This is a genomic window from Streptomyces hypolithicus, assembly GCF_052934925.1.
Genome location: NZ_CM128811.1, coordinates 2,215,626 through 2,273,082, shown reverse-complemented (window position 1 = coordinate 2,273,082; position 57,457 = coordinate 2,215,626). Strand labels below are relative to the sequence as shown.

General features: G+C 71.1%; 47 protein-coding genes, 1 pseudogene and 1 riboswitch (1 of these 49 running past the window's edge). Of the genes and pseudogenes, 35 read left to right on the top strand and 13 right to left on the bottom strand.

Annotation, left to right across the window (positions count from 1 at the left end; genetic code table 11):
* From guaA to ACU6WZ_RS10445, 7 genes and pseudogenes are all read left to right on the top strand, one after another.
* Positions 1–1,088 carry the 3' portion of a glutamine-hydrolyzing GMP synthase gene (gene guaA, locus ACU6WZ_RS10475; RefSeq protein ID WP_447032871.1) on the top strand. Its footprint begins 496 nt before the window's first position, so the window shows 1,088 of its 1,584 coding nt (coding positions 497–1,584); the start codon falls outside the window, past its left edge; it ends in the stop codon at positions 1,086–1,088.
* 133 nt (positions 1,089–1,221) lie between these two features.
* Positions 1,222–1,812, top strand: a complete 591-nt coding sequence (locus tag ACU6WZ_RS10470; protein ID WP_447032870.1) for a Uma2 family endonuclease — start codon at positions 1,222–1,224, stop codon at positions 1,810–1,812.
* 119 nt (positions 1,813–1,931) lie between these two features.
* Positions 1,932–2,087: pseudogene (locus tag ACU6WZ_RS10465) on the top strand (class II aldolase/adducin family protein); the annotation flags it as partial.
* A 340-nt stretch (positions 2,088–2,427) separates the two neighbouring features.
* On the top strand, positions 2,428–3,120 hold the full coding sequence (locus ACU6WZ_RS10460; protein ID WP_447033979.1) for an RraA family protein: 693 nt from the start codon (positions 2,428–2,430) through the stop codon (positions 3,118–3,120).
* A gap of 620 nt (positions 3,121–3,740) precedes the next feature.
* Complete coding sequence (locus ACU6WZ_RS10455; protein WP_447032868.1) at positions 3,741–5,561, top strand: glycoside hydrolase family 15 protein; 1,821 nt, start codon at positions 3,741–3,743, stop codon at positions 5,559–5,561.
* 552 nt (positions 5,562–6,113) lie between these two features.
* Positions 6,114–7,388, top strand: coding sequence for a hypothetical protein (locus ACU6WZ_RS10450; RefSeq protein ID WP_447032867.1), 1,275 nt, complete (start codon positions 6,114–6,116; stop codon positions 7,386–7,388).
* A gap of 177 nt (positions 7,389–7,565) precedes the next feature.
* Positions 7,566–8,120, top strand: coding sequence for a DoxX family protein (locus ACU6WZ_RS10445; RefSeq protein ID WP_447032866.1), 555 nt, complete (start codon positions 7,566–7,568; stop codon positions 8,118–8,120).
* On the opposite strand, the gene ACU6WZ_RS10440 is transcribed toward ACU6WZ_RS10445, so the two are convergent.
* Positions 8,027–8,374, bottom strand: coding sequence for a hypothetical protein (locus ACU6WZ_RS10440; protein WP_447032864.1), 348 nt, complete (start codon positions 8,372–8,374; stop codon positions 8,027–8,029). The genes ACU6WZ_RS10445 and ACU6WZ_RS10440 overlap by 94 nt on opposite strands.
* Positions 8,361–9,674, bottom strand: coding sequence for a PspC domain-containing protein (locus ACU6WZ_RS10435; RefSeq protein ID WP_447032862.1), 1,314 nt, complete (start codon positions 9,672–9,674; stop codon positions 8,361–8,363). Before ACU6WZ_RS10435 ends, ACU6WZ_RS10440 begins: the two co-directional genes overlap by 14 nt.
* Positions 9,675–9,768: 94 nt before the next feature.
* Between ACU6WZ_RS10435 and ACU6WZ_RS10430 the strand changes: the two genes are divergently transcribed.
* From ACU6WZ_RS10430 to ACU6WZ_RS10420, 3 genes are read left to right on the top strand one after another with little or no spacing between them, the layout of a single operon-like run.
* Positions 9,769–10,281 (top strand): protein-tyrosine phosphatase family protein, encoded by a 513-nt coding sequence (locus ACU6WZ_RS10430; RefSeq protein WP_447032861.1) that lies wholly within the window; start codon positions 9,769–9,771, stop codon positions 10,279–10,281.
* 49 nt (positions 10,282–10,330) lie between these two features.
* Positions 10,331–11,623 (top strand): PspC domain-containing protein, encoded by a 1,293-nt coding sequence (locus ACU6WZ_RS10425; RefSeq protein WP_447032859.1) that lies wholly within the window; start codon positions 10,331–10,333, stop codon positions 11,621–11,623.
* Positions 11,620–12,312, top strand: coding sequence for a LuxR C-terminal-related transcriptional regulator (locus ACU6WZ_RS10420; protein ID WP_447032858.1), 693 nt, complete (start codon positions 11,620–11,622; stop codon positions 12,310–12,312). Before ACU6WZ_RS10425 ends, ACU6WZ_RS10420 begins: the two co-directional genes overlap by 4 nt.
* Before the next feature lie 132 nt (positions 12,313–12,444).
* Here ACU6WZ_RS10420 and ACU6WZ_RS10415 read toward each other — a convergent pair whose 3' ends face one another.
* Complete coding sequence (locus tag ACU6WZ_RS10415) at positions 12,445–12,597, bottom strand: hypothetical protein (RefSeq protein ID WP_447032857.1); 153 nt, start codon at positions 12,595–12,597, stop codon at positions 12,445–12,447.
* 69 nt (positions 12,598–12,666) lie between these two features.
* Positions 12,667–13,767: a C40 family peptidase gene (locus tag ACU6WZ_RS10410; RefSeq protein WP_447032856.1), complete on the bottom strand. Its 1,101-nt coding sequence runs from the start codon at positions 13,765–13,767 to the stop codon at positions 12,667–12,669.
* Between the two features lie 328 nt (positions 13,768–14,095).
* On the opposite strand from ACU6WZ_RS10410, the gene ACU6WZ_RS10405 reads away from it, so the two are divergent.
* Positions 14,096–14,218 carry a hypothetical protein gene (locus tag ACU6WZ_RS10405; RefSeq protein WP_447032854.1) on the top strand — a complete coding sequence of 41 codons (123 nt, stop codon included), beginning with the start codon at positions 14,096–14,098 and terminating at the stop codon, positions 14,216–14,218.
* A gap of 8 nt (positions 14,219–14,226) precedes the next feature.
* On the opposite strand, the gene ACU6WZ_RS10400 is transcribed toward ACU6WZ_RS10405, so the two are convergent.
* Positions 14,227–15,462, bottom strand: a complete 1,236-nt coding sequence (locus tag ACU6WZ_RS10400) for a C40 family peptidase (RefSeq protein ID WP_447032852.1) — start codon at positions 15,460–15,462, stop codon at positions 14,227–14,229.
* 7 nt (positions 15,463–15,469) lie between these two features.
* A riboswitch (cyclic di-AMP (ydaO/yuaA leader) is annotated at positions 15,470–15,631 on the bottom strand.
* Positions 15,632–15,966: 335 nt separating this feature from the next.
* Here ACU6WZ_RS10400 and pcrA point away from each other — a divergent pair.
* Positions 15,967–18,423 carry a DNA helicase PcrA gene (gene pcrA / locus ACU6WZ_RS10395; protein WP_447032850.1) on the top strand — a complete coding sequence of 819 codons (2,457 nt, stop codon included), beginning with the start codon at positions 15,967–15,969 and terminating at the stop codon, positions 18,421–18,423.
* 41 nt (positions 18,424–18,464) lie between these two features.
* Here the strand turns inward: pcrA and ACU6WZ_RS10390 are convergent, their stop codons facing one another.
* Positions 18,465–19,967 carry a M23 family metallopeptidase gene (locus tag ACU6WZ_RS10390; RefSeq protein ID WP_447032848.1) on the bottom strand — a complete coding sequence of 501 codons (1,503 nt, stop codon included), beginning with the start codon at positions 19,965–19,967 and terminating at the stop codon, positions 18,465–18,467.
* A 235-nt stretch (positions 19,968–20,202) separates the two neighbouring features.
* Entirely contained in the window at positions 20,203–21,081 is an 879-nt protein-coding gene (locus ACU6WZ_RS10385; RefSeq protein WP_447032847.1) for an esterase/lipase family protein, read from the bottom strand.
* 277 nt (positions 21,082–21,358) lie between these two features.
* Here ACU6WZ_RS10385 and icmB point away from each other — a divergent pair, with 277 nt between their 5' ends.
* Positions 21,359–21,772 (top strand): coenzyme B12-dependent isobutyryl CoA mutase small subunit, encoded by a 414-nt coding sequence (gene icmB / locus ACU6WZ_RS10380; RefSeq protein WP_447032845.1) that lies wholly within the window; start codon positions 21,359–21,361, stop codon positions 21,770–21,772.
* A gap of 128 nt (positions 21,773–21,900) precedes the next feature.
* On the opposite strand, the gene ACU6WZ_RS10375 is transcribed toward icmB, so the two are convergent.
* Complete coding sequence (locus ACU6WZ_RS10375) at positions 21,901–23,583, bottom strand: DUF5691 domain-containing protein (RefSeq protein ID WP_447032844.1); 1,683 nt, start codon at positions 23,581–23,583, stop codon at positions 21,901–21,903.
* Between the two features lie 17 nt (positions 23,584–23,600).
* The gene (locus ACU6WZ_RS10370) at positions 23,601–24,998 is read right to left on the bottom strand and encodes an SWIM zinc finger family protein (protein ID WP_447032842.1); all 1,398 of its coding nucleotides are present in this window, start codon (positions 24,996–24,998) and stop codon (positions 23,601–23,603) included.
* Between the two features lie 134 nt (positions 24,999–25,132).
* Between ACU6WZ_RS10370 and ACU6WZ_RS10365 the strand changes: the two genes are divergently transcribed.
* From ACU6WZ_RS10365 to sucD, 6 genes are all read left to right on the top strand, one after another.
* Positions 25,133–25,561 carry a hypothetical protein gene (locus ACU6WZ_RS10365; RefSeq protein WP_447032841.1) on the top strand — a complete coding sequence of 143 codons (429 nt, stop codon included), beginning with the start codon at positions 25,133–25,135 and terminating at the stop codon, positions 25,559–25,561.
* A gap of 103 nt (positions 25,562–25,664) precedes the next feature.
* Positions 25,665–26,789, top strand: a complete 1,125-nt coding sequence (locus tag ACU6WZ_RS10360) for an ATP-binding protein (protein WP_447032840.1) — start codon at positions 25,665–25,667, stop codon at positions 26,787–26,789.
* Positions 26,786–29,155 carry a DUF5682 family protein gene (locus ACU6WZ_RS10355; RefSeq protein ID WP_447032839.1) on the top strand — a complete coding sequence of 790 codons (2,370 nt, stop codon included), beginning with the start codon at positions 26,786–26,788 and terminating at the stop codon, positions 29,153–29,155. The genes ACU6WZ_RS10360 and ACU6WZ_RS10355 overlap by 4 nt, the downstream gene beginning before the upstream one ends.
* Positions 29,152–30,330, top strand: coding sequence for a VWA domain-containing protein (locus ACU6WZ_RS10350; RefSeq protein ID WP_447032838.1), 1,179 nt, complete (start codon positions 29,152–29,154; stop codon positions 30,328–30,330). Before ACU6WZ_RS10355 ends, ACU6WZ_RS10350 begins: the two co-directional genes overlap by 4 nt.
* Before the next feature lie 379 nt (positions 30,331–30,709).
* Positions 30,710–31,891 (top strand): ADP-forming succinate--CoA ligase subunit beta, encoded by a 1,182-nt coding sequence (gene sucC, locus ACU6WZ_RS10345; protein ID WP_447032836.1) that lies wholly within the window; start codon positions 30,710–30,712, stop codon positions 31,889–31,891.
* A gap of 21 nt (positions 31,892–31,912) precedes the next feature.
* The gene (gene sucD / locus ACU6WZ_RS10340) at positions 31,913–32,797 is read left to right on the top strand and encodes a succinate--CoA ligase subunit alpha (protein ID WP_447032834.1); all 885 of its coding nucleotides are present in this window, start codon (positions 31,913–31,915) and stop codon (positions 32,795–32,797) included.
* Between the two features lie 95 nt (positions 32,798–32,892).
* Here the strand turns inward: sucD and ACU6WZ_RS10335 are convergent, their stop codons facing one another.
* Positions 32,893–34,182 carry a helix-turn-helix domain-containing protein gene (locus ACU6WZ_RS10335; protein WP_447032832.1) on the bottom strand — a complete coding sequence of 430 codons (1,290 nt, stop codon included), beginning with the start codon at positions 34,180–34,182 and terminating at the stop codon, positions 32,893–32,895.
* Between the two features lie 108 nt (positions 34,183–34,290).
* Here ACU6WZ_RS10335 and ACU6WZ_RS10330 point away from each other — a divergent pair, with 108 nt between their 5' ends.
* Positions 34,291–35,994, top strand: a complete 1,704-nt coding sequence (locus ACU6WZ_RS10330) for a cell division protein PerM (RefSeq protein ID WP_447032831.1) — start codon at positions 34,291–34,293, stop codon at positions 35,992–35,994.
* Positions 35,995–36,034: 40 nt separating this feature from the next.
* Here the strand turns inward: ACU6WZ_RS10330 and ACU6WZ_RS10325 are convergent, their stop codons facing one another.
* Positions 36,035–36,820 (bottom strand): hypothetical protein, encoded by a 786-nt coding sequence (locus ACU6WZ_RS10325; protein ID WP_447032829.1) that lies wholly within the window; start codon positions 36,818–36,820, stop codon positions 36,035–36,037.
* 292 nt (positions 36,821–37,112) lie between these two features.
* On the opposite strand from ACU6WZ_RS10325, the gene purN reads away from it, so the two are divergent.
* Both purN and purH read left to right on the top strand, forming a co-directional pair.
* A complete protein-coding gene (purN, locus tag ACU6WZ_RS10320; protein WP_447032827.1) occupies positions 37,113–37,760 on the top strand; it encodes a phosphoribosylglycinamide formyltransferase in 648 nt (215 codons plus the stop codon).
* On the top strand, positions 37,757–39,319 hold the full coding sequence (purH, locus tag ACU6WZ_RS10315; protein ID WP_447032826.1) for a bifunctional phosphoribosylaminoimidazolecarboxamide formyltransferase/IMP cyclohydrolase: 1,563 nt from the start codon (positions 37,757–37,759) through the stop codon (positions 39,317–39,319). The genes purN and purH overlap by 4 nt, the downstream gene beginning before the upstream one ends.
* Before the next feature lie 69 nt (positions 39,320–39,388).
* Here the strand turns inward: purH and ACU6WZ_RS10310 are convergent, their stop codons facing one another.
* The gene (locus ACU6WZ_RS10310) at positions 39,389–40,015 is read right to left on the bottom strand and encodes an RDD family protein (protein WP_447032825.1); all 627 of its coding nucleotides are present in this window, start codon (positions 40,013–40,015) and stop codon (positions 39,389–39,391) included.
* A gap of 264 nt (positions 40,016–40,279) precedes the next feature.
* Here ACU6WZ_RS10310 and ACU6WZ_RS10305 point away from each other — a divergent pair, with 264 nt between their 5' ends.
* The 13 genes from ACU6WZ_RS10305 to murJ all read left to right on the top strand — a co-directional run bounded on the left by ACU6WZ_RS10305 (position 40,280) and on the right by murJ (position 56,228).
* A complete protein-coding gene (locus tag ACU6WZ_RS10305; protein ID WP_447032823.1) occupies positions 40,280–41,146 on the top strand; it encodes a bifunctional methylenetetrahydrofolate dehydrogenase/methenyltetrahydrofolate cyclohydrolase in 867 nt (288 codons plus the stop codon).
* Between the two features lie 26 nt (positions 41,147–41,172).
* Entirely contained in the window at positions 41,173–41,772 is a 600-nt protein-coding gene (locus ACU6WZ_RS10300) for a DUF3017 domain-containing protein (RefSeq protein ID WP_447032821.1), read from the top strand.
* A 462-nt stretch (positions 41,773–42,234) separates the two neighbouring features.
* A complete protein-coding gene (locus ACU6WZ_RS10295) occupies positions 42,235–43,224 on the top strand; it encodes a malate dehydrogenase (protein WP_447032820.1) in 990 nt (329 codons plus the stop codon).
* A 592-nt stretch (positions 43,225–43,816) separates the two neighbouring features.
* Positions 43,817–44,059, top strand: a complete 243-nt coding sequence (locus ACU6WZ_RS10290; RefSeq protein WP_447032818.1) for a helix-turn-helix transcriptional regulator — start codon at positions 43,817–43,819, stop codon at positions 44,057–44,059.
* Between the two features lie 2 nt (positions 44,060–44,061).
* Positions 44,062–44,562, top strand: a complete 501-nt coding sequence (locus tag ACU6WZ_RS10285) for a hypothetical protein (RefSeq protein ID WP_447032817.1) — start codon at positions 44,062–44,064, stop codon at positions 44,560–44,562.
* A gap of 135 nt (positions 44,563–44,697) precedes the next feature.
* Entirely contained in the window at positions 44,698–46,470 is a 1,773-nt protein-coding gene (locus tag ACU6WZ_RS10280) for an AbeC-like domain-containing protein (protein ID WP_447032815.1), read from the top strand.
* A complete protein-coding gene (locus ACU6WZ_RS10275) occupies positions 46,457–46,864 on the top strand; it encodes a hypothetical protein (RefSeq protein ID WP_447032813.1) in 408 nt (135 codons plus the stop codon). Before ACU6WZ_RS10280 ends, ACU6WZ_RS10275 begins: the two co-directional genes overlap by 14 nt.
* Positions 46,865–47,050: 186 nt before the next feature.
* Positions 47,051–48,553 carry an aldehyde dehydrogenase family protein gene (locus ACU6WZ_RS10270; RefSeq protein ID WP_447032811.1) on the top strand — a complete coding sequence of 501 codons (1,503 nt, stop codon included), beginning with the start codon at positions 47,051–47,053 and terminating at the stop codon, positions 48,551–48,553.
* Positions 48,554–48,683: 130 nt separating this feature from the next.
* Entirely contained in the window at positions 48,684–50,216 is a 1,533-nt protein-coding gene (locus ACU6WZ_RS10265) for a GMC family oxidoreductase (RefSeq protein WP_447032809.1), read from the top strand.
* Positions 50,216–51,295, top strand: coding sequence for a quaternary amine ABC transporter ATP-binding protein (locus tag ACU6WZ_RS10260; protein ID WP_447032807.1), 1,080 nt, complete (start codon positions 50,216–50,218; stop codon positions 51,293–51,295). Before ACU6WZ_RS10265 ends, ACU6WZ_RS10260 begins: the two co-directional genes overlap by 1 nt.
* Before the next feature lie 59 nt (positions 51,296–51,354).
* Positions 51,355–53,370, top strand: a complete 2,016-nt coding sequence (locus tag ACU6WZ_RS10255; protein WP_447033978.1) for an ABC transporter permease — start codon at positions 51,355–51,357, stop codon at positions 53,368–53,370.
* 57 nt (positions 53,371–53,427) lie between these two features.
* Complete coding sequence (locus tag ACU6WZ_RS10250) at positions 53,428–54,390, top strand: ABC transporter substrate-binding protein (RefSeq protein WP_447033976.1); 963 nt, start codon at positions 53,428–53,430, stop codon at positions 54,388–54,390.
* Positions 54,391–54,545: 155 nt separating this feature from the next.
* Complete coding sequence (murJ, locus tag ACU6WZ_RS10245; RefSeq protein WP_447032806.1) at positions 54,546–56,228, top strand: murein biosynthesis integral membrane protein MurJ; 1,683 nt, start codon at positions 54,546–54,548, stop codon at positions 56,226–56,228.
* A 210-nt stretch (positions 56,229–56,438) separates the two neighbouring features.
* On the opposite strand, the gene ACU6WZ_RS10240 is transcribed toward murJ, so the two are convergent.
* Positions 56,439–57,203, bottom strand: coding sequence for a hypothetical protein (locus ACU6WZ_RS10240; RefSeq protein ID WP_447032805.1), 765 nt, complete (start codon positions 57,201–57,203; stop codon positions 56,439–56,441).
* Between the last annotated feature and the right edge of the window lie 254 nt (positions 57,204–57,457).

Below are 57,457 nucleotides of genomic sequence, written 5' to 3'. Positions count from 1 at the left end.
ACGAGAAGAAGCTGTACGGCGTGCAGTACCACCCCGAGGTGATGCACTCCACGCACGGTCAGCAGGTCCTGGAACACTTCCTCTACCGCGGCGCGGGCATCACGCCCGACTGGACGACGCACAACGTCGTCGAGGAGCAGATCGCCTCGATCCGCGCGCAGGTCGGCACCAAGCGCGCCATCTGCGGTCTGTCCGGCGGCGTGGACTCCGCCGTCGCGGCAGCCCTCGTACAGAAGGCCATCGGTCACCAGCTGACCTGCGTGTACGTCGACCACGGGCTGATGCGCAAGGGCGAGACCGAGCAGGTCGAGAAGGATTTCGTCGCGGCCACCGGCGTACAGCTGAAGGTCGTCGACGCGCAGGACCGCTTCCTGAACGCCCTCGCCGGGGTCTCCGACCCCGAGCAGAAGCGGAAGATCATCGGTCGCGAGTTCATCCGCGTCTTCGAGCAGGCCCAGGCGGAGATCGTCGCGGACGCCGGCGCGGATGGCGAGGATGTCGCGTTCCTCGTGCAGGGCACGCTCTACCCGGACGTCGTCGAGTCCGGCGGCGGCACCGGCACGGCGAACATCAAGTCCCACCACAATGTGGGCGGCCTCCCCGACGACATCGAGTTCCAGCTCGTCGAGCCGCTGCGTCAGCTGTTCAAGGACGAGGTCCGGATGGTCGGCCAGGAGCTGGGCCTCCCCGACGAGATCGTCCACCGCCAGCCCTTCCCCGGCCCCGGCCTCGGCATCCGCATCGTCGGCGAGGTCACCAAGGAGCGCCTGGACCTGCTGCGCGACGCCGACGCGATCGCCCGCGAGGAGCTGACCGCGGCCGGTCTGGACCGCGACATCTGGCAGTGCCCGGTGGTGCTGCTCGCGGACGTACGGTCCGTGGGCGTCCAGGGCGACGGCCGGACGTACGGACACCCCATTGTGCTGCGCCCGGTGTCGTCCGAGGACGCGATGACGGCGGACTGGACGCGGATGCCGTACGACGTACTGGCGAAGATCTCGACCCGCATCACCAACGAGGTGGCGGACGTGAACCGCGTGGTGCTCGACGTGACGAGCAAGCCGCCGGGCACGATCGAGTGGGAGTAGGACCGACCGACCGGTCCAGCCCTGACCGCAGGGTCGACGCCGACGCCGCCGCTCATTCGTTTGGGCGGCGGCGTTGTCGTATCCGCTCGGTACGCTGGCCGCAGGCCCGAGAATCCCGTCCATGGGAGGAACCATGACCGCTGAGCCACTGCCCACCGAGATCTCGTGGCCGGTGCCGCCGCAGGACGGCTACACCGTGGACGACCTGCTGACGCTGCCCGACCTCCCGCCGCACACCGAGCTGATCGACGGGAGCCTGGTTTTCGTGAGCCCGCAGAGGAGTTTCCATACTCTGGCGATGTTCCTGCTGGAGACAGGCTTGCGCGGGGGCGTCCCCAAGGACCTCCGGGTGCGGCGGGAGATGACCGTCGTCGTCGACAAGCGACAGGGCCCCGAGCCCGACGTGACGGTGATCCGCGCCGACGCGGTGACCGACTCGGAGGAGACGCACTACCAGGCCAAGGACGTGCTCCTCGCCGTTGAGGTGGTGTCACCCGACTCCGAGAAGCGCGATCGTGAGCGCAAGCCGCAGATCTACGCCCAGGGCGGCATCGCGCACTTCTGGCGAGTGGAGCGCGGCGACGACGGGCGTCCGGTCGTGTACGTCTACGAACTCGACCCGGCGACCAAGGCCTACGGCCTGGTGGGCATCCATCACAACCAGCTGAAGCTGACGGTCCCCTTCACCCTCGACATCGACCTGACCGGGATCGACGAGCTGTAGGCCGGAAAGGGAACAGGCGGGCACACCACTGTTCACCTGCCTTACCGCGCGGTAACTTCCGCCCCGTGAACGACACTCCCGCGCCTGCGCCCGTACCCGTCGAACGGCTCCACTTCGCGATGCCGCCCACGCACGCGACCGTCGCCGAGGAGCGCCGGTACCGCAAGGAGCGGCTGGCCGGGGCGCTCAGGCTCTTCGGGCGGTACTGGTACGAGGAAGGGGTCTCGGGGCACATCACCGCGCGGGACCTGGAGCACACCGACTGCTACTGGGTGAGGGGCATGACCCAGACAAGCACAAAGGGCGCCAGTTCTTGATCTTTGGTCGTTGGAAGCCCGTGCTTCGCTCGGTGTCGCTGGCCGTGAGGGCTTCTCATATCACCGCGTGCCGATCTTTGTCCTGAGTATGCCGCTTCTGCCCGGGGGCAAGATCCGGTGCGGCGACGATGCCGCGGGTGAGGGCCTAGGCCAAGCCCAGGCCCGTACTTCGCGGGTGAGCCATTCAGGTCAGGCTGATCGGCCGGGGCGCTTCTCCGAACGCGCGCGGTGGCTGAGACTGGGCCGGTGACGGATCGCCTGACGGTGCGGGAGATCGACGATGACGAGGGAGAACGGCATGCTGAAGGCTTTCGCCGACTTGTCCACGCCGCTGGTGGCCGATGCGTGCGTGCGCAGCGACGTGCCGCTGCGCGCCGCACCGCCCGGCATCGGCGCGGTCGTCCCCGGACACCGGATCGCGGGACGCGCGCTGCCGACACGGCACTACGGCAGCGTGGACGTGTTCCTGGAGGCGTTCGGCCGGGCCGAGCAGGGTGACGTACTGGTCATCGACAACGGCGGGCGGTGGGACGAGGCATGTGTCGGCGACCTGGCGGTACTGGAGGCCGAGGCGGCAGGGCTGGCGGGCCTCGTGGTGTGGGGGCTGCACCGCGACACGCCGGAGCTGGCGGAGATCGGTCTTCCGGTGTTCAGCTACGGCAGCTACCCGCCCGGCCCGGTGCGGCTGGACGAGCGAGAGCCGGAGGCGCTGGCCACTGCGCAGTTCGGGCCGCACCTGGTGAGCGCCGATGACATTGTCTTCGGCGACGACGACGGCGTGTTGTTCGTCGCCGCCGAGCGTGCCGAGGAGGTGCTCGCGACGGCGCACCAGATCTGGCAGACCGAGCGGGAACAGGCCCGCAAGATCCGGGCAGGTGAGACGTTGCGCCAGCAGACGGCCTTCGACGACTACCTGGCGCGGCTCGCTGCCGATCCGTCGTACACCTTCCGGCGGCATCTTCGGCGTATCGGCGGGGCCATCGAGGAGTAGATGAGTCCCTGCCCCGCAGGACCCTGGCCCCGTACTTTCGGGTCAGCCGGTTCGCGACCAGCATCTCGATCACCTGGCCGTGCGTCAGGTGCGCGATCTCGCGCCCCGGACACAGCTCGTCGACGATCCCGGCCACGTCCAGCCGTCGCAGAAACTCGGCCGCGACAGGCAGAGCGCCCAGACGCTTCTCCACCACGGAACTGACCACGCACTCCATGCGTGGACGTTGAAACCGTGGCCGCGGGGACCGGGAAGTCATCGACAGACCCATTCAACGCTCCAGCCCCGGACCGGACACCATCCAGACGCCCGATCCATCCGAATCAGCCACCCGCGAAGTACGGGCCTAGCGACGCGGGGACTTCGACCGGCGAGTCGGATGGCTCACCTGGGGACAGGCGGGCGGGCGGGTGCACTGGTGAGGAGACATGGCGGCGTCCTCCTCTCGGTGGGCCTGCGCCGGATCCACCGCCCGCCGACGACACGGGCCCCGGCTCGCTCGTGTCACGCACCGGCGACCAGGTCCGGGGGCACATCATGGATCACGGACTATCACCAGAGCGGTCGGCGGCATCGGTCCCTGCGGGGGCGAGGCTGAGCCGGGGAAGGGGAGCGCCTACGTGAGCGAGCGACCCATCGGCGACTACGCCGTACTCTCGGACTGTCGGTCAGCGGCGCTGGTGAGTGGCGGCGGGTCGGTGGACTGGCTGTGCTTCCCGCGCTTCGACGACCCGGCGGTCTTCGCGCGGCTGCTGGACCAGGAGGCGGGCCACTGGTCGATCCGCCCCAGCGGGCCGGCCGAGGTGAGCCGCCGTTACCTGCCGCAGACCCTGGTCCTGGAGACGACCTTCCGTACGCCCAGCGGGACGGCGGTGCTGCTCGACGCGCTGGCGCTGGGCAAACGCGAGCGCGGCCACGCGATGGGGAAATCCTCCCCGGGATCCGTACTGCGACAGATCACCTGCACAGACGGACAGCTGGACATCGCCATCGAATACGCCCCGCGCCCGGAGTTCGGTCTGATCCGACCGGTCATGACGCCAGTGCACGGCGGTCTCATGGCGCGCGGGGGGACTCACGCCCTGATGCTGTCCACCGACGTCACCTTGCGGGTGGCGGGATCCACGGCCCACGGCGAGGTCACCCTTCGGGCCGGGGATCGCCTCGACCTCGCGCTGAGCGCGACGCCGGCGTGGGAGCCGGATCCCAAGCCCTGGCCCAGCCGCCGCGTCCACCGTCGGCTGGGCGACACCGGCGCGGGCTGGCGTTCCTGGTCCACCCTCCACGGCGCTTACACCGGCCCCTGGCAGGAACAGGTCCGCCACAGCGGGCGCGTACTGCGCGCCTTGACCTACGTGCCGACCGGAGCCATCGTCGCCGCGGCCACCACCTCCCTGCCCGAGAGCATCGGCGGCACCCGCAACTGGGACTACCGCTACACCTGGGTACGCGACGCCAGCCTCACCCTGCAGGCCCTCGCCACCGCCACCTGCAAACACGAGAAGAACAACTTCTTCGCCTTCCTCGCCCAGGCCGCCGCGACCCAGTTGGAACGGGGCGTCGACCTCCAGGTCATGTACGGCATCGGCGGAGAGCGAGACCTGAGCGAACGCGTGCTGCCGCACCTGACCGGCTGGCGCGGCAGCGCCCCGGTGCGAGTGGGCAACGACGCCTGGCGCCAGCGCCAGCTCGACGTCTACGGCGAGCTCCTGGACGCGGCCCACCAGACCCTGCCGCACGACGTGCCGCTCGACCCGCCCGTCCGGTCCTTCCTGCGCCAGTGCGCCGAAGCAGCCGCCCACCGCTGGACCGACCCCGACCAGGGCATCTGGGAGGGACGCGGACCGAGCCGCCACTTCCTGCACTCCAAACTCATGTGCTGGGCCGCCCTTGACCGCGCCATCGACCTCGCCCCCGCCCTGGCGGCCCAGGACCGTGTCACCGACTGGAAGCGCATCCGCGAACAGATCCGCGACGGCATCGAGAACCAGGGCTGGAACCAGCAAGCTGGAGCGTTCACCCAGTCGTTCGGCAGCGACCGGCTCGACGCCTCCGCGCTGATCCTGCCCCTGATCGGCTTCCTGCCCGGCGACGACTCCCGTGTGCGCTCCACCGTCGAGGCGATCGCCCGGCACCTGACCGATCCCCGCGGCCTGGTACGGCGCTACCTCCAGGACGACATCGACCAGGAAGAGGGCACCTTCCTGCTGTGCACGTTCTGGCTCGCCCAGGCCCTCGCCCTGACCGGCCAGGCCCCACGTGCCCGCCAGGTCTTCGAAGACGCCCTCGCCTACGCCAACGACGTCGGGCTCCTCCCCGAAGAAGTCGACACCCGAACCGGCGAAGCCCTCGGAAACTTCCCCCAGGCCTTCAGCCACATCGGACTCATCAACGCAGCCCACGCCATCCGCAACGCCGAAGCAGCCAGTGAGCGGGCGTAGGTGAGGTCGGGCCCAGGTTCACGCCGATCGACGAGGCCAACACGCAACTCACGGCTCAGCTGCTGCCCCGCTTGATCGCCGGCCGCACCCGCGGCCCGCTGTTGCTCACCGGTCGCAGGGCCCCGGCCGGGACGGCGACGCTGGACGTGTGCCCGGGGCCGGGCCGGGCCCGGCTCTCCTACCGCCGAGCCGAGAAGATCTTCGAGGAGAACACCCGGCTGCTGGCCAGCCCGCTCGCCTCCCCGGAGGGCATCGAGGACCTGGACGGCTGGACCCTGCACCGGCTCCGGCACAGCGCGCTACGCATGATGCCGAGGGTGGCACCTCCACCCCGATGCTGCTCGCGCGTTCCCGGCACGCCGCAACCACCAGCCGCTGTGGCGCCGGATCAGCCGCGCCGAGCCGGAGCTGCTCGCGTAGGGGTGCCGGCGGGGCAGGTATGGCTCGCCCGGCCCGCCTGCCCTGTGCGCCGCGGCCCGTTCTTCATACGGCACAATTTCCTTGTACCGGAGGGAAGTTCCCTTCACCGGTTTCGAGAGGGCGGCATCTTCCGTGGCTGTGCACGAGGCAAGTCAGAGCACGCACGGTGGCGGTGACGGGAGCTGTACCTGCGGTCAGTGCCCGCACGGCGCCCGCGAGGGGCACCGCCGCGCGGTCGCCGCCTTCCTCGCCAGGCGGGACGGCCTGGCGGCCGGCGAAGGGCTGCCCGCAGCCGTCGCGCACTCCACCGGCGCCTCCCGCCAGTGGGTGTCGGACGAGCTGACCCGGTCCGCCCGCGCCGTCGCCGAACGCAGCCGCGAGGCCGGCGAAGCGTGGTTCCAACTGGTTTGGCGCGTCACGCTGTTCGTCGTGTGGGGCGGGGTGCTGGTCCTCCTGCTCGCCGAAGCCCTCACCGCCATCGGCGCCGGCTGGACCGTGGCTCGTACGGCCGGACTCGTCGCCGCGCTCGTCACCGCCGCTCTGCTGACCGTCGCCGCCCGTGCGCACCGGTCCCGCGGCGGCCTCCTCGCCCCGCTGATCGGCGAGGACAACCGCCTGTCGACCTCGCGCGCCGTCGCCGCGAGCTGGGTGCTGCTCGTCGTCTTCTCGGTGCTGGTGATCGCGGTCCAGCTGGCCGGCGCCTCCGACCACACCGACCGCGATGCTCTGATCGCCGGCCTCGAACTGGCCCGTGCCGCCGGCATGCTGACCGTGCTCGCGCTGACATGCGCGATCGCCGTCGTCGTACGCCACGTGGTGACCGTGCGTGTCCGCACGCAGCGCCTGCAGAAGGTACGGGCCGACCGCCCCCGCGCCGCCGACCTGCTCACCGACGACGCCGGCCGCGCCACCTTCGCGGACGTGCAGTACGTCCTGGTGAGCGGCGTAGCCGTGGTCTTCGCCGCAGTACGCCTCGCCCGGCGGCCCGAGCAGCTGCCCGACCTGCCGTGGGGCCTGGCCCTGCTGGTGGCGGTCTCGGCGGCGACGTACTTCACGGGAAAGTACGCGGAGGGCGGCCGTCCGGTGGTCCTGTCGGTCGTACGGGCCAGGGAGGCGGGCGATCTGGACGCCCCCGTCCGCACCGGCGACGACGTCGAGATCCGGGGTGCGGGTTTCGTGCCCCCCGGTGCCGGCACCCCGGACCGGCTGGCCCGGATGGTCGTGCGGATCGGGACGGTCCACGTACATGTGCCGCTCATCCCGGTGCCCGGCGGCTTCGCCAACCCGACCGACACCGTGCTGACCGTGCCCGTGCCGGTGGAGGTCGAGCCGGGCCGGGTCGAGGTGCGGGTCGTGACGGCGGCGGGCGCGGAGAGCGAACCGGTCACGATCGACGTCACGGACTGAACGGGCTGAACTGGCTGAACGGACCGAAGGGGTTGAACGGACCGAACGGACCGAATCGACCGAACGGTTCGTTGAGACCGATCACCGCGCCGCACGTATCCCTCTGCGCGAGGCGCGAGGAGAATCGTCCCTGCGCCGTACGGGCGCTTCGAGCCTTAGGAGAGGCGGGACCTGACCATGACGCACGGGTATCGGAACGGCGGGCACACCGGCGGCACGGCCGGGCGCGTGGGCAGGGGAGTGGATGAGGGGCCCGGTGGCCGCGGTGGCCTGCGCGCGACGGCGAGCCGCTACGCGCTGCTGCCGTTGCGGATCTTTCTCGGGGTCACCTTCGTCTACGCGGGCCTCGACAAGCTCACCGACAGCGGCTTCCTCGCGGCGACCGGCCCGGGGTCGATCGGCGAGATGATGCGCGGCGTCCGCGACACCTCGGCGATCCCCGCTCTCGTCGACCTCGCCCTGAAGAACCCCGAGGGCTTCGGCTACGCCATCGCCTGCGGTGAGATCGCCGTCGGCATCGGGACACTCCTGGGGCTGCTGGCACGGATCGCCGCGCTCGGCGGGGCGCTGATCTCGCTGAGCCTGTGGCTGACCGTGAGCTGGGCCAGCGACCCGTACTACTACGGCAACGACCTCGCCTACCTCGTCGCCTGGCTGCCGCTGGTGCTCGCGGGGGCCGCCGTCTTCTCCCTGGACGCGGCCGTCGCGGCGCGCCGGCGGCGCACGCTGTAGGCGATCCAGCTCGCGGTGCCCGCCAGCAGCAGGCCGCACAGGACGACGGGCAGGCCGATGTACGCCGGAATCTGCCGGCCGCCCGCCGCGTCCGCCGCGTACGCACCGGCCGTGCCCAGCAGGACGAGGCCGGCGATCAGCTTGCCCGGCCGGAACTCGTGCCGGAACCGGCGCCGCCGCTCGCCGCCGGCCCGGGCCTCCTCCGGGGCTCGCGCGCCGGCCGGGCTCCGTGGGTGGTTCTCACTTCGCGGCACGGGCCACCTCCAGCTGTCCGAGGCCGACCGTCAGACGCAGGTCGAACGTCCCGGCCGGTTTGCTGCTCTTCGGCGGCTTCAGCGTCTGCTGCCGCTCCTGGCTGGTCCTGACGTCGAAATCCTGACGCTTCTCACCCGGCAGCTGGAGGTCGCCGACGCCCACTTCCAGGTTCACCTCGACGGTCGCTCCCCTCGGTACGACGACCTTGAGCCGCCCGGCGCCGACCTCGGCCGCCGTGGCCACCGTCTCACCGGCGGGCGGGCGGACCCGGCTGAGATCCAGCGTGCCGACGCCGGAACCGAGTGCGTAGCCGGGGCGCACGGCCGACGCGGTGGCGGGCCGCCAATCCGTACGCATCCAGTCCGTGGAGATCTGCTTGGGCAGCGCGGCCGCCCCGGCCAGCAGCAGCGCGGTGACCACCGCGAGCAGAGTCGTGCCCACGCCCGTACGCCCCAGGAAGGCGCCCAGCGCGATGCCGAAGCCGAACACGGCGAGCGCGCAGGCCAGGCCGATCTGGAGGCTGGTGCCGAGCGGCTGCGCGCCCCACGGCAGGCCGGTGCCGAGCCCGCCCGCGAGGACGGCCAGCAGGAACACCCGGCCACCGATGCCGCGCGGGCCGCGCGTCGCGGGGTCGGGCCGTGGCGGCTGCGGGGCCGGGTGGCCGGGGGCGGTGGGGGGCAGGTCCGCGAGCTCGCTGCCCCTCGCGCTCTCCGGCCCCCAGAGATAGCCCGCGGCGACCGGGCCCGTCGTGCCGTCCTTGACGATCGGGTCCCGCCACCACGACGGCGCGCCGGGCACCGGCGGAGCCTGCGTCTCGGGCGGCGCCACGGCGACGGCCTGCGCGGCCACCGGGTCGGCGGGGCCGGTCTCGGGGTCCGCGAGGCGGCGGCGCTTGGACCAGTAGGTCGCGCCGGCCAGGGCGATGGACAGCATGACGGCGAAGCCCAGCACGGAACCGTTGTTCAGCATGGACAGGAAGAGGCCGCAGCCGACGAGGGCGAGGAGTACGGCGATGAGCGTGGCCCCCTCGACGCGGCCGGTCAGCAGGCGGCGCGCCTCGTTCTCCTCCTCGTCGTCGAGGGGGATGAACAGCCACGCGAAGCCGTAGAAGATCAGTCCGGCACCGCCGGTGACGGCCAGCACGCCGAGCACGATCCGGAAGATCACCGGGTCGAGATCGAAATGCCGCCCGAGCCCGCCGCACACGCCGCCCACGACCTTGTGCCGCTTGATGCGGCGCAGCGGCGGCCGGTCGGGGTCGGCGTCGGTGGCCGCGGGGGCCTGCTGCGCTTGCGTCATGGGTCCATGGTGACGGGCGCCGCCCCGCGACGGGACCGGCACCTACCCTGGACAATCCCTGATTTCCTCGCTGCCCGCCCCCTACGCTCGATCCGTGATCAAGCCTGAGCCTGAGCCCGAGCCCGAGCCCCAGACCTGGGAGCCCACGGCGCCCGGCGTACTGCGTCTGCCCTCGGGCCGGCTCGTTCGCGGCCGGGGGCTCCGCCGCCCCCTCCCGGCCGGGCCGACGCCGGCCTTCGCGCTGTACCTGCTGGGCCACCCGCCGCCCACCGTGCCCTGGGATGCCCGCTGGCTTCGCTGGCCGGACTTTTGGCTGCCGTCCGACCGTGCGGGCGCCCTGGAGGCGCTGCGCGTGGCCTGGGCGCGCGCCGGCGGCGAGCGCGTCGAGATCGCGTGCGCCGGCGGGCAGGGCCGCACGGGCACGGCGCTGGCCTGCCTCGCCGTACTGGACGGGGTGCCCCGCCGGGAGGCGGTCGCGTACGTACGCGAGCACTACGCGCCGCGCGCCGTGGAGACCCCCTGGCAGCGCCGCTTCGTCGCTCGCTTCCCGTACGAGCCGGCCGGGGGGAAGCCCGGGGAAGCAGAGGGCGGAAGTAGGGGCAAGTAGGGGACCGACCCTGATGCCGGGGCCGTCCCGTACATGTGACGATCGGAGCATGCCAGTCGCCACGCCCCGCCGACCCGCGGGCTCCCGCACGCCCGAACCGGAGGAGCCGCAGCAGCGCAAGCTCTACCGCAGCGCCGAAGGCCGGATGCTCGGCGGGGTCGCGCGTGGGCTCGCCGGGCATCTGGGGCTGCCGGTCGTGTGGGTACGGATCGCGTTCTTCGCGCTGTTCCTCTCCGACGGCCTGGGCGCGCTGCTGTACGCCGTCTTCTGGTTCGTGGTCCCGCTCGGGGTGGGTGGCGTGGACGCGCCGCGCTCGGCGTTCGAGACCACCCCGGACGGCCGGCGCAGGCTCCGCAAACCCGACAAGGGCCAGGTCTTCGCCCTGTTCGCGCTGCTCATCGGCTCCGTCACCTTCGTCACCAACGTCGAGGTGGGCGGCGAGGCCGGGCAGTACGTCTGGCCGGCGCTGCTCATCGGCCTCGGCGTCGTCCTCGTATGGCGCCAGGCCGACAACGCGCGACGCGCCCACTGGATGGAGATCGGCCGCCGCCGCCGCATGCTGCAGATCGCGCGTGGCCTGGCGGGCGCGGCGCTGGTTGGCACCGGTCTGGCGGTATTCCTGGTGGTACGCGGATCGGCGGCGCAGCTCGGCAACGTACTGACGGCGGCGGTGGCGGTCGTCGCCGGCATCACGCTGCTGGCCGGGCCCTGGCTCGTACGCATGACGCAGGACCTGTCCGAGGAGCGCCTCATGCGCATCCGTGCGCAGGAACGCGCCGAGGTCGCGGCCCACGTCCACGATTCCGTGCTGCACACCCTGACGCTGATTCAGCGCAACGCGGAGGACCCGGGCGAGGTACGCCGCCTCGCCCGCGCCCAGGAGCGCGAGCTGCGCAACTGGCTCTACAAGCCGGAGGGCACCGGCAAGGACGAGTCCGAGGAGCCCGACACGCTCGCGGAGGCGGTCAAGCGGGCGGCGGCCGAGGTCGAGGACAAGCACGGCGTGCCGCTGGAGGTCGTCGTGGTCGGCGACTGCCCGCTGGACGACAAACTGACCGCACAGATGCAGGCCGCTCGCGAGGCAATGGTCAACGCCGCCAAGTACGGTGGCGAGGGCGGGGCGGTGCAGGTGTACGCGGAGGTCGAGGGCCGCACGGTCTTCGTGTCCGTACGGGACCGGGGGCCGGGGTTCGATCTGGACGCGGTGCCGGGCGACCGTATGGGCGTACGAGAATCGATCATCGGCCGTATGCAGCGCAACGGCGGCACGGCGAGGCTGCGTTCCGCGCCCGACGGGGGCACGGAAGTCGAGCTTGAGATGGAGAGGGCGGCGGACGCATGACCGAGACCGGTGTTGAGGAGCCTGTGACAAGGCGGGTACGTGTGGTGCTGGTGGACGACCACCGGATGTTCCGTACCGGAGTGCAGGCGGAGATCGGCCAGACCGACACGACGGGCGTCGAGGTGGTCGGCGAGGCCGCCGACGTCGACCAGGCGGTCACGGTCATCACGGCGACCCGCCCCGAGGTCGTGCTGCTCGATGTCCACCTACCGGGCGGTGGCGGCGTCGAGGTGCTGCGCCGGTGCGCGCCGCTGATGGGCGCGGCGGAGAAGCCGGTGCGTTTCCTGGCGCTGTCGGTGTCGGACGCGGCGGAGGACGTGATCGGCGTGATCCGCGGGGGCGCGCGAGGCTACGTGACGAAGACGATCACGGGTAAGGACCTCGTCGACTCGGTCTTCCGCGTGCAGGACGGCGACGCGGTGTTCTCGCCGCGCCTGGCGGGCTTCGTACTCGACGCGTTCGCGTCGACGGACGCGCCGCCGGTCGACGAGGACTTGGACCGGCTGACGCAGCGGGAGCGGGAGGTGCTGCGGCTGATCGCGCGGGGGTACGCGTACAAGGAGATCGCGAAGCAGCTCTTCATCTCGGTGAAGACGGTCGAGTCCCATGTCTCGGCGGTCTTGCGCAAGCTCCAGCTCTCCAACCGCCACGAGCTGACGCGGTGGGCGACGGCGCGGCGGTTGGTCTGACGGACGTCAAGCGCCCTGGGGAGAGCGGCTGTTCCAGGTCACCGATCCCAACGGCGTGATCATTACGGCGTGATCATTCAGCTCGTCGACCGGGTGGTCCCCGCCGACGGCGAGTGACCCGGAACAGGGAGTTCAGTGCCTGCGGCCACCCCGCAGACGGCTCAGCAGCTGCTTCGCCTGGCTGCGCCTTCTCGGGTCGGACGCGGCCTGGCGTCCCTGCGCGATCGTCCGGCGCCCCTGCGGGCTGCGTGCGTACTGCTTGATCCGGTTGATGATGCCCGGCATGTCGGTCCTCCGTCACGGTTCACGGTGCTTACGAGTGTTGTGTACGTCGCATACCCCGCCCGGCCGTGCCTACGCAGGCCGTGTCGCCCCCGCGAACGGCATCTGGTCGATCGGCGCCACCCGCACGGGGGCGCCGGGGCGGGGGGCGTGGATCATCTGGCCGTCGCCGATGTAGAGGCCGACGTGGCTGATGCCGGAGTAGAAGAAGAGCAGGTCGCCGGGTGCGAGGTCGGCGCGTGAGACCCGCCGGCCCGCGTTGATCTGCGTGTACGTCGTACGGGGCAGGGAGACGCCCGCCGCCTTCCAGGCCGCCTGGGTGAGCCCGGAGCAGTCGAAGGCGGAGGGGCCGGTCGCGCCCCAGACGTAGGGCTTGCCGATGGCGCCGTACGCGAAGGAAACCGCCTGCGCGGCGCGGGCGTTGGGGGCCGGGGCGTCGCCCATGCGTGGGGCGTGGCCAATGCTCGGGGCGTCGCCCATGGGCGGTGCGTCGCGGTTCGCTCGGTCGGCCCGGGGGGCAGTGGCGCCGCCGTGGCCGTCCTGGTCGGCGTACTGGGCCCGCTCCCGCGCGGTGAGGCGGGACAGCAGGGTCTGCGCCTCACCGATCTTGTCCTGGATGCGCGCCTTGTGCGTACGTAACTCCCGCTGCTGGGCTTTCAGCCGCGCCAGGTGGCCGTCCCCTTCGGCGCGCAGTTGCGCGATCTCGCCGAGCTCGCGCCGGATGCCGGTCACGGCGGCCGCCTGCCGGTCGCCGGCCCGGTCGGCGATCGCGGCACGTTCCAGGTACTGGTCCGGGTCCGAGGACAGCGCGACCTGCACGGCGGGGTCGACGGCGCCGGTGCGGTACTGGGCCGCGGCGAGTGAGCCCAGCGCGTTGCGGGCGCTGTTGAGGCGGTCGGTCCGGCGCGCGGCTTCGTCGCGCAGGGCGTCCAGCGACTCGCTCGTGCGCCCGGACTTTTCCTTCACGCCGTTGTACTTCTCGGTGGCGACCTCGGCGTCGTGGTAGAGCCGGTCGACCTTCGCCTTCACCTGGGCGGTCGTCAGCGCGGGTTCCGCGTGCGCGCCGCCGTCGAACGCCGTGGCGCTCGCGGCTCCGGCGAGCGCGAGGGTGGCGGCGGTGCGGCCGGTGCCGCCGCCCAGCATGCGCTGCTTGGGCCTTCGGTGCGTGGCCACGAGGGCGTCCACGTCCTTCCGTCCTGTACGTCGGCCGCGTCGCAGTCCGGCGGCGGACCGCACGGGGGGCGGCCCGCCGCCGGATTCCCGGCGGTGGCGGCCGACTGCTGCTCCGGGGAGGGGCGGCGGTGGGGAGTCGGTCACCTGGGGGAGGACGCTAAACCTGCGCGTCACGGGGCCGAGTGGGAATGACCGACAGTGGCAGAAATAGGTGCTTCTGTGATCGCCGATGAGAGGCGAAGCCGCGCCGGAATGCAGCATTCCGCTCTTCCGTGACCGATGCGGCGGAGCAACCGGAACCACCGGAACCAGACGGGCAGAGCCTGCTATGGCCGGGCTGGCCGGGCTGGCCGGGCTGGCCGGGCTGGCCGGGCTGGGACGGGCTTCGGGTCGAGCGCCGAAGCCGCCCGCCACGGCGGTGCGTGAGCGGGCGGCCGCACAGGTCGCGTAGCGCGGGCGCTACGCGGGGCGGACGCTACCGTAGATCGGCATGTAGTAGATCGACTCCTCGCGGACGTTCGCGCCGGGCTTCGGCGCGTGGATCATCTTGCCGCCGCCGATGTATATGCCGACGTGGCTGATGTCGTCGTAGAAGAAGACCAGGTCACCCGGCTTGAGGTCGTCGGTCGGGACGCGGCTGCCGACCTTCACCTGGTCCCAGGTGGTGCGCGGGAGACTGACGCCGGCGGCCTTCCAGGCGCCCTGGGTCAGGCCGGAGCAGTCGTACGAGCTGGGCCCCGCCGCGCCCCAGACGTACGGCTTGCCGATCTGTGCGCGGGCGAAGGCGAGCACCTTCTCGGCCTTGGCGGAGTATGCGTCACCGGAGCCGAGGCCGGCGCCGGAGCCGGAGCCCGGGTCCGGGGTGGTGGCGGGGGGCTTTCCGGTTCCGGGGGTGGTGCCCGGGGCGGAGGGGGTCGGTTCGTCTTGCCGGGCCTCTTCCTCCCGCTGTTGCTCCTGCTCCTGCTGCGTGCGCTGCCGCTCGGCTTCCGCCTCGGCTTCCGCCTTCGCCTTGGCTTCGGCCTTCCGCTTGGCCTCCGCCTCCCGCTCCTTCTCCAGCGCCGCCAGCCGTGCCTTCTCCTCGGCGGTCAGCCGGGACAGCAGCCCACGCGCCTCGCCGAGCTTGCGCTGGACATCCTGCTTGGACGCCTTGAGGGAGGACTGCGACTCGGTCAGCTTCTCCAGGCCGCGCGTCGCCTCGGCCCGCTTCTTCGACGCCTCGGCCTGCCGCGTCTCGAAGTCGCGGACGTCCGTCTGCTGACGCTCGGTCATCCGATCCATCAGCCGGTTCTGGTCGAAGTACGCCTGCGGGCTGTCCGCGAGCAGCAGCGCGGCGGTCGGGGTGACCGACCCCGACCGGTACTGCGCCGCCGCGTAGTTGCCGAGCTTGCGCCGGGCCTCGTTCAGCCTCTCGGTGCGCTGCGCGACCGCGTCGAGCAGTCCCTCCACCGACTTCCGCTGCTGCTCGGTGGCTTCCTTCGCCTGGTTGTACTTCTGGGTGGCGGTGCCGGCCTGGCGGTAGAGGTCGTCGACCTTCTTCTGTACTTCCTCGACGGTCGGCTTGGGTGCGGCGGGCGCGGCCGGTGCCGCGCCGGCGCTCTGGGCGAGCAGGCCGACGGACGCGAGCGCCGCGGTCGTGACCCCGAGGGCGGGAGCGGTGGTGCGTACCCGGGTACGCGGCTTGCGATGCGAGGCCAAGGCCGGCATCTCCTTCCGTGGACCGCCTACCGGGTTAGCTGTCGGGTTCGGGCGGAACGGAAGGTGCCCTACGGTCCTTGGGACAGCGGACCGATTCACCCCAGGTGGTGCGCGTGGGTCCCCGGTTCCGAACTGCCCGTGGGCAGGCCGGATTCGGCGTGGGCCGCCCGGTCCGGCGCCGTTCGCCGGTTGGGGTACGAGCCGCCCGAGTGGGAACGCTAGCCAACTCCGTTGGCCGCTGGGAAGCCTGATGGCCGATATGCCCGATACATTTTCGTGACCTTTGCCGAAGAGGTTTACCGCTTCACTAATGCGACCTGCCGGGCGGCCGAACGGCCTCCCGCCGAGAGGTGCGAAGTGGCCAAGGTCACAGGTGGGGGTGAGGGGCGGGCCGGCGCGGAAGCGGCGTACTGGGTCCGCGTGGCGGCCGGGCGCCCGTACGACCGCGGGAAGACGGCAATCCGGGGCCGGCCTGTCGGTGGTCCCGCCTAAGCTTGGTAGACGATGAGCAGCCTCTTTGACGACAGCTTCCTGACCGATCTCCAGCCCGCCGAGGCAGCGGCCCCGCCGCCCCCCGAGGACCACGCCCCGGAGGAGGTTCCGCACGACCTCTTCGGCGGTGTCTTCGACGGCCCCCCGCCGCCCAGGGACGCGTACTACCGGGACGGCGCCCCGCGTCCCGCCGTGGACGCCGCCGCGCTGCTCGACGGGCTCAACGCCGAACAGCGCCAGGCCGTCGTGCACTCGGGCTCGCCTCTGCTCATCGTGGCCGGCGCGGGCTCCGGCAAGACCAGGGTGCTGACCCACCGGATCGCGTACCTGCTGGCCAAGCGGGGGGTGCACCCCGGCCAGATCCTCGCGATCACCTTCACCAACAAGGCCGCCGGCGAGATGAAGGAGCGCGTCGAGGAACTCGTCGGACCGCGTGCGGCCGCCATGTGGGTCTCCACCTTCCACAGTGCGTGCGTGCGGATCCTGCGCCGCGAGTCGAAGAAGCTCGGCTTCACGTCGTCGTTCTCGATCTACGACGCCGCCGACTCCAAGCGTCTGATGGCGCTCGTCTGCCGTGACCTGGACCTCGACCCGAAGCGCTTCCCGCCGAAGGCGTTCAGCGCCAAGGTCTCGAACCTGAAGAACGAGCTGATAGACGAAGAGACCTTCGCCGGCCAGGCGGCCGACGGCTTCGAGAAAACCCTGGCCCAGGCGTACGGGCTGTACCAGGCGCGGCTGCGCGAGGCCAACGCCCTGGACTTCGACGACATCATCATGACCACGGTGCACCTGCTCCAGGCGTTCCCGGATGTCGCCGAGCACTACCGGATGCGTTTTCGCCACGTCATGGTCGACGAGTACCAGGACACCAACCACGCTCAGTACACACTCGTGCGCGAACTGGTGGGGCCCTCGGGTGAGGACCGGGCGCCGGGCGAGCTGTGCGTCGTGGGTGACGCGGACCAGTCGATCTACGCGTTCCGCGGTGCCACCATCCGCAACATCCTCCAGTTCGAGGAGGACTACCCGCAAGCAAAGACGATCATGCTGGAGCAGAACTACCGCTCCACCCAGACCATCCTCACCGCGGCCAACGCCGTCATCGAGCGCAACGAGAACCGCCGCCCGAAGAACCTCTGGACGGACGCCGGGACCGGCGCGCAGATCACCGGTTATGTCGCGGACACCGAGCACGACGAGGCGCAGTTCGTCGCCGAGGAGATCGACCGGCTCACCGACGCCGGTAACGCCAAGGCCGGCAACGTCGCGATCTTCTACCGTACGAACGCCCAGTCCCGTGTCTTCGAAGAGATCTTCATCCGCGTCGGCCTGCCCTACAAGGTCGTCGGCGGTGTGCGCTTCTACGAGCGCAAGGAGGTCAGGGATGTGCTCGCGTACCTGCGCGTCCTGGCGAACCCCGAGGACACCGTCCCGCTGCGCCGCATTCTGAACGTACCGAAGAGGGGCATCGGTGACCGCGCGGAGGCGATGATCGACGCGCTGTCGATGCGCGAGAAGATCAGTTTCCCGCAGGCGCTGCGGCGCGTGGACGAGGCGTACGGCATGGCGGCCCGCTCAGCGAACGCCGTGAAGCGTTTCAACACGCTCATGGAGGAGCTGCGTACGATCGTCGAGTCGGGCGCCGGACCGGCCACGGTGCTGGAGGCGGTCATGGAGCGGACCGGTTATCTCGCCGAGCTGCAGGCCTCGACCGATCCGCAGGACGAGACGCGCGTCGAGAACCTTCAGGAGCTGGCGTCCGTGGCCCTGGAGTTCGAGCAGGACCGGCAGGAGACCGAGCCGGGAACGCTGGCCGAGTTCCTGGAGAAGGTGGCGCTGGTCGCCGACTCGGATCAGATTCCCGACGACGACGACGAGGGCGGGTCGGGGGTCATCACGCTGATGACGCTGCACACCGCCAAGGGGCTCGAGTTTCCCGTGGTGTTCCTGACCGGGATGGAGGACGGCGTCTTCCCGCACATGCGCGCGCTCGGCCAGACCAAGGAGCTGGAGGAGGAGCGCCGGCTCGCGTACGTCGGCATCACGCGCGCCCGCGAGCGGCTGTATCTGACGCGGGCGACGATGCGCAGCGCGTGGGGGCAGCCTTCGTACAACCCGCCGTCGCGGTTCCTGGAGGAGATCCCGGAGACGCATCTGACCTGGAAGCGCAAAGGTGCGCAGGCCCCGGCGGGGCCGGTGTCGGGTGTTGCTTCGTCGTTGTCGGCCTCGCTCTCGTCGTCGCGGTCCCGGAACGGGGGCGGCGGCGCCTCCGGGTTCGCGACGCGGCGGACGTCGGACAAGCCGGTGATCGCACTGACGGTGGGGGACCGGGTCACGCACGACCAGTTCGGGCTCGGCACCGTGATGACGGTGACCGGGACGGGGGCGGACGCGCAGGCGACGATCGACTTCGGCGACGAGCGGCCGAAGAAGCTGCTGCTGAGGTACGCGCCGGTCCAGAAACTCTAGACGGGGGCGGCGCGGCGCGGGGCTGCTCGGGTCGGGCCGGGTTACGTCGGGTTGAGGCCCTGATTGCGCAGCCACTGCAGGGGGTCGATCGCCGACCCGCCACCGGGGCGCACCTCGAAGTGGAGGTGCGGGCCGGTGGAGTTGCCCGAGTTTCCGGCGTACGCGATGACGTCGCCGGCCTGGACGGGGCCCGAACGAATCTTGATGCTGCTGAGGTGGCAGTACCAGGTCTCGGTGCCGTCCGCGGCCGTCACTATGGCCATGTTTCCGTAGGCGCTGTTGTACTGCGTGCGGACGGTGCCGTCGGTCGCGGCCATCACCGGTGTGCCGTACGAGACGGGGAAGTCGATGCCGGAGTGCACGGACATCCAGTTGACGCCGGCCTGCCCGTAGTAGGCGCTGAGGCCGCGCTGTTCGACCGGCACGGCGAACTTGGGGCGGGCGGCCTCCTTGCGGGCGGCCTCCTCGGCCTTGCGCTTCTTCTCCGCCGCCTGGCGGGCCTGGAGGTCGATGCGCTCCTGGGTGCGGCTGGCGCGGTCCGCGAAGTCGTCGGCGTCCTCGGTGAGGTTCGCGAGCTGGGTGTCCAGCTTGTTGTTGACGGCCACGGCCTTGATGGAGCCGGTGTCGGCGGCCGACGCCGTGGTGGTGGTGTCCTTCTTCTCCTCGGGGGGGGCTCCGCCGCCGGTGACCGAGGCGGCGGCGATACCGGCGACGCCCATCACGCAGGCGGAGGGGACGGCCACGGTGAGGAGGGCCGAGCGCTTGGCGGGGGTGCGGCGCCGGCCACCGCGACCTGCGGCGCCGCGTCGGGCGACGGGGACGGCCACCGGCGACGTGGCTGTCGCGGCTGCGGCCGTGGCAATGGCGGTGGGGGTGGGGGTGAGATCGGGTTCCGGAGCCAGGTCCTGCTCGGGTTCGGATTCGGGTTCGAAGTGCTGCTCGGGTTCGAGATCCGGGCTATAGGCGTGCTGGTGCGGCTCGTACGCCACCGGTGTGCCGTGCAGGTCGGCGGCGGACGGGAACTCGACGGTGCCGTAGGTGACTTGCTGTGACGCGACACTGTCGTACGCGCCGGTCCCGTATCCCGTGGCGTCGTACATGGCGGTGTGGCCGTCGGCGTGAGCGGTGTTCCAGGCGGTGGTGTCGTAGGCGCCGGTATCCTGGAACGGTGCCGTGCTCCACTGACCGGTGGCATCGACGGCCTGGGCGAACTGGCTGGTTTCGTACGCCCCGGTGCCGAACTGCCCTGTCCGACTCCAGGTATTGGAGTCCCACTGGGCGGTGGTCTGGGCCGGGATGTCCGCTGCGGCCTGATGGTCGGCCTGGGGCCATGCCCCGGAGCCGTCGAACTGCTGGGTGCCGTAAGCGTCGTAACCGACGTGGTGCTGCGCGCCGGTCGAGTCCCACCAAGTGGTCTCGTACTGACCGCTGTGGCCTGCTTCGAAGTTGCTCCCCTGGGTAGGGAGCGTTCCGAAGAGGGGATCGGCGTCGAAGCTGCCGGTGGAGTAGCCGTCGTACCCGGCGTGGGCGTGCTGGTCGTCCACCAACTTCTCTCTCGCCTCGACAATCAGAACCTGTGGGGGCTGGGGTCCCGGGAAGGGGGCCCCAGAGGCAAAGCAGTGGCCGCGACTGTACCCGGCGGTAAGCGACGGCCACAATCTTTGCCGGGTTCTGAGTATTCCCGAAACGGGCATTCGGCCGCCTTTCGGCGGACGGCGGGCACAGCTTTGGCTCTACGTTCGACATCTGTTCGACTGCTGTTGGGGTTTGGGGCGGGAATCAGGCGACGGAAGCGGCGCCGGACGCGCCCTCCGATGTGTCCTGCGTTTCGAGCGCCTGCCGGATGCCTGCGGCGACCGCCGGGTGAACGGGCAGTGCGAGGTGCCCGATTCCCGTCACCCGCACGTTCTCCGCGATCAGGTCGGGGTGGCTGACGCACGCCGTTTCGACGGGCAGCATCAGCTGGTCGAGGTCGCTCCAGAAACTCACGAACCGGGTACGGCAGGACGGGGCGGGCTCCCGCAACTCCTCGATCACATCGGAACCCGGTCGCATCTGCCGCACGATGGGGTGCGCGCTCATGGGTGGGGCGACGGTGGTGCCGGAGTGTGGTGTGCCGAGGGTGACCAGGGTGCGTACGCGTGCGTCGCCGCCGAGCCGCTGTACGTAGTAGCGGGCAATCAGGCCGCCGAGGCTGTGGCCGACCATGTCGAGCCTGGCGTGTCCGGTCCGTTCGCAGATCTCCTCCACATGGCGGCCGAGCAGCTCGGCGGCGGTGCGGATGTCGCAGGTCAGCGGGGAGTAGTTGAGGGATTCCAGGTGGCGCCAACCGTGCCGGGCCAGGGAACGCCGCAGCAGGACGAAGACGGACCGGTTGTCGACGAATCCGTGGAGCAGTACGACGGGCAGGTGCTCCGCGCCGGTCACCGGCAGGGGATCCGGATCGTGGGCGGGCCCCGGCAGAGTGGTGCGGGCGGGGTCCGTGGAGAGGGCGGGGCGCGTGGGGCGGCGTTCCTGTGCCATGCCCGACGGGTAGAGAACGAGGTGCCCGGCGAGGATGGCCAGCTCCAGGGCGGTGGCCCTCAGGAGCGCGGACGGCGCGGACGGCAGTACTGGACGGCGTAGGCGTGGGGGGAAAGGGAAGGGCAGGACCCTCATGGCCGACCTCCTGAACGACACGCCGGTGGCGGCTCTGTCCCCCGTGTGCCCTCTGGGGCGCCGGGCGCTTCCCGTCGGCTCCCCTGTGCGTCGCTCGACACGCCCCAAAAGGCAGGAACGGCGCATAGTGAACATGTCCCACGTGTGATTTCCCCCTCCCCGTCCACCGCGAAACGGCCGGTTGCGCGATGCTGTAGATAACGTTCGTTCACTTCCCCGCTCTTTCCGGTGCGGGGCGCGTGCCGGATGACGGCGCAGTCGGTACATGGAGGCAGTGATGGGTGTGACCGGGCCGATCCGCGTGGTCGTCGCCAAGCCGGGGCTCGACGGCCACGATCGCGGCGCGAAAGTCATCGCGCGGGCTCTGCGCGACGCCGGTATGGAGGTCATCTACACCGGGCTGCACCAGACGCCCGAGCAGATCGTGGACACCGCCATTCAGGAGGACGCCGACGCGATCGGGCTGTCCATCCTGTCGGGCGCGCACAACACGCTCTTCGTGAAGGTCATCGAGTTGCTCAAGCAGCGCGACGCGGAGGACATCAAGGTCTTCGGCGGCGGCATCATCCCGGAGGCGGACATCGCACCGCTGAAGGAGAAGGGCGTCGCGGAGATCTTCACGCCGGGTGCGACGACGCATGCCATCGTGGACTGGGTCAACACGCATGTCCGCCAGGCGGCACAGGCGTAGGTCGCCGAGTCGGTCGGGGCCCCGCCCCGGACCCCGCTCCTCGAACGCCGGATCGGCTGGATCTCCAGCCCGCCCGGCGATTGCGGACACGCCCGCGGGCCGGCGTCGGGGGTCGCGACGTCCCGACGTTACGACGGCGCCAGTTCCCACCGCATCGCGGCACGCAGACGCAGAGTCCCGACGAGCCGCTGGAACGCTTCCGACCAGTACCCGCCCACGCCGGGCGACGCGTTCTCCGGTTCGTCCGGCGTGGTCGTGAGGATCTCCAGCCGGTCCGCCTCGCCGGGGTCGAGGCACCGTTCCGCGAGCCCCATGACTCCGCTGAAGCTCCAGGGGTAACTCCCTGCGTCCCGCGCGATGTCGAGGGCGTCGACCACCGCGCGGCCGAGCGCCTCCGACCACGGCACCACGCACGCCCCGAGCAGCTGAAACGCCTCGGACAGTCCGTGCGCCGCAATGAACTCCGCCACCCACTCAGCCCGTTCGCCGTCCGACAGGCCGGCCAGCAGCTTCGCGCGTTCGCCCAGCGACGACGTACCGGAGCCGGTGGCCAGCGGTGCGGACGGGACCCCGAGGAGGGCGCGGGACCAGGCCGCGTCGCGCTGGCGCACCGCCGCACGGCACCAGGCGGCGTGCAGTTCCTCCTGCCAGCCGTCGGCCACGGGCAGGGCCAAGATCTCCTCCGGCGAACGCCCGCCGAGCCGCTGCGGCCAGGCATGCAGCGGGGTGGATTCGACCAGCTGTCCCAGCCACCAGGACCGCTCGCCGCGCCCGGCCGGAGGGGCCGGGGTCACGCCGTCGCGCTGCATGTCCGCGTCGCATTCGTGCGGGGCCTCGACGGATATGCGCTCGCCACCCCCGGCGGGGCGCCCGGAGCGGTCGAGGCTGACGCACGTGGTGGCGCGGGCGGCCATCCGCACGGCCAGCGCTGATCCTGGCAGCGCCGAGAGCAGCTCGGCGGCGGTGGCCCGTACGTTGCGGCTGCGGTCGGACAGGGCTTGCTCCAGGAAGGGCTCGTCGGTGTCCGAGAGGCCGGTGCGCAGCGAGTCGAGGAACATCAGCCGGTCCTCGGCCCGCTCCGTGGACCAGGTGCCGGCGAGCAGGGTCAGCGCCGCGTGCGGTGCGTGGGCCCGTACGGCCGCGAGCAGGCCGACGCGCTCGGCGAACAGGCCCTCCTCCCACAGACGCCGTACGCCGTCGGTGTCGCCGGGGTCGGGCAGTGCGGCGCCGCCCGACCCGCCGCGCAGCGCGAACCGCCAGTCGGTGTTGAGCCCCGCCAGCCACAGGCCACGCGGCCCGGCGAAGGTCAGGGCCCCCGGCCGCAGATCGGTGCGGGCGCGGGCGGCGTCCAGCAGAGCGGGCAGCAGGGCCGGCGGAGCCTGGAACCCCCGCTCGTTCGCGGCGGCGAGCCACTGCGGGAGGAGTTCGGTCAGATCCGGTGCGGCCCCCCGCCGGCCCCCGCTGCCGGCGGGCGGGCGCCCGGCCAGGAGCTGGGCGAGCCTGCGGCGGGCGGCCGTGGGCAGCTCGGGGCGCGGATCGTGCGGGGCGGGCTCGGGGCGCCCGGCCGCGCGGGCGGGGAGGAGGCCCGCCCTGCGGCGTACGGTCTGGAGCGCGGCGGCGTCGAGCAGCGCGGCCGGGGCCTCCTTGCCGGGCGTCCCGGCCCCCGGCGCCTCGGCCCCGGGAGTCCCGGCCCCGGGGGGCAGTGCGCGGCGGTCGGTGCCGAGGAGAGCGGTGGTGACGAGTGCCTCCCAGGAGGCTTCTTCCCTGGCGGCCGGTTCGGCGTCGGACGTCGTGGTTGCTGTGCGGGTCATCGGGGCCCTCCGTGCGGTCAGGTTTCGACGAGCGGGATGGTCTCGGCAGAGCCGTCGGACCAGGCGGTCAGCGGGGTGAAGCCGCGGTGGCGCAACTCGCCGAAGACCGTGACGGGCCCGCCGCCGGACAGGGCGGCCAGCTTCCACAGGCCGGGTCGGGCCTGGGCGGCGGGGTCGACCGGAAGAGCGAAATCGCCTTTCTCGTCCGCCAGTTGCCAGGTTCCGTCGGCGGGGACCGGTATGACGCGGCTCAGCGTCACCGGCCAGGAGTCCAGCCACGGATCGTCCCGCAGGGCCACGCCGTACGCACGGAGCGCCTCGGTGGCGCCGAGGCCCGGCGGAGCGGCGTCGATCGCGACCGGCGCCGCGAACTGCGCACCGACGTCGGCCCTGAGCTGCGCGGCCCCGGGATGGAAGGTGAGCTCCGCTTCGAGGAGCAGCCCAGCGGGCAGGGCCGCGTCGGGAGCCCGGCCGGCGACGCCGAAGGACAGCACCAGGGCGGTGCGCCCCGACTCCCGTCCGTACAGCCAGATGCGGCGCGTGAGAAGTTTGCCGTCCTGGGTGTCGTACTGGGCGAGCACCAGCCAGCGGTCCCGGAGCGGTGGTCCCGCGGCGGGCGCGGTGAGCCCGACGCGCGTACGCACGGTCGCCGCCAGGGGCTCCGGGAGGCGGTCGCGGGCCAGCCAGGCCGAGTCCAGCAGATGCAGCAGCGCGCACTCCTCCAGCAGCCGCACCGGCCACCCTGGCCCCGAAGCGGGTATCGCACCCAACTCCCGCGCCCGAGCCGCCAGTCCGGGAGCCTGGGCGTCGACCATGCGCCTGGCCGTCTCCTCCCACAGCCCGTACCCCGCCTGTTCGGCGGCGGCCAGGCCACCCCGCAGGAGGTCGGTCAGGCGCTGCTCCAGCTCGGTGGCGCCCGCCGTGATCCGCTCAGCCCGTTGCTCAGCCCTTCGCCTCGTCGCCTCGGACCCGGCCGCTTTCGCGGAGCCGCCGGGCCCTTCCCGGCGCTCCGCGCTCTTCCCGTGCTCGGTCTTCGCCGCGGCCTGCTCCCGGCGTGCCTCCAGCCAGGCTTCGGCCCAGTCCGGCGGCTGCGCCGCGTCCTGCACGGCCGGATCGTCCCCCGCCCAGAGCAGCAGCAGCGCCAACGCGTGTTTGCACGGGAACTTCCGGCTCGGACAACTGCACTTGTAGGCAGGGACGGTGCCCGCCAGGTCGACTACCGTCCGATACGGCGTACTGCCGCTGCCTTTGCATAGACCCCACACCGCCCCCGACCCGCCGCACTCTGCGCCCGACCACCCTGCGCCCGACCACGGCCCGGCCACGGCGAGCCTGCTTCCCGCTTTGCGTGACGCGGCGTCAGGAGCCAAACCCAGCACCTGTTCCACCGTCCGGCGCACCCCCTGCTGATTCATGCACAAGACGCTACGGGCCACCACTGACAATCGGCTCCGGCCTGCGGATTCGCCCGAACTGTTCACCATTTGACTTTACTTCGGCTTTGCGATTGGGTGCGATCTCCACACACTCAGATCCGGGGGGATCCCACATGAACCGCATGGTCCGCACCGTCCTTTGCACAGCCGCCGCCGCCGGCCTCACCTTCGGCCTCGGAGCCTGCTCCGAGATGACCGAAGCCGCCAAGGACGAGAGCGTCAAGCAGGTCGACAAGGCCGTCAACGAGACGTACGAAGTCACCTACGAGGTCACCGGCAAGAACATCGAGTCCATCGAGTACGCGGCCGGCGAGGGCACCGCGCTGGAACCGAAGATGGTGTCCGCGAAGAAGCCCGACCTGCCGTGGAAGAAGACGGTCACGCTGCGCGGCATCATGCCGCCGGTCGTCAGCCCGATCAGCATCGCGGACGCCGCGGACCTGACCTGCAAGGTCGTCTACAAGGGCAAGACGATCAAGGAAGCGACCGGCGAGAAGGCCATGAGCGGCGGCTGCGTCGCGGTCTCGCCGATCGCGCAGTAGCTTCCGCAGCCCGCCATACGTGCCCTGACCTGCGGCTGAGGCCCATTGTCAGTGGCGTGGTGCACGGTGGAACCCACATCCGGGACATCTGGAGGGGGATCCCATGACCGTGCCCGAAACCAACGAAGCCGTCGCGAACGCGGACACCGGCGAGGCCCTGCGGCCGCACGCCGAGGACGCGTTCGCCGACGAACTGAAGGCGCTGGCCGTGGCCGACGACCGGCCGCGGCCCACCCGTTGGAAGCTCTCCCCGTGGGCCGTGGCCACCTACCTGCTCGGCGGGACGCTGCCGGACGGCACCGTGATCACCCCCAAGTACGTGGGGCCGCGCCGGATCGTCGAAGTCGCCGTCACCACCCTCGCCACCGACCGGGCGCTGCTGCTGCTCGGCGTCCCCGGCACCGCGAAGACCTGGGTCTCCGAGCACCTCGCCGCCGCCGTCAGCGGCGACTCGACCCTGCTCGTGCAGGGCACGGCCGGCACCCCGGAAGAGGCCATCCGCTACGGCTGGAACTACGCCCGCCTGCTCGCCCACGGGCCAAGCCGCGAAGCGCTCGTCCCCAGCCCCGTCATGCGCGCCATGGCCGACGGCATGACCGCACGGGTCGAAGAACTCACCCGCATCCCGGCCGACGTGCAGGACACCCTGATCACGATCCTGTCGGAGAAGACCCTGCCCATCCCCGAACTCGGGCAGGAACAACAGGCCGTCCGCGGGTTCAACCTCATCGCGACCGCCAACGACCGCGACCGCGGGGTCAACGACCTCTCCAGCGCGCTGCGCCGTCGGTTCAACACCGTCGTGCTGCCGCTGCCCGAGAGCGCCGACGCCGAGGTCGACATCGTGGCGCGTCGCGTCGACCAGATCGGGCGCTCCCTCGACCTGCCTGCCGCCCCCGACGGCTTCGAGGAGATCCGGCGCGTCGTCACCGTCTTCCGTGAGCTGCGCGACGGCGTCACCGCCGACGGCCGTACGAAGGTCAAGTCTCCCTCGGGGACGCTGTCCACGGCCGAGGCGATCTCCGTCGTCACCGGTGGGCTCGCTCTCGCCGCGCACTTCGGGGACGGTGTGCTGCGTTCCGGCGACGTGGCGGCGGGCATCCTCGGCGCGGTCGTCCGCGACCCGGCGGCCGACCGGGTGATCTGGCAGGAGTACCTGGAGACGGTCGTCCGCGAGCGGGACGGCTGGAAGGACTTCTACCGCGCCTGCCGGGAGGTGACGGGATGACATCACCCGCAACCGTGCCTCCCGGGCCTCTGCTGCTCGGTGTGCGCCACCACGGGCCCGGCTCCGCCCGCGCCGTGCGCGCGGCTCTCGACGCGGCGCGGCCCCGCGCCGTACTCGTCGAGGGGCCGCCCGAGGCCGACGCGCTGCTGCCGCTCGCGGCCGACGACGACATGCGCCCGCCGGTGGCGCTCCTCGCGCACGTCACCGACGACCCCCGGCGGGCCGCTTTCTGGCCGCTGGCCGAGTTCTCCCCGGAGTGGGTCGCCATCCGCTGGGCCCTCGCCCACGACGTGCCGGTCCGCTTCATCGACCTGCCGGCGGCGCACTCACTGGCGCTGACGGACGACCTGCTGACGGACGACCCGGAGGGGGCGCCAGAGCCCGGCTTGGAGGCGGCCGTCGACCCGGTCGGCGTGCTGGCGGATACCGCCGGGTACGACGATCCGGAGCGGTGGTGGGAGGACGTCGTAGAGCACCGCGGTGCGGGCGCCGACCCGTTCGCACCGTTCCGGGCCCTCGCCGAGGCCATGGGCGCGTTGCGAGAGGCGTACGGAGACGGGGGCCACCCCCGCGACCCGGTCCGCGAGGCGTACATGCGGCTGCGGATCCGCGCGGCCCGCAAGGAGTTCGGCGGCGACTTCGCCGTCGTCTGCGGCGCATGGCACCTGCCGGCACTCGGCGAGAAGTCCGCGACCGCCACCGCCGACCGGGCGCTCCTCAAGGGGCTGCCCAAGGTCAGGACCGAAATGACCTGGGTGCCCTGGACCCACCGCAGGCTCGCCCGCCGCAGCGGATACGGCGCAGGCATCGATTCGCCCGGCTGGTACGGGCACCTGTTCGGCGCGCGGGACCGGCCCGTCGAGCGCTGGATGACCAGGGTCGCCGGGCTGCTGAGGGAAGAGGACCGGATGGTGTCCTCCGCCCATGTGATCGAGGCGGTCCGGCTCGCCGAAACCCTCGCCGTCATGCGCGGCCGCCCCCTCGCCGGGCTCACCGAGACCATGGACGCCGTGCGCGCCGTGATGTGCGAAGGCTCCGACGTACCCCTCTCCCTGGTGCACGACCGGCTCGTGGTCGGTGACGTGCTCGGGCAGGTCCCCGACGCCGCGCCCGCCGTTCCGCTACAACGCGACCTGACCCGCACCCAGCGCACGCTGCGGCTCAGAGCGGAGCCGCAGGACCGGGAGCTGGAACTGGACCTGCGCAAGGACACCGACGCGGCGCGCAGCAGACTGCTGCACCGGCTGCGGCTGCTGTCCATCGGCTGGGGCGAGCCGGCCGGGACCCGGGGGAGTACGGGGACGTTCCGGGAGAGCTGGCGGCTGCGCTGGGAGCCAGAACTGGCGGTGCGGGTCGCCGAGGCCGGGATTTGGGGCACCACGGTGCTGTCCGCGGCCACCGCCAAAGCCGAGACCCAGGCCGTTTCCGCCACGGTGCTCGCCGATGTCACCGCCCTCGCCGAACGGTGCCTGCTGGCCGAACTCACCGACGCCCTACCGGTCGTGATGCGGGCGCTCGCCGACCGGGCCGCGCTGGACGCCGATGTCGGGCACCTCGCCCAGGCCCTGCCCGCGCTCGCCCGCTCCCTGCGCTACGGCGACGTGCGCGGCACCGACACGGCGGCGCTCAGCGAGGTCGCGGCCGGTCTCGCCGAGCGGATCTGCGTCGGTCTGCCACCCGCCTGCACCGGCCTCGACGCGGACGGGGCTGCGGACATGCGCCGCCACCTCGACGCCGTAAACACAGCGATCGGCCTGCTGGCCGGGGCGGCGCCGGACCACCGCGCAGACCTGCGCGGGAGGTGGACCGAGGTCCTGCGCAGGCTCGCCGGGCGGGACAGTGTGGCCGGGGTGATCCGCGGCCGGGCGGCGCGCCTGCTGCTGGACGACGGGCGGCTCACGGAAGAGGCAGCGGCGCGGCTGATGGGGCTCGCTCTCTCGCCCGGCGCTGCGCCGGCCGACGCCGCCGCGTGGATCGAGGGATTCGTCGGCGGAGCCGCGGGGGGCGGGCTGCTGCTCGTGCACGACGAACGCCTGCGCGGGCTCGTGGACACGTGGCTGACGGATGTCCCGGCCGAGGCGTTCACCGACGTACTCCCGCTGCTGAGGCGCACCTTCTCGGCGTACGAACCGGGGGTGCGGCGCTCGCTGGGCGAGCTGGTCCGGCGCGGGCCCGCCACGGCTCGGAGGGCTGGAGCGGCTGGGCCGGTGGAGATCCCCGGAGCGCCCGGGTTCGGGCCGGGACTCGACGCGGAGCGCGCCGACGGGGTGCTGCCGGTCCTGCGGCTTCTGCTGGGGACGCCGGCGGAAGAAGCGGAAGAACCAGAAGCAGCGGAAGACAACGACCTGGTGGGGGAGGCCCGATGAACACGAGCGGTGCGGGATCAGGCGAAGAGCGCCTTCGGCGGTGGCGGCTGGTGCTCGGAGGCGAAGCCGCAGACGGGACCGGGTGCGCGCTGAGCGGGCAGGACGCTGCCATGGACGGTGCACTGGGCGCGCTGTACGGCGCCGGCGGCCGCGGCACCGGGGACCGTTCGGGCCCGCGCTCGGCCGGACTCGGCGCCTCCGCCCCGTCCGTGGCGCGCTGGCTCGGCGACATCCGCCGGTACTTCCCCAGTTCGGTGGTGCAGGTCATGCAGCGCGACGCGATCGAACGCCTCGGGCTGTCGGCACTGCTCCTGGAACCCGAGATGCTGGAGGCCGTCGAAGCGGACGTCCACCTTGTCGGGACGCTGCTCTCGCTCAACAAGGTGATGCCCGAGACGACACGGGAGACGGCGCGCGCCGTCGTGCGCAAGGTGGTCCTGGACCTGGAGAAGCGCCTGGCCACCCGTACCCGGGCCACCCTGACCGGCGCCCTCGACCGCAGCGCCCGCGTCAACCGCCCCCGCCACCGGGACATCGACTGGGACCGCACCATCCGGGCCAACCTCAAGAACTACCTTCCCGAGTACCGGACCGTCGTGCCCGAACGGCTCGTCGGGTACGGGCGGGCGTCGCAGTCCGTGAAGAAGGATGTCGTCCTGTGCATCGACCAGTCCGGGTCGATGGCCGCATCCGTCGTCTACGCGTCCGTCTTCGGCGCGGTCCTCGCCTCGATGCGCTCGATCAACACCCGGCTCGTCGTCTTCGACACCGCCGTCGTCGATCTCACCGACCAGTTGGACGACCCCGTCGACGTCCTCTTCGGCACGCAGCTCGGCGGCGGTACGGACATCAACCGCGCCCTCGCCTACTGCCAGTCGCAGATCACCCGCCCCGCCGACACCGTGGTCGTCCTGATCAGCGACCTCTACGAAGGCGGGATACGTGACGAGATGCTCAAGCGGGTCGCCGCGATGAAGGCGGCCGGCGTGCAGTTCGTCGCCCTGCTCGCCCTCTCCGACGAAGGCGGCCCGGCGTACGACCGTGAGCACGCGGCGGCGCTCGCGGCACTCGGCGCGCCGGCCTTCGCCTGTACGCCCGACCTCTTCCCGGAGGTGATGGCGGCCGCGATCGAGAAACGGCCACTGCCCATACCGGACATGGCGGCTCATCCGTAGCCCCAGGCTCGGGTCACCCTGGAAGACGCGTGCGGGCATCGCCCAGTCGTTCCCCTGCTGCCCCTGCCCCTGCCCCTGCCCCTGCCCCTGCCCCTGCCCCTGCCCCTGCCCCTGCTCCTGCCCTGCCCCTGCTCCGCGGGCCGGCGCCGTCTCCACCGACAGCGCCGCCATGCGTGCGATCTGTGACAGGTATCACCGCTCAGGTGTGATCTGCGATTTAGGGACCTGTGGCCCACGGGGATAACCTGCGGGACGGACATGCCGCGTACCGGACACCGTGTACGCCTCCCTTGTGACAGCGCCGTCACGTTGCCCTCCGCGGCACGCCCATTGGAGACAACGCAACGAACCGCGATCACCAGAAAAGGGACGGACGCGCGTGGACCTGTTCGAGTACCAGGCGAGGGACCTCTTCGCCAAGCACGGTGTACCGGTGCTGGCCGGTGAAGTCATCGAAACGCCTGAGGCGGCGCGCGAGGCCACTGAGCGGCTGGGCGGCAAGTCGGTCGTCAAGGCGCAGGTGAAGGTCGGCGGCCGCGGCAAGGCAGGCGGCATCAAGCTCGCCGCCACCCCGGACGAGGCCGTCGCCCGTTCGACGGACATCCTCGGGATGGACATCAAGGGCCACACGGTCCACAAGGTGATGATCGCCGAGACCGCGCCGGAGATCGCCGAGGAGTACTACGTCTCGTACCTCCTCGACCGTACGAACCGCACATTCCTCGCCATGGCGTCCGTCCAGGGCGGCATGGACATCGAGGAGGTCGCGGAGAAGACCCCCGAGGCCCTCGCGAAGGTCCCGGTCAACGCCAACGACGGCGTCACCATCGAGAAGGCCCGCGAGATCGTCGCCCTGGCGAAGTTCCCGGCCGAGGTCGCCGAGGGTGTCGCCGAGGTCCTCGTGACCCTGTGGGACACCTTCGTCGCCGAGGACGCGCTCCTCGTCGAGGTCAACCCGCTCGCGAAGCTCGCCGACGGCCGCATCATCGCGCTGGACGGCAAGGTCTCTCTCGACGAGAACGCCGACTTCCGCCAGCCCGGCCACGAGGCGCTCGAGGACAAGGCCGCAGCCAACCCGCTCGAGGCTGCCGCCAAGGCCAAGAACCTCAACTACGTCAAGCTCGACGGCGAGGTCGGCATCATCGGCAACGGCGCCGGCCTGGTCATGTCGACCCTGGACGTCGTCGCGTACGCCGGTGAGGCGCACGGCAACGTGAAGCCCGCCAACTTCCTCGACATCGGTGGCGGCGCGTCCGCCGAGGTCATGGCGAACGGCCTGGAGATCATCCTCGGCGACCCGGACGTCAAGTCCGTCTTCGTCAACGTCTTCGGCGGCATCACCGCCTGCGACGAGGTCGCCAACGGCATCGTTCAGGCCCTGGAGCTGCTCAAGTCGAAGGGCGAGAAGGTCGAGAAGCCGCTCGTCGTGCGTCTCGACGGCAACAACGCGGAGCTGGGTCGCAAGATCCTTTCCGACGCCAACCACCCGCTCGTGCGGCGCGTGGACACCATGGACGGCGCGGCCGACAAGGCCGCCGAGCTCGCCGCGGCTGCGAAGTAAAGGACGAGGGACTCCAACACCATGGCTATCTTCCTCACCAAGGACAGCAAGGTCATCGTCCAGGGGATGACCGGCGCCACGGGCATGAAGCACACCAAGCTCATGCTGGCCGATGGCACCAACATCGTCGGTGGCGTGAACCCCCGCAAGGCCGGCACGTCGGTCGACTTCGACGGCAATGAGGTTGCGGTCTTCGGCTCCGTCAAGGAAGCGATGGAGAAGACCGGCGCCGACGTGTCCGTCCTCTTCGTGCCGCCGGCCTTCGCGAAGGCCGCCGTCGTCGAGGCGATCGACGCCGAGATCCCGCTCGCCGTCGTGATCACCGAGGGCATCGCCGTCCACGACTCGGCCGCCTTCTGGGCGTACGCCGGCGCGAAGGGCAACAAGACCCGGATCATCGGCCCGAACTGCCCCGGTCTCATCACCCCGGGACAGTCCAACGCCGGCATCATCCCGGGCGACATCACCAAGCCGGGCCGCATCGGTCTCGTGTCGAAGTCGGGCACGCTGACCTACCAGATGATGTACGAGCTCCGTGACATCGGCTTCTCGTCCGCCGTCGGCATCGGTGGCGACCCGGTCATCGGTACGACGCACATCGACGCCCTCGCCGCGTTCGAGGCCGACGCCGACACCGACCTGATCGTCATGATCGGCGAGATCGGCGGCGACGCCGAGGAGCGTGCCGCGGACTACATCGCGAAGAACGTGACGAAGCCGGTCGTCGGTTACGTCGCGGGCTTCACCGCCCCCGAGGGCAAGACGATGGGTCACGCCGGTGCGATCGTGTCGGGTTCCTCCGGCACCGCGCAGGCCAAGAAGGAGGCCCTTGAGGCCGCGGGCGTCAAGGTCGGCAAGACGCCGACCGAGACGGCCGAGCTGGCGCGCGCGATTCTGGCGGGCTAGTTGTAGTTGCGGGCGTAGTTGCGTTCCGCGCAGCCGCGTAGCTACGGGCGGGCCCGTATCCCCTGGCCAGGGGCTACGGGCCCGCCCGCGTTCGGTCAGCGGGCCACCGGGAGAAGGCGGCCGGGGCCGGCCATCGGCTGCGCGCGCAGCATCGCGTGCAGCTCCTCGTCCTCGGGGGTGAGCGCCGGGGGGCCGCCGCGCACCGGGACGCCGCCGACGGCTTCGCCGGGAGCGAGCTCCGGGATGTACCGCGTCGGGGCGGTGACCACGGTGAACGAGGTCGCGCCCACGATCAGGGCGGTGAACATCATCGCCGACCGCGTCCAGAAGCGGGTTTTGCGCTCACTGCCCGTCCGTACGGCGCGGGCCGGGCGCAACCTGGTGTTCGGGCTCGCCTCCGCCAGCTGGGCAAGCCGTTCGTGGAGTACGGCGGACTGCTCGGCGACGGTGCCGGCCCTGGCCAGCTCCGGCAGGCACCGCGCAAGCGTCGCGCGCGCGTTGAGTAGGCGGCGGGCGGCGGCGGGGGTGCTCGCCTCCGTCTCGGCGGCGGTCTCGGGGAGGTCCAGGCCGAGGCCGTCGTAGAGGAGGACGGTGCGGCGGTGCATGGGCGGCAGGGCAAGCAGTGCGTCGAGCAGTGCTCTGCGGCCGGGGTCGACCGGCGGCTCGTCGGGGCGCTTGCGGACGCGGCGCAGGCGGTGCCAGGGGGACATCGCGTACTCGTACGCCGCCGCCCGGATCCAGCCGGCGGGGTCGCGGTCGGTGGCTACCTCGGGCCAGCGCTGCCACGCGAGGTGGAAGGCGTGCTCCACGGCCTCGCGGGAGACGCGGCGGCGGCCGGTGAGGAGGTACGCCTGGCGTTGCATGGCGGGGGCGGCTTGGGCGTACAGGGCGTCGAAAGCCTGGGCGGGGGTCAGGGGGCGCGAGGTGGGGTCCGGGGGTGTGGAGTCCGGGGGTGTGGGCTCATGTGGGGTGGGTTCGGCTGGCGCGGCGTCCGTGGGTGCGGTGGGGAGCGCAGGTGCGGGCGATTGCGGGGGCGTTGGGGTCGGTGCCGCGCCGCGGCGTCTCCTCGGGCGCCGAACGTTCGGCGGGTCGCCTTGTTCGGGCTCGTTGCGTTCGACGCCCTGCGGGGAGCGCCCCGGCGCGTCCCCTCCCGGCACCTCGGCCGGCGACGCGGTGTCGGGTCCGGCCAACAGGGCCGCGTACGCCTGGCGCTTGCGGCCCTTGGGGTGGCTGCGGCCCTGCTCCCACGATCTGACCGTCTCGCGCGTGACGCCCACGGCGGCCGCGACCTGTGCCCGGGTCAGTGATTTCGCCTCGCGCAGCCTGCGGCGCTCCTTGGCGGAGGGCAGGGTCGCGGACGGGGTGGGGTCCGTGCTCTGTCTCATGCGGGTCTCCCCGCAGCGCTACACAAGGCAAAAAAGTACATAAACGTATATTGAGCGACACGGCTGTCATTCGCCTGTTACGCGGGATAAGCGCGTGTCGTTGGCAGCATGGCGGGCGTGACTCAAGACAACGATCGCCGACGGTCTTCGGTACGCGCCGCCTGCTTCGTCCGCGGGGTGATCGCCGCCGGGCTCGGCCTCGGCTCGCTCACCGTCCTGGCGCTCGCGCTGTGGATCAGTTCCCCGTACCGCGACAGCGGGCTCGGCGGGGCGCTGAACGTCGCGGCCGGGCTGTGGCTGCTGGCCCATGGAGCGGAACTCGTCCGGTACGACACGCTGTCCGGCGTGCCCGCGCCGGTCGGAGTGACGCCGATGCTGCTGATGGTGCTGCCCCTGTGGCTCACGCACCGGGCCGCCCGGGACGCGCTGGAGCCCGACGGGGACGGTGATGGGGAGGGGCAGGTGCCGCCGTCTTCGCGGGCGGCCTTCGTGGGAGTCGCGGGTGGGTACCTATTCGTAGGTGCTGCCGCGCTGCTGTACGTGTCCCGGGGGGCGCTGCGGGGCGAGCTGCTGAGCGCGGCCCTGTGGATGCCGCTCGTGGTGGTGTCGGCGGCGGGGGCGGGAGTGTGGACGGCGAACGGGCGTCCGCGCGGGCCGTTGCCGGGCTGGGTGCCGGGGGGCGTGCGGCGGGCTGTTGTGCGCCCCCGGTTCCGCGTCGCGCTCGCGGCGGCCGGGGCGGGGGTCGTGGCGCTGCTGGCGGGGGGTGTGCTGCTGGCGCTGGGGTCGCTGGTGTGGCACGCCGGGTCGGCGCACGGAGCCTTCTCGCAGCTCGCGGGGGCATGGTCGGGTCGGTTCGCGGTGCTCCTGCTGGGGCTGGTGCTCGCGCCGAACGCCGCGGTGTGGGGCGCCGCTTACGGTCTTGGCCCCGGGTTCGCGCTCGGTGCGGGCGCGACGGCGACGCCGCTGGCCGCCGCCGGCGCCCCGGCCCTGCCGCACTTTCCGCTGCTCGCGGCGCTGCCGGTGGGCGGGGGGACGCCCATCTCCTGGGTGGTGCTGGTGGTGCCGGTGGCGGGGGCGGTGGGGGTCGCGTGGTTCACCGTACGAGCGGCCGCGCCCGCCTTCGCCCTACGGGACGAAGCGTGGGGCGCGAAGGAAACCGCCCTGACGGCTGCCCTGGGAGGCGTGGGGTGCGCGGGAGCGCTGACGGTACTGACGCTGCCGGCCGGTGGGGCGCTGGGTGTGGGTGCGCTGTCGGAGTTCGGGCCGGTGTGGTGGCGTACCGGTGGTGCCGCGCTGGCGTGGATGGTGGCTCTGGGGGTGCCGGGGGCGCTGGCCTTGCGGGCCTGGCGGCTGCGAGCCCGCCGACGGGTGTTGAGTGGTCTGTCCTGGGCCTGGCGCCGGACGCCGGGCGAAGGGGTGGCGGCGGGGGAGCGTACGCAGCGGGGGAGGTGGCGGTGGCCTTGGCGTGGGCGTGGCGATGCTGTTCCCGACACTGATGGGCTGCCGCCGGCGGCCGGGTCCGTTCCCGGTGACCTGTTCTCGGACTGGCACGAGAGTGGTGCGCGCGAAGTGCGCTGGGCCGCGATCAGAGAGGCGTCTGGTGGTCTGATGGCCAGCATCGTTGAGGGTTCCGATCACCCCGATCTGCCTGTCGCCGGTCCGAGGGAGGCTGGAGGTGCGACTGTGGACGCGAACGTCACGGGTGGGGCCGGGGAGCGGGCGGCCGACGAACCCGGTGACCCGGATCCGGCGGCCGATGCCTCCAGCGACCCGGACTCGGCGGCGGCGCGGCCACGGACGGGCTCGGTTTGAGCTTGAGCCCGTCCGCGGATTGAGGGCCGGGACTGGGGCGCTACTCCTTTACGCCGAAGACCGGGCGCAGCGTCTCCGGCAGCAGGTCGTTGCACGACACCTGCGCGGACTGCGTCAGCGAGTCCTGCACGCACGTGTAGTAGTCCCGGTACACCAACTGCACGGTGAACGTCGTCGCCACGATCGCCAGTGCCAGCCCAGCCGTCACCAGCCCGCTTACCGCCGCCGTCGTCTGCTGCTTCGAGGGGCCGGGCGCGGGCGTGGCCGGGGTGGGGCTCGTCGGGTCCTGACGCGCGTCCGGTTTGGCCCGCAGCGAGCTGATGCCCCAGTACACGGCCAGCACCCCCAGCAGCAGCGCGAGCTCCGGGAGATCGAAGAGGGAGAAGAAGAACGCCCACATGCCGGAGAGCAGCGCGTAGCGTGCGCGCCGCTGCGTCGGGTCCTTGGGGTCCCAGCGCAGACCGGGGCCGTTGCCGCCCCCCTGGCCGCCCTGCTTCGCGGGGCTGTTCTGGCGCCCGCCCCCGAAGCCGCCGCTCTGGTGGCCCGGCTGGCGCGGGCTCCATCGGCCCTTGGCGGGCTGGGGTGCGTCGGACTGGTCGCCGTCGTCGTCGTTTCCATCGCCGTTGGCCGGTTTGCGCGGCTGCCACGGCTGGTCGGGCTGCCCCTCGGGGGGCGGCGCGAACGGGTTGTCGTCGTCCTGTGGCGACGAGGGCGGCGGGGTCGACGAAGACTTGCGTTCCCGCAGCAGCCACTGAGCACCCGGCTGTCCGGCATACGTCTCGGACTGCGCGAGGCGGAGAGCCGCGCGGCGGCGTCGGTGCGTCATCTGGTGAACGTCTTCCCCTCAGACCCTGTGCGGAGCGGGTCTTGTGTTGTCTGTATCCCGTCCGGAGACGGGTTGTCGCCGCCCGGAGACGGAACCTGTCCCCTGACGCTACCTCCCGGCCCCCCACCCTTGCCGTGGGGGCTGCTCGGTGTGCCGGTATCGTTGCCGACGGTCGGCGCCTTCGTAGAGTTCCCCGTATCGGGGGGCTCGATTCATTCGTACGACCGCACAAGCCGCACCCGCCGTGAGAAGTCGCGAGAACCCGCCAGAACCCGCGAGAAAGAGACCCGCCGTGGCCTCCCCGCCCCCCGCCCGCCGCACACCGGCCCGCATCGTCGTCCTGGTCTCCGGGTCCGGCACCAATCTCCAGGCCCTGATCGACGAGATCGGCACCGATCCCGCCGCGTACGGGGCGCAGATCGTCGCCGTGGGCGCCGACCGGGACGGCATCGCGGGGCTGGAGCGCGCCGAGCGTGCCGGGCTGGCGACCTTCGTCTGCCGGGTCAAGGACCACGCCACCCGCGAGGATTGGGACACCGCGCTGGCCGAGGCCACGGGGGCGTACGCGCCGGATCTGGTCGTCTCGGCCGGGTTCATGAAGATCGTGGGCAAGGAGTTCCTGGCCCGGTTCGGGGGGCGTTTCGTCAATACGCACCCCGCCCTGCTGCCCAGCTTTCCCGGCGCCCACGGAGTGCGCGACGCACTGGCGTACGGCGCCAAGGTCACCGGGTGCACGGTCCACTTCGTCGACGACGGCGTCGACACCGGGCCGATCATCGCGCAGGGCGTGGTCGAGGTCCGGGACGGGGACTACGAAGACGGTGGCGCCGCTCTGCATGAGCGCATCAAGGAAGTCGAGCGACGGCTGCTCGTCGATGTCGTGGGGCGTCTGGCCCGTAACGGCTTTCACATTGAGGGACGGAAGGTAGTTATCCAGTGACCGCCGAAGGTACGAAGCGGCCGATCCGCCGCGCGTTGGTCAGCGTCTACGACAAGACGGATCTTGAGGAGCTGGCCCGCGGCCTGCACGAGGCGGGTGTCACGCTCGTCTCCACCGGCTCGACGGCCGGGAGGATCGCCGCGGCCGGTGTCCCGGTGACCAAGGTCGAGGAGCTGACCGGCTTCCCCGAGTGCCTGGACGGCCGGGTCAAGACCCTGCACCCGCGCGTGCACGCCGGCATCCTCGCCGACCTGCGGCTCGACTCGCACCGCGAGCAGCTCGCGGAGCTGGGCGTCGAGCCCTTCGATCTCGTGGTCGTGAACCTCTACCCGTTCAAGGAGACCGTCGCCTCCGGCGCGACCCCCGACGAGTGCGTCGAGCAGATCGACATCGGCGGCCCGTCGATGGTCCGCGCCGCCGCGAAGAACCACCCGTCGGTCGCCGTGGTCACCAGCCCCGAGCGGTACGCCGACGTGCTGGGCGCGGTCAAGGACGGCGGCTTCGACCTGGCGACGCGCAAGCGGCTCGCGGGCGAGGCCTTCCAGCACACGGCGGCGTACGACGTGGCAGTCGCCTCCTGGTTCGCCGGCGACTACGCGGCTGCCGACGACAGCGGCTTCCCGGACTTCCTCGGTGCGACGTACGAGCGCAAGAGCGTTCTGCGGTACGGCGAGAACCCGCATCAGCCCGCCGCCCTCTACACCTCGGGCTCGGGCGGCCTGGCCGAGGCGGAGCAGCTGCACGGCAAGGAGATGTCGTACAACAACTTCACGGACACCGAGGCCGCGCGCCGGGCGGCGTACGACCAGAGCGAGCCGTGTGTCGCGATCATCAAGCACGCCAACCCGTGCGGCATCGCGGTCGGCGAGGACGTCGCCGAGGCGCACCGCAAGGCGCACGCCTGCGACCCGCTGTCCGCGTTCGGCGGTGTGATCGCCGTCAACCGCCCGGTCTCCGTGGCGATGGCCGAGCAGGTCGCCGAGGTCTTCACCGAGGTCGTCGTGGCGCCGGGCTATGAGGACGGCGCGGTGGAGGTGCTGGCCCGCAAGAAGAACATCCGCGTGCTGACCTGTCCCGACGCCCCGTCCGACCGCGTCGAGGTCAAGGCCATCGATGGTGGTGCGCTGCTTCAGGTGACCGACCGTCTGCAGGCCGAGGGCGACGACCCGTCGACCTGGACGCTCGCGGCCGGCGACGCCCTGTCGCGGGCCGACCTCGCAGAGCTGGCGTTCGCCTGGCGTGCCTGCCGCGCCGTCAAGTCCAACGCGATCCTGCTCGCCAAGGGCGGCGCGTCGGTCGGCGTCGGCATGGGGCAGGTCAACCGGGTGGACTCCGCGAAGCTCGCGGTGGAGCGCGCGGGCGAGGAGCGGGCGCGGGGGGCGTACGCCGCCTCGGACGCGTTCTTCCCGTTCCCGGATGGGCTGGAGATCCTGCTGGCCGTCGGCATCAAGGCCGTGGTGCAGCCGGGCGGTTCGGTCCGCGACGAGCTGGTCGTGGAGGCAGCGAAGAAGGCGGGCGTGACGATGTACTTCACGGGCACGCGCCACTTCTTCCACTGAAGCGAGCGGGCATGCGAGAGGCCGCAACCCCGATGGGGGTTGCGGCCTTCGTCGTTCTCAGGGCTCAGGTCAGTGGGACTTGACGACCACCGAGGAGCAGACCTTGTCCGCGAACGTCTGCTTCTTCTCGTCCCACAGCGGCCACAGCCACCCGATGTAGCACGCGATGCTGTCGAGGAAGTGGGCGAGGCGGCGGACGAACGCCATGCCCACGCCGAGCGGCTGGCCGTCGGCCTCGCGGAGCAGGCGGATGTTCATGGCCTTCTTGCCAATGGTCTGGCCGGTCTTGCCCTCCTTGATCAACTGCCAGATCGCCACGGCGGTCACGGCGAGGAAACCGATGATCGAGAGGATCGCGCCGGTGGAGTCACCCATGGCACTGCCGGCGATGACCAGGATGTACGGAACCATGAGGACGAGGCCGTCGATCAGAAGGCCGAGGAACCGCAGGCCCCAGTGAGCGAACTCGGGCATGGCGCCGTAGGGCGCCTGGCCCGGCTGCTGCTGCGGGTACGCACCGTAGGGCTGGCCCGGCTGCTGGACGGGCGGGGCCTGCGGGTAGCCGTAACCGGGCTGCTGGCCCTGCTGCGGCGGGACGCCCTGGGGGGCCTGCTGCGGGTAGCCGTAACCGGGCTGGCCCTGCGGCGGCTGCTGGGGCTGCTGGCCGTACGGGTTGTTGGGGTCGCCGAAGCTCATTGCGAAGTTCCTCCGTTGGATGTGCGGGGACGGCGCGGTCCGCGCGGAGGAAAGTGGAACTGACAAGCGGTCCGCCCCCCGGCATTGCCCGCGGTACTGCGCGGATCATCGTTGTAGGTGGTCACCATTTTTGTCCAGTCGGATACGCAGCTGTTGTGCAAGTGCAACCTCTGCGGCCTGATGGGAACCGGATGGGAGCCGGATGGGAGCCGGGATGGAACGTGGGATTGGAACCGGGGCGGGTCCATCCGCGAGGATGGGGGCATGACTGCCCAGATTCTCGATGGCAAGGCCACCGCAGCCGCGATCAAGTCCGACCTGACCGCCCGCGTGGCGGACCTCCAAGCCAAGGGCGTCGTTCCCGGGCTGGGCACGCTGCTGGTCGGTGACGACCCCGGCAGCACCTGGTACGTCGCGGGCAAGCACCGCGACTGCGCCCAGGTCGGCATCGCGTCGATCCAGCGCGAACTGCCCGCGACCGCCTCCCAGGAGGAGATCGAGGCGGTGGTGCGCGAGCTGAACGAGAACCCCGAGTGCACGGGTTACATCGTCCAACTCCCCCTCCCCAAGGGCATCGACACCAACCGCGTGCTGGCCCTCATGGACCCCGACAAGGACGCCGACGGCCTGCACCCGATGAGCCTCGGCAAGCTCGTCATCGGTGAGACCGGCCCGCTGCCGTGTACGCCGTTCGGGATCGTCCAGCTGCTCCGCCACCACGGTGTGGAGATCAACGGCGCGAACGTCGTGGTCGTCGGCCGCGGCATCACCATCGGCCGCCCCATGCCGCTGGTGCTGACCCGCAAGTCCGAGAACGCGACCGTCACCCAGTGCCACACCGGCACGCGTGACCTGTCCGCGCACCTCAGGCAGGCGGACATCATCGTCGCCGCCGCCGGCGTGCCGCACCTGATCAAGGCCGAGGACGTGAAGCCGGGCGCGGCCGTCCTCGACGTCGGCGTCAGCCGGGACGAGCATGGCAAGATCGTCGGCGATGTCCACCCGGGCGTCACCGAGGTGGCCGGCTGGGTCGCCCCGAACCCGGGCGGCGTCGGGCCGATGACCCGCGCACAGCTGCTGGTCAACGTTGTCGAGGCGGCGGAACGCGCCGCCGGCGTCGACGCGAGCTGACCGGTAAGCGGGAAGGAAGCGCCACCATGGGTGCTGGTACGAGTCCAAGCGATCGGGCCGCCGCGGACGGCGACAAGGAGCGGGATGCTCCGACCGCACACGGCACGGACGAACCCGAACCCGGCGCCGGGCAGGAGCCTGACGCCGGGCCCGAGACCGAGGCCGGGCAGGAGCAGGAGCCCGAGGCGAAAGGCGCCGTCAGCGCCCCGAGCCCCGAGGGCCCCGTGCGCACCACGCGGCGCTTCCCCCTGTTCACGCGTGACACCGCCCGCCCCGAGGGTGGCGGCCGCGCCGCCTCCGGGGACGCCGCAGCCCCCGTCCGGCAGTGGCCGTTCCTGACCGTGCTCGGCGCGACCGGAACCGGGCTGCTGCTCGTCGCCGTCGACGCGTTCGGGATCGGCCTGCGCATCGGCACGCTGCTCATCGGGCTCGCCCTCATCGCGGGCGCCGTGCTGCGCCGGGTGATCCCGTCTGTGGGCATGCTCGCCGTACGCTCCCGCTTCACCGACATGGTGACGTACAGCCTGCTCGGCACCGTCATCGTGCTGCTCGCACTGATGGCGCAGCCCGAACCGTGGCTGGAGATCCCGTTCCTGGAGGCCGCGGTCCGCTTCACCGTGCGGTAGGCGGGGACGGGCCGCGGCGGGTGGGACACCGTTGCCGGGAACTGACGTCTGGCTTCACGCATTCGAGAAGTGGGAGGAATGACTGCGCCCCGACGGGGCAGGCGGATGTCGTCCCCCCCCCCCCCCCCCCCCCCCCCCCCCCCCCCCCCCCCACGGGTGTACGTAACCCGGCGGACGGCCGCTCGCGCTTCCCCCCCCTGCGCGGGCGGCCGTTGCGGTTCCCGGCCGCGGTGCACTCCCGACGCGCGTTGCACGCCCCCGCATCTGCGCCCCCGCGGCACGCCCCGAAGTACGCGGCATGTGCGCGGCACCACACGGGGTCGGGAGACCGGCGGTGCCGGGGTCCGATAGCCTGACCGCCGGATATCTCTTCACGTCAAGATTCGTATGTCGGGACGTGGCGGGACATCCAGCAAGTAGGGGCAGGGACGCCCCACCGCCAGCTGTCTTACGGAGATCGCCATGACCCGCACTCCCGTGAATGTCACCGTCACCGGCGCGGCCGGCCAGATCGGTTACGCGCTGCTCTTCCGCATCGCCTCCGGCCACCTGCTCGGCGCGGATGTGCCGGTCAAGCTGCGTCTCCTGGAGATCCCGCAGGGCCTGAAGGCCGCCGAGGGCACCGCCATGGAGCTCGACGACTGCGCCTTCCCGTTGCTGCGGGGCATCGAGATCACCGACGACCCCAACGTCGGCTTCGACGGCGCGAACGTCGCCCTCCTCGTCGGCGCCCGCCCCCGTACCAAGGGCATGGAGCGCGGCGACCTGCTGTCCGCCAACGGCGGCATCTTCAAGCCGCAGGGCAAGGCCATCAACGACAACGCCGCGGACGACATCAAGGTCCTCGTCGTCGGCAACCCGGCCAACACCAACGCCCTCATCGCGCAGGCCGCGGCCCCGGACGTACCGGCCGAGCGGTTCACCGCGATGACCCGCCTGGACCACAACCGAGCGCTGTCGCAGCTCGCGAAGAAGACCGGTTCCACGGTCTCCGACATCAAGCGCCTCACGATCTGGGGCAACCACTCGGCGACCCAGTACCCGGACATCTTCCACGCGGAGATCGCCGGCAAGAACGCCGCCGAGGTCGTCAACGACGAGCAGTGGCTCGCCGACACCTTCATCCCGACCGTCGCCAAGCGCGGCGCGGCCATCATCGAGGCCCGCGGCGCGTCCTCGGCCGCCTCGGCCGCCAACGCCGCCATCGACCACGTCCACACGTGGGTCAACGGCACGGCGGACGGCGACTGGATGTCGATGGGTATCCCGTCGGACGGCTCGTACGGCGTCCCCGAGGGCCTCATCTCGTCCTTCCCGGTCACCACGAAGAACGGCAAGTACGAGATCGTCCAGGGCCTGGACATCAACGAGTTCTCCCGCACCCGCATCGACGCGTCGGTGCGCGAGCTGGGCGAGGAGCGCGACGCGGTCCGCGAGCTGGGCCTCATCTGATCCGTACGCGCACGAGCACTGTCGCTGTGGGGCACTACGCCATGTAGTGCCCCACAGCGCTTTGTGCGGTGGGTGAAGGTTTCGTGTACGGGAAGGCCCCCTGCGCGGTCCCCTGTAACCGGCTGGTTAGCGTTTCCGTAGTGCAAGCCGACAGGTGGCCTGCGAAGCCTCCCAGCCCTGCAGCAAGCCATCCGCGCCGATGAAACGCTCGATCCCCTCTCGTGGTGGTCGAAGGGACCTCTGCTCGCGGTAGCGGTGCCCGGAGCGGTGAGCGGCATCTACGACAGTGCGACTGGAGAGTAGGGATGGCTAGGGCGTTTCCCGAAGAATCCGTGAGATGGCCGAGCACGCCCTCAGAGGGATTCCTTCTGCGTCTCGCTGTTTAGGTAGCGGTACGCAGTTGCGAGGACGGCCTTGAACGGGCCCGGAGGCTCCCGGACAGGTGCCGCAACGTGCGGCTGGACAGATCGATCGCGGATCGGTACCACAACCGGCCTGTCCCATCGGCTGGTTGGAAAAGGCTCAGTGAGTGGACTTGCTGGCCCGCGCCGGGGCGTTGTGCTTCTCCGCTAGAATGTAGTACTTCTTATACATGAGCGAGCAGGTACACAATAGGCTGGCGATGGTCCGGGCCGAGCGCGGCGTCTCGCGTCAGGCGCTGGCCGAGGCGGTCGGGGCGCACTATCAGACCATCGGTTACATCGAGCGGGGGCAGTACAACCCGAGCCTCGATCTCGCCCTGAAGATCGCCGAGTTCTTCGCGCTGCCGGTGGAGGCGATGTTCTCCCTCCGGCCGTTCCGGCCGCTCACCGACGAGGTCTACGGGAGGAAGTAGTGATGGGTACTGGCCACGACCAGCGCATGTTCGCGTTGATGAACCGGGAAGAGGGGTCGGCCTTCCACGCCACCGCCGCGCGCCGCCGCATCGTCGTCGGTGCGCACGTCGCTATGACCGTCGCTTCCGTGGTGTGCTGGAACACCGTGGTCTTCGGGGACCGGCAGATGTGGGCCCTGGTCGCCACGCTCGCGCTGCTGTTGCCGTGGTGCGTGGCGACCGGCGTGATCAACAGCGCCACGCGCGGGCTGCTCGAACTCCGCGGCCGGGTCCTCGACGAGCGCCAGCTCGCCGAGCGCGACCGCGCCCGCGCACGCGCGCACCGGCTGACCACCGGGCTGCTGCTGATCGCGGTCCTAGGGGCGGGCGCGGCCGGCTGGTTCGGCGACGTACCGGCCGAGGGGCTGATCGCCCCCGTGCTCGTGGTGCACTGGCTGATGCCGCTGTGGGTGGCGGGACTCATGGTCCGGGACGACCCCAGTGAGGCAATCTCCGAAAGTTGAGGCAGTGGCCGGCAAGCGGTGGGGAGGTTCACCTCATGAGCGCCGCGGAAGCGTAGCCGTTGGGTCTAGGATGTCACCCCTTCACTCATCAACTTGCCCTGTTCGCATGCAAGTTCGCTCAGTCAAGGGGCCACGATGACCCAAACTGCTTTACCCGCCCAGCCCGGCGGACAGGACGATCTGCGCGGGAGAGCCCCGGTGGCGCCCGCCGCCAGTGAGGCGAGCCGGCTGTTGTGTGCCGGGGTTTACCTCGACGAGGGCTTCCGGGACGCCGTCATCGACGAGCTGTACGTACACGAGGAGCGCATCGCCGCCCCGTCGTACGGTTTCGACGCCGCCCGCGTCCTCGCCCACGCGCTGCGGGCGCGGCGCAGCGAACTGGGCTGGGCCGGCGGGGTGCTGGCGCTGTGGGTGTTCGCCATTCTGCTGACCGGGGGCGCGTTCTTCGCGCTGGTCGTGCCGTGCGTTCTGCTCAGCATCGCCGGGTGGGTCCGCGGCAGCCGTCGTCAGGCGCCCCCGGCGCGGGTCATTCCGGCGTTCGCGCTGCGCTGGGGCGGGCGCTACCTGCTGGCCGGGGTTCTCCTGGGGCTCGCCTTCGCCGCTTTCGCCGGGGACGACGAGGGTGATCAGTACGGTGACGCCGGAGGGTACGGCGCAGGGTACGGAGCGGGTGAGCCGGATCTCTTCGATACGGGCGTCATCGGGCCCCTGCAAGACAGCCTGCCCCACGCGACGCCCGGCACCGCCTGGGGAGCCCTGGCCCTGCTCGGCGTCCTCGTCGCCGTCGTCGCCTCGCAGCGCGAGTACTTCGCGCGGATCCTCACTGGCGATCTGTCCCCGCAGCGGTTCCCCAACCATGCCGCCGACCCCGCCGAGCGCGCGTCCGGTCATCGCCTGGACCGGCTGAAGCGGCGCATCAAGGTGGAGCAGCACGCCCCGCTGGTGATGTACAACGCCAACGACCCCTTCTGCGGCGCCGGTGCTCCGTACCGGCCCTGGAACCTGGCCGTCGAGCTGCGCCCCCGCAAGGACGCCACACCCGAGCCCCTCGACAACGCGACGATCCTCGGCCGGATCGTCCCCCTCGTGGAGGCGCTGCGCATCCCCTCGCCGCACGGCTCGCCGCGGCTCGCCGCCGCCGTGCGCGACCGGCTGCGCGAGTTGCAGACCGACGAGTGCGTCTTCCTGCCCGCCTACGCGCTGCTACGCAGGGATCAGGCGCCGTACGACGCCCAGGGATACGAGGCGCACCGGAGCGGGTCCGTGGAGGAGGGCGGGGAGAGCCGCCGGCACTTCCTGCGGATCCGGGTGGGCGGCTGGAGCGAGGAGGTCGTGGTGACGGTCTTCGTACGGGTGCACACCCAGGGCGGGATGCTCATGCTTGAGGTCGCCCCCCACGTGCTGCTGCCCGTGCGGCAGTCGTTCCAGGAGGCCGACCGGATCGCCCACCGGCACCGCAACAACCACTGGTTCGGCAAGGCCGTCTGGGCGATCGCACACACCCCCCGCTCGCTCGGGGACGCGCTCGCGACGCTCGGGCGTGGCGCCGGCAGTGGCTGGAAGCTGCTCACCGGCGGTAACGCCGGCGCGCTGCCCGACGGCCCCGCGCGGTCGGTCCGGGAGCTCGGCTCCGAGTGGGACGCCTCGCTCTTCCAGGACATGGACGTCAACCGCTACCTGAAGAGCATCCAGGACCGGGTGGCCGGTGGGGTGCGGCTGGCGCTGCGCGACGCGGGATGGCAGACCGACGAGTTCGAGCAGAAGATCGTGAACGTCGGGAGCGGCGGGGTCTTCATCGACTCCGCGCAGGGAAGTGCCATTGGTGTGGGTGACGGGAACAGGATCACCACCACCAACAACAACGGCAGCAGTGCCGGCGATGGGGGAGTACGCCGTGGGAACGCCTGAGCAGCACCAGCACCAGCACCAGCCGCCGCAGCCGCAGCCTTCGGTCCAGCTCGGGACCGTGCACAACAGCGCCGTCGGCATCGGCAGCGGCAACACCGTCAGCAACACGAACAACAACACCGGTGTCCCGGCCCGCGACCCCGCCCAGGAGGAGCTGCTCGCCGCCGTGCGGCAGCTCAGGGCGGACCTGGACCGGCTCATCGCCACCGACACCACGACCGTCTTGGACGCGGAGCTCGTCTCCACCGAGGAGGAGATCGAGGCCGAAGGCCGGGCCGCGCCCGGCCGGCTCGCCCGGCTGCGTGACGCGCTCACGGCGGCGGGCCCGAGCGTGGAGGTCCTGGCGTCGGGCGCCGCCGCCGTGGCCGCGGTCGGTGCGCTGCTGGGAGGGTGAAACGAGAGGCGGGCGAGGCACTTCACGCTGGGTGACATCTTTTGACCGCTTCTGCTCTATTACGGTCGTGATGCTGCGCACTTTCGGCCACGTATTGCGCATGGTTCCCGTCCTTAGGGGGAGGGCTTCAGATCGCTGGTTCCAAACCGGCGGTAAATATTTCGGGAACGGAAGGCAAAACGCGACGTGTCGGCACATCAGACCATCCATGTGGGCGGGAAGTGGCAAGCAGCCGCTTCCGGCGCCACACGCGAGATCATCGACCCCGCGGATGCCCAGCCCTTCGCCGTCGTCGCCGAGGGCGGTGCCGCGGACGTCGATGACGCCGTGGCGGCCGCACGTACGGCCTTCGACTCCGGCGAGTGGCCCCGTACTCCCGTCGCCGAGCGCGCGGCCCTGCTGCGCCGCGTCGCCGACCTGCTCCAGCGGGACCGCGAGGAGATCGGGCTCCTGGAGAGCCGCGACGCGGGCAAGACGCTGGAAGAGGGCCGGGTCGACGTCGACTGCGTGAGCGACGCCTTCCGGTACTTCGCCGACCTGGTCGTGGGTGAGAGCGGCGGGCGGGTCGTCGACGCCGGTTCGCCGGAGATCCACAGCGTCGTCGTACACGAGCCCGTCGGTGTCTGTGCGCTCATCGCACCCTGGAACTACCCTCTGTTGCAGGCGAGTTGGAAGATCGCTCCGGCCCTGGCCGCGGGCAACACCTTTGTGATCAAGCCGAGTGAGATCACTCCGCTGACGACGGTCGCGCTCATCGGGCTGCTGGCGGAAGCGGGCCTTCCGGCCGGTGTCGCCAACCTGGTCACCGGCGCGGGCGACCCGGTCGGCGCGCGGATGTCCGAACACCCCGATGTCGACCTCGTGTCGTTCACGGGCGGCCTCGCCAGCGGTACGAAGGTCATGCAGGCCGCCGCCGTCACCGTCAAGAAGGTCGCGCTGGAGCTCGGCGGCAAGAACCCCAACGTCGTCTTCGCCGACGCCTGCGCCACCGATGACGGCTTCGACACCGCCGTCGACCAGGCCCTGAACGCCGCGTTCATCCACAGCGGGCAGGTCTGCTCGGCCGGCTCCCGGCTGATCATCGAGGAGTCGGTGCGGGAGCGGTTCGTTGCCGAGCTCGCGCGCAGGGCCGGCAGGATCCGGCTCGGGCGGGGCACCGAGGACGGGGTGGAGTGCGGGCCGCTCGTCTCCGCGCAGCAGCTGGCGAAGACCGAGATGTACGTCGCCTCCGCGCTGGAGGAGGGCGCGGTGCTGCGCACCGGCGGAGCCCGGCCCGAGGTGAGCGACGTACGGCCGGAGGGCGGGTACTTCTACGCGCCGACCGTGCTCGACGAGTGCCATCGCGAGATGCGGGTCGTACGGGAAGAAGTCTTCGGGCCGGTGCTCACGGTGGAGACCTTCCGCACCGAGGACGAGGCCGTGGCCCTCGCCAACGATACCGAGTACGGGCTGGCCGGCGGGGTCTGGACGGCCGACGCGGGGCGGGCCCGGCGGGTGGCGGGACGGCTGCGGCACGGCACGGTCTGGATCAACGACTTCCATCCCTATCTGCCGCAGGCTGAGTGGGGCGGGTTCGGGAAGTCGGGCATCGGGCGGGAGCTGGGCCCGGCGGGGCTCGCGGAGTATCGCGAAGCGAAGCACGTTTACCAGAATCTGGCGCCGCGGCCGGTGCGGTGGTTCGCGGGCTGAGGGCCCTGGCTGGGGCTCCGCCCCAGACCCCGGTCCTGAGGCGCCGGACGGGCTGATGAGCGCCGCTTGCGGCAGTCCGACCCACGCGTTGAGAAAGCACCTGGCAGCACGACAAGAGGAGTAAGACCCCATGCCCGTATACGACTACGTCGTCGTCGGGGGCGGCACCGCAGGTTCGGTGATCGCCTCCCGGCTCACCGAGGACCCGTCCGTGCGCGTCGCCGTCATCGAGGGCGGTCCGTCCGATGTCGACCGCCCCGAAGTACTGACGCTGCGCCGCTGGATGGGCCTGCTCGGCGGGGAGCTGGACTACGACTACCCCACCACCGAGCAGCCACGCGGCAACTCCCACATCCGGCACAGCCGCGCCCGCGTCCTCGGCGGCTGCTCCTCGCACAACACCCTCATCGCCTTCCAGCCGCTGCCGTCCGACTGGGACGAGTGGGCCGCCGCCGGCGCCGATGGGTGGGACGCCGCGGCCATGGGGCCGTACTTCCACAAGCTGCGCAACAACATCGTCCCGGTCGACGAGAAAGACCGGAACGCGATCGCCCGCGACTTCGTCGACGCCGCCCAGGAAGCCATCGGCGTACCCCGCGTCGAAGGCTTCAACCGGCAGCCGTTCCACGAGGGGGTCGGTTTCTTCGACCTCGCCTACCACCCCGAGAGCAACAAGCGCTCGTCCGCCTCGGTGGCGTACCTGCACCCGTTCCTGGACAGGCCGAACCTGCACATCATGCTGGAGAGCTGGGCGTACAAGCTTCAGCTCGACGGGGTGCGGGCGACCGGCGTGCACGTGCGTACCAAGGACGGCGAGGAGATCCTCGTCGAGGCGAGCCGCGAAGTGATCGTCTGCGCGGGCGCCGTCGACACCCCCCGGCTGCTGATGCATTCCGGCATCGGCCCGAAGGCCGACCTCGAAGCGCTCGGGATTCCCGTGGCGCTCGACCTGCCCGGCGTCGGAGAGAACCTGCTCGACCACCCCGAGTCGGTCATCGTCTGGGAGACGGACGGGCCGATCCCGGAGAACTCGGCGATGGACTCGGACGCGGGGTTGTTCGTGCGCAGGGACCCGGAGAGCGCGGGGCCCGACCTGATGTTCCACTTCTACCAGATCCCGTTCACCGACAACCCGGAGCGCCTCGGCTATGAGCGCCCCGAGCACGGTGTGTCGATGACGCCGAACATCCCCAAGCCGCGCAGCCGCGGCCGTCTCTTCCTGACCAGCGCCGATCCGGCCGTCAAGCCGTCGCTCGATTTCCGGTACTTCACGGACGAGGACGACTACGACGGCCGCACCCTCGTCGACGGCATTCGCATCGCCCGCGAGATCGCCAAGGCCGAGCCGCTCGCGAAGTGGCTGAAGCGCGAGGTGTGCCCCGGGCCCGAGGTGACGTCCGACGCGGACATCAGCGAGTACGCCCGCAAGGTCGCCCACACCGTGTACCACCCGGCGGGGACCTGCCGGATGGGCGCCGCCGATGACGAACAGGCCGTCGTGGCACCCGATCTGAAAATCCGGGGCCTCGAAGGCATCCGTATCGCCGACGCATCCGTCTTCCCCACCATGCCGGCCGTGAACCCGATGATCGGCGTCCTGATGGTCGGGGAGAAGTGCGCCGAACTGCTTGCCGCAACCAACGCACCGGGAGGTGATGCGTGATGACCGAAACCGATAACAAGACGAACGCCGCCGAACCGGTCTTCTCCGTAAAGAACCTGTGGAAGGTATTCGGGCCCAAAGCCGACCGCATACCGGCCAACCAGGAGTACGCCGAGCTGTCCGCCGAAGAGCTGCGCGCCCGGACCGGGTGCACCGCCGCCGTGCGGGACGTCTCCTTCGACGTGCACAAGAACGAGGTCTTCGTCGTCATGGGGCTCTCCGGCTCCGGCAAGTCGACCCTCGTACGCTGCCTGACCCGGCTCATCGAGCCCACCTCCGGCGCCATCGCCATCGACGGCGAGGACGTGCTGTCCATGGACAAGGCGCGGCTGCGTGAACTGCGCCGCCACCGCGCCTCCATGGTCTTCCAGCACTTCGGCCTGCTGCCGCACCGCTCCGTCATCGACAACGTCGCCTACGGCCTGGAAATCCAGGGCATGGGCCGCGCCGCACGCCGCGCCAAGGCCGCCGAGGTCGTCGAGAAGGTCGGCCTCGCGGGCATGGAGGAACGCCGTCCCGGCCAGCTCTCCGGCGGACAGCAGCAGCGCGTCGGCCTGGCCCGCGCGCTCGCCGTCGACCCCGAAGTGCTGCTCTTCGACGAGCCGTTCAGCGCCCTCGACCCGCTGATCCGCCGCGACATGCAGGAAGAAGTCATCCGCCTGCACCGCGAAGAGGGCCGCACCATGGTCTTCATCACCCACGACCTCAGCGAGGCGCTGCGGCTCGGCGACCGGATCGCGCTGATGCGCGACGGGCGGATCGTGCAGCTCGGCACCCCCGAGGAGATCGTCGGCGCGCCCGCCGACGACTACGTGCGCGACTTCGTACGTGACGTACCGCGCGAGCAGGTCATGACCGTACGCACCGCCATGCGGCCCGCCGACATCGGCGAGGCCGAGACCGGCGCGTCCGTCTCCCCCGACGCCACCGTCTCCGAGGCCATCGAGGCCGTCGCCCGCACCGGCGAGCCCGCCCGCGTCATGGAGGGCGGCCGCTGCGTCGGCGTCGTCGACCACCAGTCGCTGCTCGCCGTTGTCGCGGGCATCGACCCCGCCCACGCCAAGGCGGTCGCCGCATGACGGCGGCCGTCAGTACGCACGTGAAGGAGCCCGCCGAGAGGCCGGCGAAACAGCCCGCCATGGGGCCCGTGAAGGAGCCCGCGAAGGGGCCTGCCGGGCGCGGCCGGGGCCTGGCAGCCGTACGGCTCCTGGCAGCCGTACGGCACGGGGCCGGCCGCAAGCTGCTGCCGCTCGCCGTCGTCGCGTTCGTGCTCGTGCCGCTCGGCATCGCCCTGTGGGGCGGCGGCAGTTGGCCGGCGAACCTGACCGTCGACGTGTCGGGTCCCCTCGACGACGTCAACGAGTGGGTCATCGACAATCGCGACACCCACCCCCTCTTCCTCTACTTCCTCCTGCACCTCGCCAACACCGCCACCGACGCCGTCAACACCGTCTACACCGGCCTCGACGCCCTCGGCTGGGCCGGCTTCGCCGCCATGGCGGTGCTCTTCGCCTGGCGCGCCGCCGGACTCGACCGGCGCGGCGCGAAGACGGCGGGCATCGCGGTCCTCGTCTTCGCCGTGTGCGGGATGCTCGGCATGTGGGACGCCACCCTCCTCACCATCGCGCTGATGGTCGTCGCGGTCACCTGCGCCTCCCTGCTCGGCATCCTCCTCGGGCTCGCCGCCGGGCTCTCCGACCGCTTCCACCGCATGCTGCGCCCGGTGCTCGACACCATGCAGGTCATGCCGGCGTTCGCGTACCTGCTCCCCTTCGTGCTGGTCTTCGGCACCGGTACGCCCGCCGCGCTCTTCTGCACCGTCATCTACGCCGCCCCGCCCATGGCCCGCCTCACGGCGCTCGGCCTGCGCGGCGCCGACGCCGGCGTACTGGAGGCCTCGGCCTCGATGGGCGCCAGCGGCCGGCAGCGGCTGTGGACGGCGCGGCTGCCGCTCGCCCGCAAGGAAATGCTGCTCGGCCTCAACCAGACGATCATGATGGCGCTCTCCATGGTCGTCATCGCGGCGCTCGTCGGCGCCGGCGGTCTCGGCGAAGAGGTCTACTCGGCGCTGTCGACCGTCGACGTCGGCAAGGCGCTCGCAGCCGGCATCCCGATCGTGCTGATCGCGGTCTGGCTCGACCGTACGACCGCCGCGGCCGGTGAGCGCATCGGCGCGACCGTGCCGGGCGGCTCCCCGCTGCTGCACGGGTGGAGCGCCTGGGCGCTGGTCGCCGCCGGCACCGCGGTCGTCGCCGTGGCCGGACGGGCGCTGCTGACGCAGAGCTGGCCGGAGGCCTGGACGTACGACATCTCCACGCCCGTCAACAGGGCACAGGAGTGGATCACCGAGCACCTCGCCTCCGGCATTCCCGTGCTCGGCGGCACCGAGGTGTGGTCGGAGCAGTTCACCCTGTGGGTCCTCAACCCGCTGCGGGACGGTCTGCTGTGGCTGCCCTGGTGGTCGCTGCTGCTGATCGTGGGAGCGCTGGCCTGGCTGGTCGGGTCGTGGGTGACCGCGCTCACCTCGACGCTCGCGATGGGCGCCATCGGCGTTCTCGGCGTATGGACCAGGTCGCTCGACACACTCTCCCAGGTGATCGCGGCGCTGTTCGTGACGCTGCTGCTGGGCTTCGCGCTCGGCATCGCGGCGGCCCGCGCCGGACGCGTCGAGCGGTGGATGCGGCCCCTCCTCGACGCGATGCAGACCATGCCGCAGTTCGTGTACCTGATCCCCGTGGTCGCCCTGTTCGGCGTCACCCGCGCGTCCGCGATCATCGCGGCCGTCGTGTACGCGCTGCCCGCGGTCGTACGTATCACCACCCAGGGCATCAGGGACGTCGACCCGTCCGCGCTGGAGGCCTCCCGCTCCATGGGCGCCGGCTCCCGCCAACAGCTCCTCCAGGTTCAGCTGCCGCTGGCCCGGCCCGCGCTGCAGCTCGCCGTCAACCAGGGAGTCGTCCTGGTGCTCGCCGTGGTCGTCGTCGGCGGCCTCGTCGGTGGTGGCGCGCTCGGATACGACGTGGTCAAGGGCCTCTCGCGCGGCGAGATGGGCGTCGGCATGACGGCCGGCGCAGCGATCGTCTGCCTCGGACTCGTCCTGGACCGCCTCACCCAGCCCGGCGTGGGCCGCTCGCGCGGCCGCGGTGACAGCTGACCCTCCTCCCGTACCTCTTACTCCCTGCCACAGAAGAGAGACACCCCCGCCATGAGCATGAACAAGCGAATACTCCGCACCGCCACCGCTTCCGCCGCAGCCCTCGGCCTGCTCGCCCTCAGCGCCTGCGGCGCCGCCAAGACCAACGAGAGCAACGACGCCGGCGGCGGCGGCAAGACCGTCAAGCTGACCGTCCCCTCGTGGGTCGGCGCCCAGGCCAACACGGCCGTCGCCGCGCACCTGCTGGAGAAGGAACTCGGCTACAAGGTCAAGACCCAGCAGATGGGCGAGGTCCTCGCGTGGGACGCGATGTCGAAGGGTGACATCGACGCGGTCATGGAGGACTGGGGCCACCCCAAGGAGGAGAAGCAGTACGTCGACACCAAGAAGACCGTCGTCAAGGGCGGCGACCTCGGTGTCACCGGGCACATCGGCTGGTACGTACCGAAGTACTTCGCGGACAAGCACCCGGATGTCACGGACTGGAAGAACCTCAACAAGTACGCCGACGAGTTCAAGACCGCGGAGAGCGGCGACAAGGGCGAGATCCTCGAAGGCTCGCCCGACTACGTCACCAACGACGACGCGATCATCAAGAACCTGGACCTGAACCTCAAGACGAACTACTCCGGTTCCGAGGCCAGCCAGATCACAGCCATGAAGAAGTACGCCAAGGCGAAGAAGCCGTTCCTGACGTACTGGTGGACCCCGCAGTGGCTGAACGCCGAGATCGAGATGGTCGAGGTCAAGCTGCCGGCCTTCAAGGAGGGCTGCGCGGACGACCCGAAGAAGGTCGACTGCGCCTACCCGAACACGCCGCTGCAGAAGTTCTTCAACGCGGACTTCGCCAAGAAGGGCGGCAAGGCGGCGGAGTTCCTGAAGAACTTCAACTGGACGACCGAGCAGCAGAACGAGGTCGCCCTGATGATCGCCGACGAGAAGATGTCGCCGGAGGCGGCGGCGGAGAAGTGGGTCGGCGCGAACGAGTCGACGTGGAAGCCCTGGATGCCGAAGAAGTAACCCCTCGGTGAGCCCCGGCTCACCACCCGAACGCGCTCCGGAACGCCGTGAACTCGGCGCTGCGGAGCGCGTTCTGCGTTGCCCCGGGAGCGTGAGCGCTGCTGGGTGACGCGGGCGATTGGGGCCGTGGAACCTTGGGGGCATAGGTTGACGGCATGTTGGAGGGGGCGAACTCCACGGCGCAGACCATGCCGCAGGAGCAGCAGGTAAGGGGGCGGCATGCCGCCCGGCGGAAGAAGGACAAGGGCGGGTTGGCCCGTTCGTCCTTGCTGATGGCTTTTGGCACGGTGGTGTCACGGGCGACCGGGCTGATCCGTCAGGTACTGCAGGCCGCAGCGCTGGGAACGGGCCTGCTGGCCAGTACGTACAACACGGCGAACACGGTACCGACGAGCTTGTACACGCTGTTGATCGGTGGCGCGCTCAACGCCGTGCTGGTGCCGCAGCTGGTGCGAGCCAGGACGACGCAGCCTGATGGCGGGCGTGCTTACGAGCAGCGTCTGGTAACGCTCGTGGTGGGTGTGCTGGGCGTGGGTACGGCGCTGGCGGTGTGGGCGGCGCCGCAGATCGTGAGCCTGTACATGCGGGACGCCCCGGAAAGTCACGAGGCGTTCGAGCTGACGGTTACCTTCGCCCGGTTCCTACTGCCGCAGATCTTCTTCTACGGCCTGTTCAGCATCTACGGACAGGTCCTGAACGCCCGCGAGAAGTTCGGCGCGATGATGTGGACCCCAGTGCTGAACAATGTCGTACTGGTCGGCATGTTCGCTGCCTACCTGGGCCTGATGACGGTCCCCGACCAGGTGGAGGACATCACCACGGCTCAGGTGCAATTGCTGGGGATCGGGACGACGGCGGGCATCGCCCTGCAGGCGCTGGCGCTGATCCCGTTCGCGGGAGCAGCAGGTTTCCGGTTCCGGCCGCGGTTCGATTGGCGCGGCACCGGCCTGGGCAAAAGCGTCCACGCGGCGAAGTGGACGCTGCTGTTCGTCCTGGCCAACCAGGTCGCTCTGACGGTGGTCACGAACTATGCCAACGCCGCCGACCAAGAGCTGCCCCAGGCCGGCGCGGGCTACTCCGCCTACACCTACGCGCAGACCATCTGGATGCTGCCGCAGTCGATCGTGACGGTGTCCCTGGTGACGGCGCTGCTGCCGCGCATGAGCCGGGCTGCCGCCGAGGGGCGCATTCCGGATCTGCGCGCCGACCTCTCCCGGGTGCTGCGGATCAGCGGCGTGGTCATCGTGCCCGCCTCCTTCCTCTTCCTCGCCCTGGGGCCGCAGATCTCGTCACTGCTGTTCGCTCATGGAGCAGCGGATGCCGCCTCGGCCCGCCCGCTGGGGTACATGCTGCAGGCTTTCGGGCTTGGGCTCATTCCGTTCTCCGCCCAGTACCTGCTGCTGCGCGGCTTCTACGCCTTCGAGGACACGCGCACTCCCTTCTTCATGGCCGCCTGGATCGCGGGGGTGAACATCGTCCTGGCCACGGTCTGTCATCAGCTGCTGCCCGCCCGCTGGGCCGTGGTCGGCATGGCCGGGGCCTATACCCTCTCCTACCTGGCCGGCCTCACACTCACCGCGTACCTGCTGCGCAGGAGGCTCGGGGGCCGCATCGACGACGGAAGCCTCCGCCGCACCTACGTGAAACTGCTGTGCGCCGCGGGTCCAGCCGCAGGGCTGGGCTGGGCCGCAGCGCGTGGATGCGCCGGGCTGGGAAGCGGGACGTGGCCTACCGCCGTCGCATTGGCTGCCGGGGCGCTCACAACAGCTCTGGGATACCTCCTTCTTGCTCGGTTGATGAAGGTCAGCGAGCTGCGTCGCCTGCCCGGAATGCGCTGAGCCCGCGCAGCGGGGAACCTCACATCCATGACTGGTACTTCTCCGGGGCAGCTGTTCAAGCAGACCCTGGGCTGGACCCTCCCCAAAGTCCGCGACCCGCAGACCTGATATTCCCCCGCTGTGCGGGGGAGTGTCAGGCCGCCTGACATGCGGAAACGCGGGTCAGGCGGTCCTCTCCATGTCCATCCACCCTTCCAGGTGCCTTCTCGGTCAGGATCGTCGTTGGCGACGTTCTAGAGTCTTGGCCGCGCTACTACGCGTGTCGGAGAGTACGTCCACCGGGGAGCCGGCGCCCTTGCCCGGCTCTACTTGCCAGCCCAGGAGCTTGGTCAAGACCTCACGCAGACGTTGGTCGTCTGGGCGTACATCGATGTAGAACAGGGCTTCGTCCGGCTTGGTGTCGTCGCCTCCCCAGCGGATGACACCGTTCAACTCAGCGAGGACGTCACGGATCACGGTCAACTGATGGGGGAAATAGCCACCCTTGCCGCCGTGGGGGTAGTGCCCGGGACGAATCTGTACGGCCGTTCCGGATGCTTGGTTGGACTCCGGCAGCCCCTTGCGTACGTTGCCAGGGCTGCGCCAGCCGATGACGTCGCCCTTGCGCAGAGAGTCGATCTCGTAGTGGAAGCGACGGATGAGGTGGACGAGGACGGTCTCGGCAGCGCCCATGCGGACTTGGATGCCGCCGAGGGGAGTGCCAGGGACGGGGCGGGTGTAGATATTGCCGCCGTCATCGGACACTCGTTCCATCTCCCATCCATTGCCTGACAATTTGCCCGTCATCACCCGCCTGGTACGTGCCTGCGCCCTCCTTACGGCCTCACGAACTTCTGCTGGGGTCGGGTCCGATCCTGCGGCATAAGCGGGGGACGACAACAGGAATGAGGCGGGTAACGAGGCGGCTATAGCAGCGCCAGTTATAACTGCCGTGCGCGCGAGGACCGTGCGGCGTGAGATGTCCCAAGTGTTCAACTAGATTTCCCTCTCTTGGCGTTGTCTCTCGCTCGGTGCTCCGGCGCGAGACCCGCGAGAATGGCGAGTACGACGGCGGTCAGTGATATTCCCAGCACAGCAGGGTTCACGTAATCGGGGACACCGGCGGCGTACGTACCGTCGTTCGCAACGTGGCAGCCCAGGCGCAACGGAACGTAGCTTGCTCTGTACCCGTCGATGTCCGCCGCGGATGCTTGCCCTACCGCGTCTTTGCAAGCCTGGTTCGCGTCCAT

What these genes read in the sequence shown, in the direction of transcription:
- ACU6WZ_RS10350 (WP_447032838.1), top strand. Translation starts at nt 29,152, where the DNA reads ATGAACACGAGCGGTGCGGGATCAGGCGAAGAGCGCCTTCGGCGGTGG.
- ACU6WZ_RS10445 (WP_447032866.1), top strand. Translation starts at nt 7,566, where the DNA reads ATGACGCACGGGTATCGGAACGGCGGGCACACCGGCGGCACGGCCGGG.
- sucD (WP_447032834.1), top strand. Translation starts at nt 31,913, where the DNA reads ATGGCTATCTTCCTCACCAAGGACAGCAAGGTCATCGTCCAGGGGATG.
- ACU6WZ_RS10425 (WP_447032859.1), top strand. Translation starts at nt 10,331, where the DNA reads ATGCCAGTCGCCACGCCCCGCCGACCCGCGGGCTCCCGCACGCCCGAA.
- ACU6WZ_RS10255 (WP_447033978.1), top strand. Translation starts at nt 51,355, where the DNA reads ATGGGGCCCGTGAAGGAGCCCGCGAAGGGGCCTGCCGGGCGCGGCCGG.
- ACU6WZ_RS10310 (WP_447032825.1), bottom strand. Translation starts at nt 40,015, where the DNA reads ATGAGCTTCGGCGACCCCAACAACCCGTACGGCCAGCAGCCCCAGCAG.
- ACU6WZ_RS10365 (WP_447032841.1), top strand. Translation starts at nt 25,133, where the DNA reads ATGAACCGCATGGTCCGCACCGTCCTTTGCACAGCCGCCGCCGCCGGC.
- ACU6WZ_RS10290 (WP_447032818.1), top strand. Translation starts at nt 43,817, where the DNA reads ATGAGCGAGCAGGTACACAATAGGCTGGCGATGGTCCGGGCCGAGCGC.
- pcrA (WP_447032850.1), top strand. Translation starts at nt 15,967, where the DNA reads ATGAGCAGCCTCTTTGACGACAGCTTCCTGACCGATCTCCAGCCCGCC.
- ACU6WZ_RS10335 (WP_447032832.1), bottom strand. Translation starts at nt 34,182, where the DNA reads ATGAGACAGAGCACGGACCCCACCCCGTCCGCGACCCTGCCCTCCGCC.
- ACU6WZ_RS10280 (WP_447032815.1), top strand. Translation starts at nt 44,698, where the DNA reads ATGACCCAAACTGCTTTACCCGCCCAGCCCGGCGGACAGGACGATCTG.
- ACU6WZ_RS10325 (WP_447032829.1), bottom strand. Translation starts at nt 36,820, where the DNA reads ATGACGCACCGACGCCGCCGCGCGGCTCTCCGCCTCGCGCAGTCCGAG.
- ACU6WZ_RS10435 (WP_447032862.1), bottom strand. Translation starts at nt 9,674, where the DNA reads ATGACGCAAGCGCAGCAGGCCCCCGCGGCCACCGACGCCGACCCCGAC.
- ACU6WZ_RS10470 (WP_447032870.1), top strand. Translation starts at nt 1,222, where the DNA reads ATGACCGCTGAGCCACTGCCCACCGAGATCTCGTGGCCGGTGCCGCCG.
- ACU6WZ_RS10415 (WP_447032857.1), bottom strand. Translation starts at nt 12,597, where the DNA reads ATGCCGGGCATCATCAACCGGATCAAGCAGTACGCACGCAGCCCGCAG.
- ACU6WZ_RS10250 (WP_447033976.1), top strand. Translation starts at nt 53,428, where the DNA reads ATGAACAAGCGAATACTCCGCACCGCCACCGCTTCCGCCGCAGCCCTC.
- ACU6WZ_RS10460 (WP_447033979.1), top strand. Translation starts at nt 2,428, where the DNA reads ATGCTGAAGGCTTTCGCCGACTTGTCCACGCCGCTGGTGGCCGATGCG.
- ACU6WZ_RS10285 (WP_447032817.1), top strand. Translation starts at nt 44,062, where the DNA reads ATGGGTACTGGCCACGACCAGCGCATGTTCGCGTTGATGAACCGGGAA.
- ACU6WZ_RS10385 (WP_447032847.1), bottom strand. Translation starts at nt 21,081, where the DNA reads ATGAGGGTCCTGCCCTTCCCTTTCCCCCCACGCCTACGCCGTCCAGTA.
- ACU6WZ_RS10265 (WP_447032809.1), top strand. Translation starts at nt 48,684, where the DNA reads ATGCCCGTATACGACTACGTCGTCGTCGGGGGCGGCACCGCAGGTTCG.
- ACU6WZ_RS10295 (WP_447032820.1), top strand. Translation starts at nt 42,235, where the DNA reads ATGACCCGCACTCCCGTGAATGTCACCGTCACCGGCGCGGCCGGCCAG.
- ACU6WZ_RS10330 (WP_447032831.1), top strand. Translation starts at nt 34,291, where the DNA reads ATGGCGGGCGTGACTCAAGACAACGATCGCCGACGGTCTTCGGTACGC.
- ACU6WZ_RS10300 (WP_447032821.1), top strand. Translation starts at nt 41,173, where the DNA reads ATGGGTGCTGGTACGAGTCCAAGCGATCGGGCCGCCGCGGACGGCGAC.
- ACU6WZ_RS10305 (WP_447032823.1), top strand. Translation starts at nt 40,280, where the DNA reads ATGACTGCCCAGATTCTCGATGGCAAGGCCACCGCAGCCGCGATCAAG.
- ACU6WZ_RS10375 (WP_447032844.1), bottom strand. Translation starts at nt 23,583, where the DNA reads ATGACCCGCACAGCAACCACGACGTCCGACGCCGAACCGGCCGCCAGG.
- ACU6WZ_RS10260 (WP_447032807.1), top strand. Translation starts at nt 50,216, where the DNA reads ATGACCGAAACCGATAACAAGACGAACGCCGCCGAACCGGTCTTCTCC.
- ACU6WZ_RS10355 (WP_447032839.1), top strand. Translation starts at nt 26,786, where the DNA reads ATGACATCACCCGCAACCGTGCCTCCCGGGCCTCTGCTGCTCGGTGTG.
- ACU6WZ_RS10420 (WP_447032858.1), top strand. Translation starts at nt 11,620, where the DNA reads ATGACCGAGACCGGTGTTGAGGAGCCTGTGACAAGGCGGGTACGTGTG.
- ACU6WZ_RS10370 (WP_447032842.1), bottom strand. Translation starts at nt 24,998, where the DNA reads ATGAATCAGCAGGGGGTGCGCCGGACGGTGGAACAGGTGCTGGGTTTG.
- ACU6WZ_RS10405 (WP_447032854.1), top strand. Translation starts at nt 14,096, where the DNA reads ATGGCCGGGCTGGCCGGGCTGGCCGGGCTGGCCGGGCTGGCCGGGCTG.
- ACU6WZ_RS10360 (WP_447032840.1), top strand. Translation starts at nt 25,665, where the DNA reads ATGACCGTGCCCGAAACCAACGAAGCCGTCGCGAACGCGGACACCGGC.
- murJ (WP_447032806.1), top strand. Translation starts at nt 54,546, where the DNA reads ATGTTGGAGGGGGCGAACTCCACGGCGCAGACCATGCCGCAGGAGCAG.
- icmB (WP_447032845.1), top strand. Translation starts at nt 21,359, where the DNA reads ATGGGTGTGACCGGGCCGATCCGCGTGGTCGTCGCCAAGCCGGGGCTC.